This window comes from Streptomyces erythrochromogenes, assembly GCF_036170895.1.
GTDB classification, from domain to species: domain Bacteria; phylum Actinomycetota; class Actinomycetes; order Streptomycetales; family Streptomycetaceae; genus Streptomyces; species Streptomyces erythrochromogenes.
This window is the reverse complement of the sequence record NZ_CP108036.1, coordinates 7,935,777-7,991,324: the sequence shown is the minus strand read 5'-3', so window position 1 is coordinate 7,991,324 and position 55,548 is coordinate 7,935,777. Positions and strand designations below refer to the sequence as shown.

54 protein-coding genes (2 of these 54 running past the window's edge) are annotated in these 55,548 nt (G+C 72.7%); 33 read left to right on the top strand and 21 right to left on the bottom strand.

The window, feature by feature from the left end; genetic code table 11:
* Nucleotides 1-1,366, bottom strand: the 5' portion of a protein-coding gene (locus OHA91_RS36710; RefSeq protein ID WP_328740833.1) for a glycoside hydrolase family 2 protein. It extends 1,385 nt beyond the left edge of the window; the window shows 1,366 of its 2,751 coding nt (coding positions 1-1,366); its start codon is at nt 1,364-1,366; the stop codon falls past the left edge of the window.
* A gap of 246 nt (nt 1,367-1,612) precedes the next feature.
* The gene (locus tag OHA91_RS36705) at nt 1,613-2,035 is read right to left on the bottom strand and encodes a DUF1398 family protein (RefSeq protein ID WP_031151700.1); all 423 of its coding nucleotides are present in this window, start codon (nt 2,033-2,035) and stop codon (nt 1,613-1,615) included.
* Between the two features lie 88 nt (nt 2,036-2,123).
* Here OHA91_RS36705 and OHA91_RS36700 point away from each other — a divergent pair, with 88 nt between their 5' ends.
* The 8 genes from OHA91_RS36700 to OHA91_RS36665 all read left to right on the top strand — a co-directional run bounded on the left by OHA91_RS36700 (nt 2,124) and on the right by OHA91_RS36665 (nt 11,682).
* Nucleotides 2,124-2,561, top strand: a complete 438-nt coding sequence (locus OHA91_RS36700) for a DUF3224 domain-containing protein (RefSeq protein ID WP_328740832.1) — start codon at nt 2,124-2,126, stop codon at nt 2,559-2,561.
* A 109-nt stretch (nt 2,562-2,670) separates the two neighbouring features.
* Nucleotides 2,671-3,750 carry a PucR family transcriptional regulator gene (locus tag OHA91_RS36695; RefSeq protein WP_328740831.1) on the top strand — a complete coding sequence of 360 codons (1,080 nt, stop codon included), beginning with the start codon at nt 2,671-2,673 and terminating at the stop codon, nt 3,748-3,750.
* A gap of 248 nt (nt 3,751-3,998) precedes the next feature.
* Nucleotides 3,999-5,288 (top strand): phenylacetate--CoA ligase family protein, encoded by a 1,290-nt coding sequence (locus OHA91_RS36690; protein ID WP_031151697.1) that lies wholly within the window; start codon nt 3,999-4,001, stop codon nt 5,286-5,288.
* A complete protein-coding gene (locus OHA91_RS36685; RefSeq protein ID WP_328740830.1) occupies nt 5,285-6,571 on the top strand; it encodes an MFS transporter in 1,287 nt (428 codons plus the stop codon). Before OHA91_RS36690 ends, OHA91_RS36685 begins: the two co-directional genes overlap by 4 nt.
* Nucleotides 6,568-7,713 (top strand): GNAT family N-acetyltransferase, encoded by a 1,146-nt coding sequence (locus OHA91_RS36680; protein WP_031151695.1) that lies wholly within the window; start codon nt 6,568-6,570, stop codon nt 7,711-7,713. Before OHA91_RS36685 ends, OHA91_RS36680 begins: the two co-directional genes overlap by 4 nt.
* Before the next feature lie 5 nt (nt 7,714-7,718).
* Entirely contained in the window at nt 7,719-8,867 is a 1,149-nt protein-coding gene (locus OHA91_RS36675) for a LuxE/PaaK family acyltransferase (RefSeq protein ID WP_328741213.1), read from the top strand.
* A 2-nt stretch (nt 8,868-8,869) separates the two neighbouring features.
* Entirely contained in the window at nt 8,870-11,380 is a 2,511-nt protein-coding gene (locus OHA91_RS36670) for an acyl-CoA reductase (protein WP_328741212.1), read from the top strand.
* Between the two features lie 122 nt (nt 11,381-11,502).
* Nucleotides 11,503-11,682 (top strand): DUF6480 family protein, encoded by a 180-nt coding sequence (locus OHA91_RS36665; protein ID WP_266504927.1) that lies wholly within the window; start codon nt 11,503-11,505, stop codon nt 11,680-11,682.
* A gap of 18 nt (nt 11,683-11,700) precedes the next feature.
* On the opposite strand, the gene OHA91_RS36660 is transcribed toward OHA91_RS36665, so the two are convergent.
* From OHA91_RS36660 to OHA91_RS36650, 3 genes are read right to left on the bottom strand one after another with little or no spacing between them, the layout of a single operon-like run.
* Nucleotides 11,701-12,690, bottom strand: coding sequence for a MerR family transcriptional regulator (locus OHA91_RS36660; RefSeq protein ID WP_328740829.1), 990 nt, complete (start codon nt 12,688-12,690; stop codon nt 11,701-11,703).
* A 56-nt stretch (nt 12,691-12,746) separates the two neighbouring features.
* The gene (locus tag OHA91_RS36655; protein WP_328740828.1) at nt 12,747-13,244 is read right to left on the bottom strand and encodes a DUF427 domain-containing protein; all 498 of its coding nucleotides are present in this window, start codon (nt 13,242-13,244) and stop codon (nt 12,747-12,749) included.
* Between the two features lie 12 nt (nt 13,245-13,256).
* Nucleotides 13,257-13,625, bottom strand: a complete 369-nt coding sequence (locus OHA91_RS36650) for a UBP-type zinc finger domain-containing protein (RefSeq protein WP_078959341.1) — start codon at nt 13,623-13,625, stop codon at nt 13,257-13,259.
* A gap of 182 nt (nt 13,626-13,807) precedes the next feature.
* On the opposite strand from OHA91_RS36650, the gene OHA91_RS36645 reads away from it, so the two are divergent.
* Together OHA91_RS36645 and OHA91_RS36640 are read left to right on the top strand one after the other, a co-directional pair.
* Nucleotides 13,808-15,313 (top strand): cryptochrome/photolyase family protein, encoded by a 1,506-nt coding sequence (locus OHA91_RS36645; RefSeq protein ID WP_328740827.1) that lies wholly within the window; start codon nt 13,808-13,810, stop codon nt 15,311-15,313.
* 772 nt (nt 15,314-16,085) lie between these two features.
* Entirely contained in the window at nt 16,086-17,567 is a 1,482-nt protein-coding gene (locus OHA91_RS36640) for an MFS transporter (protein ID WP_328740826.1), read from the top strand.
* A 75-nt stretch (nt 17,568-17,642) separates the two neighbouring features.
* Here the strand turns inward: OHA91_RS36640 and OHA91_RS36635 are convergent, their stop codons facing one another.
* Together OHA91_RS36635 and OHA91_RS36630 are read right to left on the bottom strand one after the other, a co-directional pair.
* Nucleotides 17,643-18,626, bottom strand: coding sequence for a phosphotransferase family protein (locus tag OHA91_RS36635; protein ID WP_328740825.1), 984 nt, complete (start codon nt 18,624-18,626; stop codon nt 17,643-17,645).
* Between the two features lie 294 nt (nt 18,627-18,920).
* Nucleotides 18,921-19,331, bottom strand: coding sequence for a hypothetical protein (locus tag OHA91_RS36630; RefSeq protein ID WP_266504946.1), 411 nt, complete (start codon nt 19,329-19,331; stop codon nt 18,921-18,923).
* Nucleotides 19,332-20,416: 1,085 nt separating this feature from the next.
* Here OHA91_RS36630 and OHA91_RS36625 point away from each other — a divergent pair.
* Complete coding sequence (locus OHA91_RS36625) at nt 20,417-20,899, top strand: lamin tail domain-containing protein (protein WP_031155608.1); 483 nt, start codon at nt 20,417-20,419, stop codon at nt 20,897-20,899.
* 133 nt (nt 20,900-21,032) lie between these two features.
* Here the strand turns inward: OHA91_RS36625 and OHA91_RS36620 are convergent, their stop codons facing one another.
* On the bottom strand, nt 21,033-22,097 hold the full coding sequence (locus OHA91_RS36620; protein WP_328740824.1) for an alkene reductase: 1,065 nt from the start codon (nt 22,095-22,097) through the stop codon (nt 21,033-21,035).
* A 178-nt stretch (nt 22,098-22,275) separates the two neighbouring features.
* Here OHA91_RS36620 and OHA91_RS36615 point away from each other — a divergent pair, with 178 nt between their 5' ends.
* The 4 genes from OHA91_RS36615 to OHA91_RS36600 all read left to right on the top strand — a co-directional run bounded on the left by OHA91_RS36615 (nt 22,276) and on the right by OHA91_RS36600 (nt 25,405).
* Nucleotides 22,276-22,818: a MarR family winged helix-turn-helix transcriptional regulator gene (locus tag OHA91_RS36615; protein ID WP_328740823.1), complete on the top strand. Its 543-nt coding sequence runs from the start codon at nt 22,276-22,278 to the stop codon at nt 22,816-22,818.
* Between the two features lie 80 nt (nt 22,819-22,898).
* Complete coding sequence (locus tag OHA91_RS36610; RefSeq protein ID WP_266504956.1) at nt 22,899-23,576, top strand: M15 family metallopeptidase; 678 nt, start codon at nt 22,899-22,901, stop codon at nt 23,574-23,576.
* Between the two features lie 139 nt (nt 23,577-23,715).
* Nucleotides 23,716-25,017, top strand: coding sequence for an LCP family protein (locus tag OHA91_RS36605; RefSeq protein ID WP_245240052.1), 1,302 nt, complete (start codon nt 23,716-23,718; stop codon nt 25,015-25,017).
* A gap of 148 nt (nt 25,018-25,165) precedes the next feature.
* On the top strand, nt 25,166-25,405 hold the full coding sequence (locus OHA91_RS36600) for a hypothetical protein (protein WP_051892967.1): 240 nt from the start codon (nt 25,166-25,168) through the stop codon (nt 25,403-25,405).
* 21 nt (nt 25,406-25,426) lie between these two features.
* Here the strand turns inward: OHA91_RS36600 and OHA91_RS36595 are convergent, their stop codons facing one another.
* Together OHA91_RS36595 and OHA91_RS36590 are read right to left on the bottom strand one after the other, a co-directional pair.
* On the bottom strand, nt 25,427-26,659 hold the full coding sequence (locus OHA91_RS36595; RefSeq protein ID WP_266504960.1) for a cation:proton antiporter: 1,233 nt from the start codon (nt 26,657-26,659) through the stop codon (nt 25,427-25,429).
* 4 nt (nt 26,660-26,663) lie between these two features.
* The gene (locus tag OHA91_RS36590; protein WP_031148166.1) at nt 26,664-27,134 is read right to left on the bottom strand and encodes a cation:proton antiporter regulatory subunit; all 471 of its coding nucleotides are present in this window, start codon (nt 27,132-27,134) and stop codon (nt 26,664-26,666) included.
* Nucleotides 27,135-27,425: 291 nt separating this feature from the next.
* On the opposite strand from OHA91_RS36590, the gene OHA91_RS36585 reads away from it, so the two are divergent.
* The gene (locus OHA91_RS36585; RefSeq protein WP_266504964.1) at nt 27,426-28,385 is read left to right on the top strand and encodes a HAMP domain-containing sensor histidine kinase; all 960 of its coding nucleotides are present in this window, start codon (nt 27,426-27,428) and stop codon (nt 28,383-28,385) included.
* On the top strand, nt 28,382-29,038 hold the full coding sequence (locus OHA91_RS36580; protein WP_031148159.1) for a response regulator: 657 nt from the start codon (nt 28,382-28,384) through the stop codon (nt 29,036-29,038). Before OHA91_RS36585 ends, OHA91_RS36580 begins: the two co-directional genes overlap by 4 nt.
* A 333-nt stretch (nt 29,039-29,371) precedes the next feature.
* Here the strand turns inward: OHA91_RS36580 and OHA91_RS36575 are convergent, their stop codons facing one another.
* A complete protein-coding gene (locus OHA91_RS36575) occupies nt 29,372-30,544 on the bottom strand; it encodes an epoxide hydrolase family protein (RefSeq protein ID WP_328740821.1) in 1,173 nt (390 codons plus the stop codon).
* 274 nt (nt 30,545-30,818) lie between these two features.
* Between OHA91_RS36575 and OHA91_RS36570 the strand changes: the two genes are divergently transcribed.
* From OHA91_RS36570 to OHA91_RS36560, 3 genes are all read left to right on the top strand, one after another.
* The gene (locus OHA91_RS36570; protein ID WP_031148153.1) at nt 30,819-31,460 is read left to right on the top strand and encodes a ScbR family autoregulator-binding transcription factor; all 642 of its coding nucleotides are present in this window, start codon (nt 30,819-30,821) and stop codon (nt 31,458-31,460) included.
* Nucleotides 31,461-31,807: 347 nt separating this feature from the next.
* The gene (locus OHA91_RS36565; protein WP_031148151.1) at nt 31,808-32,239 is read left to right on the top strand and encodes a VOC family protein; all 432 of its coding nucleotides are present in this window, start codon (nt 31,808-31,810) and stop codon (nt 32,237-32,239) included.
* 146 nt (nt 32,240-32,385) lie between these two features.
* The gene (locus tag OHA91_RS36560; protein ID WP_328740820.1) at nt 32,386-32,616 is read left to right on the top strand and encodes a helix-turn-helix domain-containing protein; all 231 of its coding nucleotides are present in this window, start codon (nt 32,386-32,388) and stop codon (nt 32,614-32,616) included.
* A 113-nt stretch (nt 32,617-32,729) separates the two neighbouring features.
* Here the strand turns inward: OHA91_RS36560 and OHA91_RS36555 are convergent, their stop codons facing one another.
* The gene (locus OHA91_RS36555) at nt 32,730-33,659 is read right to left on the bottom strand and encodes an alpha/beta fold hydrolase (RefSeq protein WP_328740819.1); all 930 of its coding nucleotides are present in this window, start codon (nt 33,657-33,659) and stop codon (nt 32,730-32,732) included.
* A 125-nt stretch (nt 33,660-33,784) separates the two neighbouring features.
* Between OHA91_RS36555 and OHA91_RS36550 the strand changes: the two genes are divergently transcribed.
* Complete coding sequence (locus OHA91_RS36550; protein ID WP_051892965.1) at nt 33,785-34,447, top strand: TetR/AcrR family transcriptional regulator; 663 nt, start codon at nt 33,785-33,787, stop codon at nt 34,445-34,447.
* A 99-nt stretch (nt 34,448-34,546) separates the two neighbouring features.
* Here the strand turns inward: OHA91_RS36550 and argG are convergent, their stop codons facing one another.
* Nucleotides 34,547-35,998, bottom strand: coding sequence for an argininosuccinate synthase (argG, locus tag OHA91_RS36545; RefSeq protein WP_030655070.1), 1,452 nt, complete (start codon nt 35,996-35,998; stop codon nt 34,547-34,549).
* Between the two features lie 17 nt (nt 35,999-36,015).
* On the bottom strand, nt 36,016-37,281 hold the full coding sequence (locus OHA91_RS36540; RefSeq protein ID WP_408059253.1) for a PP2C family protein-serine/threonine phosphatase: 1,266 nt from the start codon (nt 37,279-37,281) through the stop codon (nt 36,016-36,018).
* 126 nt (nt 37,282-37,407) lie between these two features.
* Here OHA91_RS36540 and OHA91_RS36535 point away from each other — a divergent pair, with 126 nt between their 5' ends.
* The 4 genes from OHA91_RS36535 to OHA91_RS36520 all read left to right on the top strand — a co-directional run bounded on the left by OHA91_RS36535 (nt 37,408) and on the right by OHA91_RS36520 (nt 40,317).
* On the top strand, nt 37,408-38,274 hold the full coding sequence (locus OHA91_RS36535; RefSeq protein ID WP_328740817.1) for a hypothetical protein: 867 nt from the start codon (nt 37,408-37,410) through the stop codon (nt 38,272-38,274).
* Nucleotides 38,275-38,313: 39 nt separating this feature from the next.
* The gene (locus OHA91_RS36530; RefSeq protein WP_328740816.1) at nt 38,314-39,027 is read left to right on the top strand and encodes a hypothetical protein; all 714 of its coding nucleotides are present in this window, start codon (nt 38,314-38,316) and stop codon (nt 39,025-39,027) included.
* 61 nt (nt 39,028-39,088) lie between these two features.
* Nucleotides 39,089-39,427 carry a PadR family transcriptional regulator gene (locus OHA91_RS36525; RefSeq protein WP_031148135.1) on the top strand — a complete coding sequence of 113 codons (339 nt, stop codon included), beginning with the start codon at nt 39,089-39,091 and terminating at the stop codon, nt 39,425-39,427.
* Nucleotides 39,424-40,317 carry a hypothetical protein gene (locus OHA91_RS36520; protein ID WP_328740815.1) on the top strand — a complete coding sequence of 298 codons (894 nt, stop codon included), beginning with the start codon at nt 39,424-39,426 and terminating at the stop codon, nt 40,315-40,317. The genes OHA91_RS36525 and OHA91_RS36520 overlap by 4 nt, the downstream gene beginning before the upstream one ends.
* A 50-nt stretch (nt 40,318-40,367) precedes the next feature.
* Here the strand turns inward: OHA91_RS36520 and OHA91_RS36515 are convergent, their stop codons facing one another.
* The 4 genes from OHA91_RS36515 to OHA91_RS36500 all read right to left on the bottom strand — a co-directional run bounded on the left by OHA91_RS36515 (nt 40,368) and on the right by OHA91_RS36500 (nt 48,843).
* Nucleotides 40,368-41,156 (bottom strand): class I SAM-dependent methyltransferase, encoded by a 789-nt coding sequence (locus tag OHA91_RS36515; protein ID WP_031148133.1) that lies wholly within the window; start codon nt 41,154-41,156, stop codon nt 40,368-40,370.
* A gap of 299 nt (nt 41,157-41,455) precedes the next feature.
* On the bottom strand, nt 41,456-42,298 hold the full coding sequence (locus tag OHA91_RS36510; protein ID WP_031148132.1) for a dienelactone hydrolase family protein: 843 nt from the start codon (nt 42,296-42,298) through the stop codon (nt 41,456-41,458).
* Nucleotides 42,299-42,409: 111 nt separating this feature from the next.
* On the bottom strand, nt 42,410-44,830 hold the full coding sequence (locus tag OHA91_RS36505) for a SpoIIE family protein phosphatase (RefSeq protein ID WP_328740813.1): 2,421 nt from the start codon (nt 44,828-44,830) through the stop codon (nt 42,410-42,412).
* Nucleotides 44,827-48,843 (bottom strand): HAMP domain-containing protein, encoded by a 4,017-nt coding sequence (locus OHA91_RS36500; RefSeq protein ID WP_031148131.1) that lies wholly within the window; start codon nt 48,841-48,843, stop codon nt 44,827-44,829. The genes OHA91_RS36505 and OHA91_RS36500 overlap by 4 nt, the downstream gene beginning before the upstream one ends.
* Nucleotides 48,844-49,186: 343 nt before the next feature.
* Here OHA91_RS36500 and OHA91_RS36495 point away from each other — a divergent pair, with 343 nt between their 5' ends.
* Entirely contained in the window at nt 49,187-49,615 is a 429-nt protein-coding gene (locus OHA91_RS36495) for an ATP-binding protein (protein WP_031148126.1), read from the top strand.
* A 42-nt stretch (nt 49,616-49,657) separates the two neighbouring features.
* Here the strand turns inward: OHA91_RS36495 and OHA91_RS36490 are convergent, their stop codons facing one another.
* Nucleotides 49,658-50,002, bottom strand: coding sequence for an STAS domain-containing protein (locus OHA91_RS36490; protein WP_031148124.1), 345 nt, complete (start codon nt 50,000-50,002; stop codon nt 49,658-49,660).
* A gap of 230 nt (nt 50,003-50,232) precedes the next feature.
* Between OHA91_RS36490 and OHA91_RS36485 the strand changes: the two genes are divergently transcribed.
* From OHA91_RS36485 to OHA91_RS36465, 5 genes are all read left to right on the top strand, one after another.
* Nucleotides 50,233-51,177 (top strand): SigB/SigF/SigG family RNA polymerase sigma factor, encoded by a 945-nt coding sequence (locus tag OHA91_RS36485; RefSeq protein WP_031148123.1) that lies wholly within the window; start codon nt 50,233-50,235, stop codon nt 51,175-51,177.
* A 12-nt stretch (nt 51,178-51,189) separates the two neighbouring features.
* Complete coding sequence (locus tag OHA91_RS36480) at nt 51,190-51,522, top strand: STAS domain-containing protein (protein ID WP_328740812.1); 333 nt, start codon at nt 51,190-51,192, stop codon at nt 51,520-51,522.
* Nucleotides 51,519-52,478 carry a sensor histidine kinase gene (locus OHA91_RS36475; RefSeq protein ID WP_328740811.1) on the top strand — a complete coding sequence of 320 codons (960 nt, stop codon included), beginning with the start codon at nt 51,519-51,521 and terminating at the stop codon, nt 52,476-52,478. Before OHA91_RS36480 ends, OHA91_RS36475 begins: the two co-directional genes overlap by 4 nt.
* 181 nt (nt 52,479-52,659) lie before the next feature.
* Nucleotides 52,660-53,088: an ATP-binding protein gene (locus OHA91_RS36470; RefSeq protein WP_051892952.1), complete on the top strand. Its 429-nt coding sequence runs from the start codon at nt 52,660-52,662 to the stop codon at nt 53,086-53,088.
* Between the two features lie 51 nt (nt 53,089-53,139).
* Nucleotides 53,140-53,802: a DUF4230 domain-containing protein gene (locus tag OHA91_RS36465; protein WP_328740810.1), complete on the top strand. Its 663-nt coding sequence runs from the start codon at nt 53,140-53,142 to the stop codon at nt 53,800-53,802.
* 262 nt (nt 53,803-54,064) lie between these two features.
* On the opposite strand, the gene OHA91_RS36460 is transcribed toward OHA91_RS36465, so the two are convergent.
* Both OHA91_RS36460 and OHA91_RS36455 read right to left on the bottom strand, forming a co-directional pair.
* Nucleotides 54,065-54,385: a hypothetical protein gene (locus OHA91_RS36460; RefSeq protein WP_031148107.1), complete on the bottom strand. Its 321-nt coding sequence runs from the start codon at nt 54,383-54,385 to the stop codon at nt 54,065-54,067.
* A gap of 134 nt (nt 54,386-54,519) precedes the next feature.
* Nucleotides 54,520-54,927, bottom strand: coding sequence for a VOC family protein (locus tag OHA91_RS36455; protein ID WP_031148105.1), 408 nt, complete (start codon nt 54,925-54,927; stop codon nt 54,520-54,522).
* A 124-nt stretch (nt 54,928-55,051) separates the two neighbouring features.
* Between OHA91_RS36455 and OHA91_RS36450 the strand changes: the two genes are divergently transcribed.
* On the top strand, nt 55,052-55,501 hold the full coding sequence (locus OHA91_RS36450) for an SRPBCC family protein (protein ID WP_031148102.1): 450 nt from the start codon (nt 55,052-55,054) through the stop codon (nt 55,499-55,501).
* Between the two features lie 5 nt (nt 55,502-55,506).
* Nucleotides 55,507-55,548, top strand: partial view of a DUF1206 domain-containing protein gene (locus OHA91_RS36445; protein WP_381704563.1) — the beginning only. The gene runs 780 nt beyond the window's last position; the window shows 42 of its 822 coding nt (coding positions 1-42); it begins with the start codon at nt 55,507-55,509; the stop codon falls past the right edge of the window.

Below are 55,548 nucleotides of genomic sequence, written 5' to 3'. Positions count from 1 at the left end.
TCCACCGCTCCCCGGACCCGCCCCGGTTGAACTCGGCCTCCCATTTGGTGCAGCACTCCCAGCCGGGGAGGGTGAGGATGCCGTGGCGGTCGGCGAGGTCGAAGAACTCGTCCGGCTCGATGTGTCCTTCCAGGCGCAGGGTGTTCAGGCCCAGGTCGAGGGCGTACTTGAGGCGGTCCTCGACGTAGGTCGGGTCCCAGCGCAGGAACTCGTCGGGGGACCAGCCGCCGCCCTTGAGGAGGAGCGGGCGGCCGTTGACCTCGTACTGGCGGGCGCCGTCCGCGTTGAGGGGTGCTCGTACGTCGCGGATGGCGAAGGCCTGGTGGGCGGTGTCGGAGGGGGCGCCGTTCACGGTGGCGGTGAGGTCGAGCTCGTACATCGGCTGCCCGCCCATGTGTGCCGGCCACCACACGCGGGGCGATTCCAGGCGCAGCGCCGGGTGTTCGGCGGGGGTGAAGACCACGGCCCTGGTCTCGTGGGGGGCGAGTGTGACGCTGCCGGCGACGGCTGCTCCGCCCACGGTGCCGGACAGGGTCGTGGTGACGGTGGCGTCGGAGTCGTTGCGCACCCGCGCCTTGACGGTCAGGTCGGCCGAGGCCATGGACGGCACGGCCAGGGCGGTCACCACGTGCGCGTCGCGCAGGGCAACGGGGCCGGCGCGGCGGACGGTGACGTCGCGGACGATGCCCATGTTCTCGTCCGGTGGCGGTTGCAGCCAGTCGAGCCAGCCCATCGTGAGGTGCTTGCGCGGGTTGTTGGGCTGGATCCGGAAGGCGACCGTATTGGTGCCGGGCCTGACGAGGGCGGTGATGTCGAACTCGTGCCGGGTGTACGCGCCGGCGACCGTGCTCGTGGTGGCGATCCGGCGGCCGTTGACGAAGACGTCGGCGGCGGAGATCACGCCGCTGAAGTCCAGGTGGGTACGGGCCGTCGTGTCGGCGACGGTGAAGTCGGAGCGGTACCACCAGGGAACGGCGAAGTCCGCGGCGGGGATCAGTTTCTGCTGGGTGGAGTGGAAGGGGTCCGGGTACACGCCGGCTGCCAGCAGCGCGGCCAGCACGGTGGAGCGAGGGCCTGCGGGATACCAGCCGGTCGCCGGATAGCCGGGGCTGGACACGGTTTCCGCCGTGTCGGCGACCTTCGCGGTGGACTGGACGGCGAAGCCGGAGAGCGGGGTGGCGCTGCCGGGCGCGGCGGGCACCGCGGTCGTCGCGGCCACCGTACGGGGTGCCGCCCCTGCGTGCCGGGCGGCGGGAGCCGCAGCTCCGGTGGGGCCCGCGGCGAGGACGAGGACCAGGCCGGCCACGGCGAGGGCGACGGTCCTCGCGCGGCGGTGGCGCTGGCGGTGGGCGAGGCGGCGGAGCACGGGGCCTCCCGCGGGACCGGGCCCGGGATCGCGCGCGGCCGAAAGCGGGCGCGGCTGATCCGCGGGGCTGTGGGGTTGCTGATCGGGCCGGACGTCCCGTCCGCTGCGCGGCGGCCGGGCCGGAGTGACCGAGTCTGCCACGGGCGCGGCCGCGTACGGCGGCGACAGCCCGGGGGCCGCCGAACCTCTTCCCGTGCGTCCTGAGCCTCGCGCCTCGTGCCTGGTCTCCCGTCTCCCGTCTCCCGCTCAGGCGAGCACGACGGACGGGTAGTCCTCGGTGTACGACTCGCCGTCCGCGCCGTAGTAGGTGCAGGTGCGGACGGCGGTGTCGACGTCGTACCAGACGATGCCCGCGTTCCAGCAGCCCCGGACGAACTCGGGGAAGGTCGTCTCCCCGGCCTGGTCCGCGCGCAGCGCCGCGATCAGGCCGGCCCGGTCGAAGGGCGGCGCGGCGGCGAAGCCGGTGACGAGCGGCTCGCCCTGGACGACGACGTTGCCGTGCTCGGTCAGGTAGAGGAAGGCGTTGGAGGGGACGGCCATCCGGCAGCGGCTCACGCCGGCCTGGCGCAGGCTCTCGGCGAGGTGGGGAAAGCCGCCGACCTTGGGCCGTAGGGCCGCACCGCGCTCCAGGGCGGCCTGCAGATGACTGATCGCATCGATGTCACTCATGACATCATGATGACACACCGACAACATGTTGTCTAATGGTGAGCCGAGTCCGCCCTCGACTGTCAGACCCCATCGGTACGGTCGGCACATGAGGGCTACGGCAACGTTCACCGTCCAAGCGTTCGCACCGACCGGGCTGACGCCCGAGCCGGCCGTGCCCACCGGGCTGCCGGTGAGTGTGGCGACGATGGAGAAGCACTTCGAGGGAGCGGCCGCGGGCCACTCGGCGACCTTGTTCACTTCCGCGTTCGACCACGGGACCGGCGTCGGCACCTACGTGGCCATGGAGTCGTTCGAAGGCTCGCTGGACGGGCGGGAGGGCGCGTTCAACTTCGTGCACTCGGCGACGACGTCCGGCAGCGACCGCACCGCGGAGTTCTTCCACATCGCGCCCTCCAGCGGCACCGGCGACCTGGCAGGGATCTCCGGGGCCGGAGGGATGGCCGTCGACGCCGACGGCACGCACCGCATCTGGTTCGACTACCAGCTCGACCGACAAAGGCCGACGAGAGCCGAGAAGGGCTGACGACAACCCACGGCAGGCCACCACCACCCGCCGTCCGTCGCCCGTTCCGCCCCGACCGCGCGCCGATCGGCGCCCCGCCCGCGCGGTCCGGGCGACCTATCCTCCAGGCATGGAGGCACTCGCCGCACGGCTGTCGCAACTGGACGCACACGCGGAAGGCGCGATCCGCGTCGTCGCGTTCTACGACACGCTGATGCGCCGGCGGGTGGATCTGGCCGCGCTGGCCAGGTCCTCGGCAGGCCTGGCCGAGTGCGTGGCCGGGGTCCGGCTGCACGGCACGGGGCGGGTGGTCCGCGCCTCGCCCGACGGCGCCGACGCGCCCGCCCCGCCCCCGCCGGCGTCCGCGTCCACCGCCGCGCCCATCACCCTCGACGAGGAGGAGATCGGTACGGTCTGGCTGGAGCGCCCCGGCCCGCCCAACCCGCTCGACGAGGTCCTGCTGGACCGACTGGCCATCGCCGTCGCGGCGGTCGTCGAACGGTACGGCCCGGCCCGCACGACCATGGCCGACCCCGCCCTCGTGGAGTTGGTCGTCAGCTCCGACTGCGACGAGGCGGGCCGGGCCCGGGCGCTGCGACTGCTCGGCTTCGCCGCCGACCTGCCGGTCCGTGTCGCCGCCGTACGGTCGGAGCTTCCGCTGGACCGGGCCGCCGGGCTGCTCTGCCCGGGCCGCCGCCCGGTGAAGGCGGCTCCGCTCGCCGGCGTCGGCGTCGTCCTGGCCACCGCCATCGCCCCGGCCACGGCCACGGCCATCCCCCTGGGCCGGCTCCCCGACCGCCTCCCCGCGGACGTCCGCGCCGGCATCGGCGCCTGCGACGATCCCGCCCGGTCCTGGCGGGAGGCCCTGACCGCCCTCCGCTTCACATCCGCGCGCCAACCGGTCGTCCGCTACGACGACCTGGGGGCCCTGGCCCTTCTGGCCGAGATACCCGAGGACGCCGCACGCGCCAACGGCGACGTGGCCGCGATCGCCCGCATGGCCCGCAACCCGGAGGACCTGGAGACGCTGGACGCCTTCTGCGCCACCGGCTCCCTGCGCAGGGCCGCCGACCGCCTCCACCTGCACCACAGCAGCGTCGCCCGCAGGCTGGAACAGATCACGAAGACCCTGGGCATCGAACTGACCCGGCCCGCCGGCCTGATGCGGGCGGGGCTCGCCCTCACCGCGTGGCGGCTGCTGGACGACTGATGGAACACGGGCCCGTGCCGCAAGAATTGTTGAATGTTGCCACAATGGCCTGGAATCTTCGCTCAATTTGGTGACTTGCGCACTGATGTTTCATCATCGTGACTGCACGTCAGCTTTCGACGTGCGTCGAGGAGGCGGGGGCGCCGGGGGGTCCCCCGCTCGCACCGGTCGATGCGGCAGGCGAGTCCTTGCTCTCGCCGTGCCCCACCGTGGCTCCCGTCCCACTTCCGTCACCTAGGCAAAGGCCCATGTCCGCCCAGCAACTCTCGGACCTCATACGTTTCGCCCGTCACAACTCGCCCTTCTACCGGGACCTCTACGGATCCCTGCCGCCTCACGCCGACCGTCTCAGCGACCTTCCCGTGGTCGACCAGCAGGCGTTCTGGGCGGCCAACACCCTGCACGACAGCCGCGTACTGACCGGCCCGCTCAGCGAGGCCACGGTCTACAAGACCGGCGGCACCACCGGATCCCCCAAGTTCTCCGTCTACACCCGGGACGAGTGGCGCACCTTCGTCACCTCCTTCGGGCAGGGCCTCGTGGACACGGGACTGCGCCCGGGACACCGCGTCGCCGACCTCTTCTACGCCGGGGAGCTGTACGCCAGCTTCCTGTTCGTCCTCGACTCGCTCGCCCACGCGCCCGTGGACAACGTCCGCCTGCCCATCGGCGGCGGCGCCCCGCTGGAGTCGACGATCCCCACGCTGCGCGATCTCGCCGCGCAGGTGCTCGCCGGTACGCCCACCACCCTGTGCCGGCTCGCCGAACAGGTCGTCGGGTCCGGCGTCCGGCTCGATTCCGTCGAGCTGCTCCTCTTCGGCGGCGAGGCGCTCTTCGACGACCAACGGCGTCTGCTGGCGGCCGCGTTCCCCGGCGCCGAGGTCCGCTCCGTCGGCTACGCCAGCGTGGACGCCGGCTTGCTCGGCCGGCCCGTGCCGGGCGCCGACGCGCGGGTGCACCGGGCCTTCACCCCGTACTCCCTCATCGAGATCCTCGACGACTCCACGGACGAGCCCGTCACCGAGCCGGGCCGGCCCGGCCGGGTCGTCGTCACGAGCCTGTTCCGCCGCCTGATGCCGATCATCCGCTACCCCGCCGGCGACCGGGCCGAATGGACCGGCACCGGACCCGGGCACTTCCGGATCCTCGGCCGCGCCGAGGAGGGCGTACGCGTCGGACCCGTGTCCCTCTACACGCAGGACGCCCAGGACGCCGTGGCCGCGGCCGACACCGCCGGGCAGGTCGTCGGCATGCAGCTCGTCGTCCGGCGCTGGGAGGGCCGCGACGGGCTCGTCCTGCGGCTGGCGACCGCCCCCGGGGACGAACACGACCCGGATCGCCGGGAAGCGGATCGGCGGGAGTCCCTCGCGCGGGCCGTCGTCGCGGAGCTGGAGAGCGTACGGCCGCTGTATCCCGACAGCGTGCGTGCCGGGTTCGTGCACCCGCTGTCCGTGGAGTGGGCGCGCCACCGCGACCTCGCCGTCAACCCGCGCTCGGGCAAGCTCGTCCGGGTCCTCGACGAGAGGCCGACGGCATGACCGCCGCCCCCAGCACCCCCGCGGCCGCTCCCCCGGGCCGGCGCAGCCCGCTGATCCTGCGCAACCGCGCCTTCGCCGCCGTGTGGTTGGGCCAGGTCCTCACCCAAGCCGCCGTGCGCATGTTCCAGGTCGGCGTGTCCTGGTGGATCGTCGCCTACGCCGTGCAGGGCTCCCGCGGTCTGGCCTCCGGGCTGTTCATGGCCCTGTGCACGCTGCCCGCCGTGGTGCTGGCTCCCGTGGTGGCCCGGACGGTGGCCGGGTTCGCCCACCGTTCGGTGCTGCGGACCGCCGCCGGCCTGGCCGCGGCGACCGCCGGCCTCCTCGCGGTATGGGCGCAGGGCGGCGGACCGCCGCTCGCCTGGGTGTACGCCGCCGCTCTGGCCCTGGCCACCTGCCAGGCGTTCTTCGACCCCTGCCTGACCACCTCGGTGCCCGAGCTGGTCGACGACGCCGACATCGAGACGGCGACCGGCTTCGAGCTGTCCACCCAGTCCCTGGCGGGCCTCGGCGGCGCGCTGCTCGGCGCACTGACGGTCGACCGGGCCGGTGTGGCGGGACTCGCCGCGGGCTGCGCGGCCGCCTACGCCGGCGCCGCCCTCCTCGTCACGAGCGCCCGCTTCCGCAACGCGGCGTCGTCCGCGGCCGGCTCGGACGCGCCGCCTGCGCAGCGCCCGCTGCGCCGCATCCTCGGCGAACTGCCCTACGTGCGGCGGATCCTGGTCTGCTTCACCGCGGCGAACCTCTTCACCGCCGCCGTGTTCGTCGTCATCCCGCTCTACACCCGTTCGGTCCTGCACGGCGGTGGCGGCACGGTCGCCCTGCTGGAGGCATCGCTGGGCGCGGGCGCCCTCGTCGGCGCCTTCACCGGCACGCGCGTTCCCGGGCGGCCCACGGTCGCCGGCGCCTGGTGCCTGGGGCTGATGGCCCTCGCTCTGGCGCTGCCCGGCCTGTTCGCCCACCGCCTGGTCATCGCGGGCTGTCTGGCGGTGGCCGGCTGGTGTGCCGGGGCGGTCAGCGTCCGGTTCGTGGCCCTCTTCCAGAGGCTGGTGCCCACCGCCGACAAGCCCGGCTTCTTCGCCGTGATGCAGGCCGTCCTGGGCGCCTCGCTGCCGGTGGCGTCCCTGGTGTTCGGCTCCGCGGGCGACCTGCTCTCCCCGCAGGCGCTGTGCCTGGTGCAGGGTGTCGGCCTGCTGCCCGCCGCCTGCGCGCTGGCCCTGCTGGGGTCCGGTACGCCCGCACCCGCGCCCTCGGTGGAGCCGGAAGCCGTCGGGGGCGCCCGGTGAACCCCGTCATCACCGCGGCCACCGCCGCGGACATCGCCGAACTGCGCCAGCTCTACTACGCGGTCTACGGACCGCACTACCCCGTGGCGCTCGGCACCGACCCGGCCGAGATGGCCCTGCTCATGGCGGACCCGCACTCCCTGTGGCTCGTCGCCCGCTGCGCCGCCACCGGGGCCCTGGCCGCGTCCGCCGCCATCCACGGCGAGGCCGGCAGCCGGATCGCCCGGCTGGAGGGCATCGCCGTGCATCCCGAGCACCGCTCGGCCGGTCTGGCCGCCACCCTGACCGAGGCGCTCTGCGCCGAGATGCTGGACACGGGCCGGCTGGACTCGGTGTACGCGACCGTCCGCACCGTCGGCTCCGGTCCGCAGCGGGTCGTCGCCCGCAACGGCTTCCGTCCGCTGGGCATCCTGCCCAACGCCGTGGATCTCCGCAGCCGCGAGAGCCTCGCGCTCTACGCGCGTCACTCCCCCGGGGTGCTCGACCGCCGGGTGCCCGTCACCGAAGTGCCCGCCGTGCTGCTGCCGTTGCTGCGCACGGCCGGGGAAGCCCTCGGCATCGGCTACCCGCAGGTGCGCGCCGCGGCCGGCCCGCTGCCGGCGCCAGCGCCGCGAGGGGCCGTGGAGCAGCTGGAGATGATCGAGGCGCCGGCGTTCGTACGCCGCCGCTTCCGCGAGCGGTTCCCGGGCGCGGAGGGCTGGTTCTACCCGCTGCACACCCCGAACGTGCTGCTCACTCCCGAGGACGGCCGGTTCGAGGTGTACGCCTACCTCAACCGCGCCGGCGGGTACTGCTCCCTGCTGACCGCCCACCCCGACCCGGCGGCCGCGGCCGCCCACCTCGAACCCGTCACCCGCGCCCTGGCCCGCGCGGGCGCCGGCTACGTGGAGGCGCTGGTGCCGCTCGCCCACCAGGAGGCCCTCTCCGCCTTCCTGGCCCAGGGGTTCGTCGCCGGAGCCCTCTACCCGGCGATGCGCGCGGACGGCGACGGCTTCCACGACTACGCCGTCCTGTCCCGCTCCAGCGAGCGGATCGACTTCCGCGGCGTCGCCGTCGAACCGCCCCTCCAGCCCTATCTGGACTGCTACGCGTCGGCCTGGGCGTCGGCGCACCTGCCCACACCATCCGAGGTTGCCCCATGAACCGCATGAACCCCCATCTCGCGCCGGTGGCCGTACCCGACCCGGCCCTCCTGCCACACGTCCAACAGCTGTGCGACCTGACCGACCCCTACGCCCACGGGCCCGCGGTGGACGAGCTGTTCGCCGCCGCCATGGCGGAGACCAACGCCTGGCACACCGAACGCTCCGCGTTCTTCCGCTCCCTGTACGAGGCCACTCCCCCGGCGGAGCCGTACCGTACGCCGCTCGTCCACGCGAACTTCTTCAAGCGCCACGAGGTGCTCTCGATACCCCGCGAGGACGTCGAGCTGCACCTGACCTCCTCCGGCACGACCGGCCAGAAGTCGCAGATGTTCTTCGACCACTGGACCATCCGCTCCGCGCAGCGCATGGTCGCCCGGATCTTCGAGCGCAACGGCTGGATCACCCCGGACCAGGAGGTCAACTACCTCCTGTACAGCTATGAGCCCGCCCCGTCGCTGAACCTGGGCACCGCCTTCACCGACAACTACCTGTGCGACTTCGCGCCGGCCCGCAGCGTCGAGTACGCGCTGCGCAACACCGGCGGCGACCACGAGTTCGACCCCTTCGGCTGCATCGCCGCGCTGCGCCGCTTCGAGGGGGAGGACGCCCCGGTCCGCATCCTCGGCTTCCCCGCCTTCCTCTTCTTCACCCTGGAGCGGATGCGGGCCATGGGGATGGCGCCGCTGCGCCTGCCCGAGGGCTCGCTCGTCGTCCTCGGCGGCGGCTGGAAGGGCCACGCCGACCGGCGCATCGAGAAGGAGGAGCTGTACGCGCGCGTCACCGAGCAGCTCGGCATTCCGGGCGAGCGGATCCGGGACACCTTCGGGTCGGTGGAGCACTGCATCCCCTACATCGAGTGCGACCACCACCGGCTGCACGCCCCCGTCTGGTCCCGGGTGACGATCCGCTCCACCCGGGACCTGGAGCCCCTGCCGTACGGGGAGCGGGGCTACCTGCACCTCGTGTCGCCGTACATCACCTCGGTGCCGGCGCAGAGCGTGGTCATGGGCGACCTCGCCTCCCTGCAGCCGGGCGAGGCGTGCGGGTGCGAACTGGAGACCCCCTGGTTCACCGTGCACGGCCGTGCCGGGGTGAGCCGCAACCGGAGCTGCGCCGTGGCCGCGGCGGAACTGATGAAGGGAATGGCGTGACCATGAGCGTGCACCACCACTACTGGCAGGGCTCCTTCGTCGGCGACGAGGAGGCCGGGCGCCGCCTCGCCGAGCTGCCGGCCGCCGTCGAGGCCGCGCTGGCGACGGAACTGGACACCGAGACCGTGCTGGCCGCCTGCGACGCCCTCTCCGCCGCGCTGTGCGACCCGGACCACGCGGTGCACGGCCGGCTCGCCGCGCATCTGCCGGAGGGCGAGGACCCGGCGGTCCTGGCCGAGCTCGGCGCCCTCCTCGGTCGGCGTGAGCTGACCCGCAAGCTGCGCCGGGAACTGGGCGACACGGCTCCCGGCCGGCTGAACCGGGCGGATCCGCGCGAGACGGTCTACGAGGCGTGGGCGCCCGTGGGCCTGGTCGCCCACATCGCCCCGGGCAACGCGTCGACGGTGGCACCGCTGAGCATCGTCGAGGGCCTGCTCGCCGGCAACGTCAACGTCCTCAAGACCAGCAGTGCCGACACGCTGCTCACCCAGCACCTGATGGCCGAGCTGGCGGCCCTGGACCCCAGTGGCGCGCTGGCCGCGCGGATCGTCGTGCTGCGGTTCCCGTCGTCCCGGCAGGAGTGGCTGCGCCTCATGTGCGCGCCCGCGGACGCCGTGGCCGTGTGGGGCGGGGAGGGCGCCGTGGAAGGTGTGGCGGCCCACGTGCCGGCCGGTTGCCGGCTGGTGGAGTGGGGGCACCGGATCTCCTTCGCCTACCTGACGAGTGACGCCTGGTCGGACGCCGTGACGCTCGGCGCCCTCGCGGACGACGTGTGCCTGCACGAGCAGCAGGCCTGCTCCAGCCCCCAGGTGGTCTACCTCGACACCGAGGACGAGGGCGAGGTGTTCGCCTTCGCCGAGCGCTTCGCGGCCGTGCTCGCGGCCCGGCCGCCGGCGGTGGGCGCCGCGTCGACGGCCGATCCGGACCCGGCCGAGGCCGCCGAGCTGACCACCACCGAGCTGATGGCCCGGCTGGAGGAACACCTCGGTCTCACCCGGGTGTTCGCCGCGCCGGACGGCTCGTGGCGGGTCATGGCCGACACCCGGTCCCCGCTCACCGCCTCGCCGCTGCACCGCAGCGTCTGGGTCAAGCCGCTGCCGCGCAAGCGGATGATCGCCACCCTGCGCCCGATGCGCCGCTACCTGCAGACGGCGGGCCTCGCGGGCAGCCGGACCGACATCGCCGAGCTCTCCCGCACCGCCCTGGCCGCGGGCGTCACCCGTGTGACGCCGATCGGCGCCATGCTGGAGAGCTACGCGGGCGAGCCGCACGACGGCGTGTACGCCCTCCAGCGCTACAGCCGCCGCGTCGCCGTCCAGGCAGACCCGGCCCTCTTCGCCACCACCGCCTGCCTGGACGACCTGGCCCGGCCCGTCGTCCTGCCGCCGCCCGCGGGCCCGCTGCTCGGCAAGGAGGACGTGCAGGAACCGGCCCGGCGGGTGGCGCGCGCCGATGCCGAGCTGTACTTCCGCAGTGGCGGCAGCACCGGAGCGCCCGCGCTGTCGATCTTCAGCTACGACGACTACGACACCCAGATGCACGCGGCGGCCCGCGGCCTGCTCGCGGCCGGCTACGACCCGGTCGGGGACCGCACCGCCAACCTCTTCTACTGCGGCGCCATGTACGGCAGCTTCATCAGCTTCTTCTCCGTGCTGGAACGCCTCGGCGGGGTGCAGCTGCCGCTGTCGGCCGGCCCCGACCACCGGGCGACGGCCCAGGCGCTCATCGACCACGGGGCCGACACGCTGTTCGGGATGCCCTCCTATCTGTGGCAGCTGCTGCACGCGGAGGCGGACGCGCTGCGGGCCTACGGCGGTCTGCGCAAGGTCTTCTACGGTGGCGAGCACTTCACGCCGGAGCAGCAGCGCACCCTGAAGGACACCTTCGGCATCGAGGTGATCCGCTCGATCACCTACGGCAGCACCGACCTCGGGCCGCTGGGCTACCAGTGCACCGAGAGCACCGGCGGCGTCCACCACCTGCACGCCGACCTGCACACCATGGAGATCCTGGACCTGGCCGAGGACCGGCCGGCGGCGCCGGGCGAGACGGGCCGGCTGGTCTTCACCACGCATGCCCGGCGCGGCCAGCAGCTGGGCCGGTACGTGATCGGCGACCTCGGCCGGGAGGTCCCGGGCCGCTGTCCGTGCGGTCGGTACGCGCCCCGCTTCGAACTGCGGGGCCGCACGGGCGACGTGATGCGGGTGGCGACGTACTTCCTCAACCACCGCCGTTTCCTGGACCTGGCCGGGGAGGGCGGCGGCCACCGCGGCGAGCTGCAGGTCCGGCTCGACGTCACGGACGCGTGCGAACGGCTGACCGTACGGGTGGAACGCACGGGGGCGACGGATCCGGAGCGGCTGCGGGAGGTCTTCCTCGCCGGCTACCCGGAGCTCCGGTCGGCGGTCGCGGAGCGGCTGCTGGACCTGGTCGTGGAGGCCGTCGACGGCGCGTCGCTGGACCGCAGCCCGACCAGCGGCAAGCTCCTCGCGGTGGTCGACGCCCGCAGGTAGGTCCCGTACGCGGCCCGCTGCCCGCCCGGCGGCGGGCCGCCGTTTCGATGCAGAAACACTGCGAGTTGCACCGGGGGGCCCGGGCGCGTGACCGTGGGGATCTCGGGGAGTTCGGAGGCATCATGTCCACTCCACGGATACCGCCCGGGGAGACTCCCCCGGCGGAGGGATCCATCTCCTCGGCCCATCCGGAACGCGGCGACGGCGGGGTGTGGGAGCACCCGGGGGTGTTCCTGGCCCTCATCGTCATAGGGGCCGCCCTGGTCGCCGCCTTCTTCGTCGCGCGCATCGCGGGGTGGTGACCCCGCGTCGCGCCCCGCTCAGGGCCGTCTGGCCGCCGCCGAGGAGGTGAGCGGGCCGGCCACGGCCGCGCAGTGGCGGTCCAGGACGTCCAGCGCCTCGCGCAGACCGGTCGGGCGGAGCATGCCGGGACCGGGGGCCCGATTGCCCCAGCCGGGGCCGGCGAGGACCACCAGCGGACGGGTGCGGGCGCCGCGGACACCGAAGGCCGTCGCGGCTACCTGGCGGGCCAGGGTGCGGTCGGCCGTGTGCCGGGACTGGGACCAGAGGACCACGGCGGACGGCCCGGTCCTGCGCACCGACGCCGCGAGGGCCTCGGCCGGTACCGCGGCGCCCAGCATCCGCAAGGGCAGTGCGCGCTCGGCGAGGCCGGCGGCGAGCGCTTCGAGGGGCAGGGAGTGCTGCTCGCCGGGAACGCATGCCATCAGCACCGGCGCCGCGTCCCGGGGGCTCGGCGGGGCGTTGCCGACGGCCTGCCGCAGGACGGTGGAGACGTGCCAGGACAGGAGGTGCTCCACCTCGACGTAGCGGTCGCCGGAGGACTCCCATGTGCGGCCCACCGCGTGCAGGGTCGGTGCGATGGCCTCTTCCCAGGCCACCACGAGCCCGTGGCCCTGCACCAGAGCGGCCAGCAGCCCGGCCATGGCCGGGCCGTCCAGCCGTACCGCCGCGCGGGCCAGGCCCCGGAACTCCTGCCGGATGTCCCCGAGGGGCAGTCCGCCACCCGGTCCGGGGCCCTGGGCCCGGCGCGCTTCGGCGGCGGGCAGCGGGCCGGGGTCCACCGCGCGGGACCGGTTCGCCCGGGACAGCGCCACACCGGCGGCCTCCGAAGGGGACACTCCCGACGTGGTGAGCCGGCACATGTCCTCCAGGACGGCGATGTCCTCGACGGTCCAGCGCCGGTGCCGCCCGCCGTCGCGTACCGCCGGGCCCATGCCGTAGCGCCGGTCCCAGGACCTGAGGGTGGTGGGCGAGATCCCGAGGCGCCTGGCCACGGCTCCGGTCGTCATGCGGGGAGTACAGGGGAACTTCTCGGGCATGGCGGCACCACCTCGGGACCCACCCATCACCAGCCCCGGCTCCCGGGCACGCCCTTGAAGGGGCCCGTGATCTCGTCCGTGATCCACCCGCCGTAGAAGCCGCCCGGCTGGGGCCGGACCCGCTCTCCGTCCACCGTGCACGCCTCGACCCGGTCGGCATGGAACGCGAGATGACCGGTGATGGGCGCGAAGTCGGGCCGCGGGGCCTCGTAGCTCCACGCGATGTCGGGCGCGGGCGGGACGCCGTGCTCCGGGCCGAGCCGCCAGTAGGTGGCAGTGCCCTTCCACTCGCACACGCTCCGGTGCTCCGAGGCCCGGAGGAGTTCGATGCGCACATCGGCCCGCGGTATGTAGAACACCGGCGGGTGGCTGGTCTCCAGGACGCGGAGGCAGCGCCGGGAGTCGGCCAGCGCCACGCCGGCGTGCCGTACCACCACGTGCCGCGTGTCGGGCTCGATCCGGGGCGGGCGCGGGTAGTCCCACACCGATTCCGTCGCCGCCCTGTCCACTCCGTTCGTTCCCATGAGGACCTCCCGTCAGTACCGTGTCCCGCCGGCCGGCGGGTCCGCAGCGTTCCGCCCTGCCCGGACCAGGAAGACCTCGTCCCGGAAGCACCAGGCCCAGTCCTCGTCCGGTGCGAGCGACACCGCTACAGGGTGCCCGCTCTCCAGGTGGTGCGCGTAGGAGTGGCGGCCCCTGGAGCTGTCGCAGCATCCGACGTACGCGCAGCTCACGCACTGCCGCAGCCTCACCCAGGGCAGTCCGCGCGGCAGGCACCCCGAGCAGCCGGCGGCCGGTGCCGCCGGGGCCGCCCGCTCGTGCTCCAGGAGGTCGAGGTGCGCGCAGGCGCGTCCGTCCGGGCGCCCCGCGTCGGGCGCGACCTGCCACTGCCCGGATCCTCCCATCGAGCCTCCGCTCCGCGATCGGAAGGCGTCCGCCGCTCGCGGACACTCCTGTGCTCCCTCTTCTGTGCGAGTGCCACGAACGGATGCGTCGCGGACCCGCCACCCGCAGGGTGCGTCCGAAGCGCCCCGCATCCGGGAAAGGGCAAGGGGGACGCAAACACCGTGTGAGGAAGGGTGGCGACATGACCGGCGCGCACTGGATCTTCGGCGATCAGCTGGGCCCCGCCTTCACCTCCCCGGGGAACGGCGGGATCCCCCGTGACACCCGACTGGTGATGATCGAATCTCAGGCCGTGTTCCGGCGACGGCGGTTCCACCGGGCCAAGGCGCACCTGGTGCTCTCGGCGATGCGTCATCGCGCCGCCGAGCTGGGGGACCGCGTGGTCTACGTCAAGGCCGACACCTACCGCGAGGGCTTGCGCCGAGCCGTCGGCAGCTCGCCCGTCACGGTGTACCACCCGACCTCCCGGGCGGCCGCGGCCCTGGTGAACTCCCTGGGCAACGTGACCGTCCTCCCCGCACGGGGCTTCCTGGTCGGCCACGAGGATTTCGCGGCGTGGGCGGCGGGCCGCGGCGACGGAGGGCTGCGGCTGGAGAACTTCTACCGCCACGTGCGCAGGGAGCACGATCTGCTGATGGACGGGGGCGAGCCGGCCGGCGGGCGGTGGAGCCTCGACCACGCCAACCGGGAGCCGCCGCCGCGGGGAGCGCAGGCCCTCGGCGCACCCGCCCCCTACCGGCCCCGCGAGGACGACATCGATGCCGGCGTCCGGGAAGACCTCGACCGCTGGGAGCGGGCCGGCGCCGTCTCGTTCGTCGGCCGGGACGGACCGCGGCTCTTCCCGGCCGACCGGCGCGAGGCGCTCGCCGCGCTGCGGCGTTTCGTCGACCACCGGCTCGCCGGGTTCGGCGCCCACGAGGACGCCATGCTGGCCGCGGACCCGGTGCTCAGCCACAGCCTGCTGTCCTCCTCGCTCAACCTGGGCCTGCTGGATCCGGCGGAGTGCGTGGAGCGCGCCGAGGCCGCGTGGCGGGCCGGCGCCGCGCCGCTCAACTCCGTCGAGGGCTTCGTCCGGCAGATCGCCGGATGGCGCGAGTACGTCTGGCACCTCTACTGGCACTTCGGCGAGGAGTACCGGACGTCCAACGTCCTGGGGCACACCGCCCCGCTGCCCGCGTGGTGGGTCTCGCTCGACGCGGACGCCGTGTCGGCCCGCTGCCTGTCGACCGTGCTCCGCCAGGTCAGGGACACGGGGTGGACCCATCACATTCCGCGGCTGATGGTGCTGGGCGGTTACGCGCTCCAGCGGGGCTGGGACCCGGCCGCGCTCACGGACTGGTTCCACCGCTCGTTCGTCGACGGCTACGACTGGGTCATGCTGCCCAACGTGGTCGGCATGTCGCAGTACGCGGACGGGGGCTGGATGACGACGAAGCCCTACACGTCCGGCGGCGCCTACATCGACCGGATGAGCGACCTGTGCGGGCCGTGCCGCTACCGCCCCGGCTCCCGCAGCGGCGAGGACGCCTGCCCCTACACCGCCGGGTACTGGTCCTTCCTCCACCGCCACCGGGCCCTGCTGGGGCGGGGCGCCCGCACCGCCGGCCCGGTCCGGGGACTCGACCGGCTGGGGGACCTGCCGGAGCTGCTCCGGCAGGAACGCGACCGCGGCGACAGCGCTCCGTGAGGCTTCCTGTAGGCGGACGGCCTGGAGTTCCAGGACTGTTCACCCCCTTGTGACCTGGGACTTCCCGGAGCGGCCCGGAGCGGCGGGTCGAATGACGAGAACCAAGAGGTCTGGACCATTCGAGTCACGCCAATCCCGTGGCTCATTACGCCCGTTACCGACCGCTTGTAGAGTGCGGGGCTGCCCACCCGTCACGCACCCTTGTGGAGCCGACAGCAAACGCGCCCACCGCGAAGATCCGGTCAGGGCCGTCTTGCGTGTCCTGGCCGACGGAGGCTGGCCAGCTTCCAGAAGGGCGTCGATCGCCACTCCAGGACACGTTGCGTGGGAGCTGACCCCGTCCGCCCCGACCGGTCGTCCTTCGTGCGCCGCACGATGCGCGTGCGGCCCGCGCCAGCATCGCTTTTCCGCTACAACTACGGCCCGCCCCTGCAGACTTGTCGGAAGATCACAAGTTCCGCGACGAGCGGTCGGCTCCGGGCTACGCTCCCCGCTCCGGGTTCCGCGGCGCCCGCGCCGAGCGCCCGGGCCTGCCATGAGATCGCTGTCCACCTGCGGTCGGTCGCTCTCAGCGCGAACCACCCACCATGCCCAAGACCTCGCACAGATCGGCCGGCACTTGGAGGAAGCCGTCGCGGTCCTGCCGCCGTATCACCCCCCCGTACCACACTCCGCTCCGCGGCCGTGACACCACGCCCGGTGGCCGCAGCACCTTCGGCCACCACCGCGTCCACGCAAGACGACAGGCCCTGCCCCGCCCCGCACTCCTCTGATGGAAAGCCCTGCCCTGTTGACCCTGGCCGAACACCCGACCACTGCCCCGCCGCTCGCCACATACGGCGCCGTACTGGGCAGCCGACACGTCGTCCGCCTGCTCGGCGGCACTCTGATCGGGCGCCTGCCCAACTCCATGGTTCCGGTGGGACTCGTCCTGTGGATCACCGGCGGCGGGGGCTCGCTGGCCTTCGCCGGAATGCTCGCCGCCCTCTACGGCCTGGCGTCCGGGCTGTCCCAGCCGGTCAAAGGCAGGCTGATGGACCGCTACGGTCAAACCCGTGTGTCGACACCGGCGGTGCTGCTCAACGCCGGCTGCCTGGCAGCGCTCCCCTTGATCGGGGCGGGCGGGCACCCCGCGGCGGTGACCGCGGTGGTCGGGCTCGCGGGTCTGGTCACACCTCCGCTGGAGGCAGGGCTTCGGGCGCTTTGGCCGACAGTCCTGCCTGACTTCGGGCGGCGCCGAGTCGTCCAAGCCCTCGACACCGGCTCGCAAGGACTCCTATACATCGCCGGCCCCCTGCTCGCCTCGTGGCTGGCAACCACGCAAGGGCCCGACACCGCCTTGGCCGCGACCGCCGCCCTCGGGCTCGTGGGCACGACGGTCGTCCTGACCGCCGCACCGTCGCAGACCTGGCGTCCTGCCGCCGGGGTGATGGGAAGAGGGCGACTGGTGAGCGCCGGCCTGGTCCTGCTGCTCACCGCGCTGGCAGGAACGGGGTTCGCATTCGGAGCGATGAACGTGTGGGCCGCAGGCATGGCCGGCACCCACGGGCAGGCAATGCTCTGCGGACTGCTGCCTGCCGTTTTCTCCACCGGCAGCTTCCTGGGCAGCCTGATCTACGCCCGCCGGGCGTGGCCCGGCACGACCAAATCCCAGCTCATCACCACCAGCGCCCTGTTCCTCCTCGGCTGGGCTCCCCTGCTGGCACAGCCCGACCCCCGCACAGCCTTCGCCCTCGCTGCAATCCCGGGGCTGTTCTTCACCTTGATCATCACCAACGGCTTCCACACCGTGGACGCTCTGGCCTCCGCCTCCCGCACCACCGAGGCGTACTCCTGGCTGATCCTGTCGGTCGGCACCGGGCAGGCGGCCGGAACCGCGCTCGCCGCAACCCTCGCCGCCCACCCCGATGTTCTGGCCGCGCTCCCCGCCGGCGGCGCCGCCACCGCGCTGACCATCCTCATCCTCGCCCGCCGCAAGCTCGGCCCAGGCCGTCGCCTCGGCCGCCACCGGCGTACCCGACAACAAGGACATCCGCGCCCAATGCCATCACCGACTCGATGGCGAGCAGCGGGGACGCGCTCGCTGCTCGCGGCGTGGACCGCCTGTGAATGGGTGCTACGCGCCTTGGCTGGTCACGCTCGAGGGAACCGGCGTCGCCACAGGAAGGGGTCGCTCGACCACCCGGCGGCCCGGTTACGGTACCGAGCAAATAGAGGGTTCCGGGGAGCGTGTTCGCTGGTCGACGGGCCCTGATGTCCGAGCTGTGGCCCGGAGCCAGGAAGGGGAGCCGCCCCGCGCGGGGCGGCTCCCCTTCCTCGTGACCTGTCGTCACATCAGAGCGGCCAGGTTCTCGGCCACCGCACGGTACGAGTCCTCGACGCCGGCCTCGTTGCCGAGCCGGTGACGCTCCAGGCGCAGCGCACCGAGGTGACGCAACTCGTACACACGCCGCCGCCACCGACAGGACTCAGTGTCCGTACGCGCAGGGTAGGCGTCGAAGAAGGACAGCCGTTCGTCCTGCTTGGCCCGGGCCATCCGCATCGTCCAGTCCGCCTCCGGGTCACCCCACCAGGTGCGGTCCAGGTCCAGCACCCCGCAGATCGCTGGAACGGGAGCCGGCGCGAGCAGGGTGTTCACAGTCCACAGGTCCCCAGTCAGCAGCCGGGGCTTGCCAACCTCGTCGAGCAGGCGGGCGCCCGCCAGCGCGACATCGGAGGCTCTGCGCAGGTCGACCGCGTCCAGGCCGCAGCCCTCCACGTCGTTGGCGATCTGGCCCAGTGACGCGACGACGGCCTGACTCCAGCGGGCGTGACCGGGGCCGGCGACCGGCCCGAAGGACGGGCCCGCGACGGCGTGTACGGCGGCGGTGATTTCGCCCAGCTGCCGGAAGAAGAGGCCGTGCGTGTCCTTCGGAAAGGAGCCCAGCTTCTGGGGCGCGGGGGTGCCGGGCAAGAAGGACTGGAGCATCCAGTCCCTGCCGATCACCGAGCCGGTGAAGTCCGCGGTGAGTACCCTCGGCATCAGATCGGCGATCGGCGCCAGCCACGGCACGGAGGCGCACTCGTTGCGCATCAGGTGCGCCTCGGAGGTGAACTGCCGTTCGGCGGGCGGCGCCACGCGCAGTACGACCGGCTCGGCCGTGGCGCGCAACCGGATCCGATAGACGCTGTTGTACAGGCCGCCACCCAGCTCGACCGCCGACTCCACCACGGTGCAGCAGCCGAACGCGGCCCGTGCGATCGCCTGGACATCGCTGGCGGTTACGCTCTGTTGGAAGGACCCGTCAGGGCGCTGGATCGTACGAAACTCCACAGCAGCACCTTCCTGGATCACACGTCGCCCCGGGTACGAAAAGTCGGCTGAGCAGTGGCCGGCACCTGACCGCGCTGGAGGAGAAGAGGCGGATGAGCCCGGGGGGAACACGAGGCGCAGGTAATCCCCTTCCCCTCACGCACCGTGGAACCTCAACCCGTCGAGTTCCCGGATGTGCTGTGCTCCACGAAACTCGACCTCTCGCTCAGGGAAGTCGCCGACAGCCGCAGCTGACGCCGCCGGTGGGGGCCTCGCCACGGCTGAACCCCCGTGGGCCCCTGCCGGTAATCGGCGCTACCGGGCGGCGTTGAACGAGTAGGTGGCGGTGCCCTTGAAGAACTTGTAGTCGTCGAGCTTGCCGAGCTCGAACTCGTAGGTGCCCGCCGGGCTGTCTTCGAACTTGGCCGTCCGGCCGGCGCGGCACTTGATCTTCTCCGTGCCAGAGACGTAGTTGAAGCCGTCGGTGCGCCGCAGCAGTACGGTCATGTCCCCATTGGGGTGGTCGCACTTCTTGACGGTGAAGTGGATGCGGCCCCGAATGCCCGTCTTGAACTCGGGTGTCAGCCAGATGTGCTGGTACTCGAAGTTGACGGTCCGGCTTGCCGCGTGGGCAGGCGCCGCCTGTGCGACGGCGAGGACCGCGGAGCAGCACAGGGTCGCGGCGACGTGCGACAGGCGTCGCAGTGAGGTGTGATGACCGGGCATATTGCACGCTTTCCCTCGGTGTGCACGATTCGTTACTCATCTTCCTGGAGGGGGTGCGGCCGAGGCATCGCGCGTCCAGGTGACGGTGTCGCGGCGAGATTGACCGGCACTGGCGCGCCCCGCCTCAACACGGCCCGCACGTGTCACGGTTGAACAAGTTCAATTCTTCCGTGAGGCCCCAGCCCTGCCGCAGCCAACGTCCTTTCCGGCGCCTGCCGCTGTCGGATTCCTGCCTGCACGCAAGGGAGCCCCATGTCCGTACCGGTTCCGCTGCCCGGCCCGCCACCACCGCCCGGGTACGTCATCCCCCTGCCTCCGCCTCGGCGGGAGGAGGTGGCGTGATGAAGCTCATCGGCTTCTCCGGCGCCGCCTTCACCGCGGTCATGGTCCCGCTCTGGCGGCTCTCATGCTGATTGCGTTCTTCCAGGTCGGACCGGGGGGCAGGCCGATCAACAGCAGCGCACCGCCCAGACCGCGGCCAGGTCCGCCCCCGCACATCCGACCCCCGCCGCCCATCGGCGGCCGCGGACGCCCTGACGGCTGCCGCGTGCCGTTCGGCCCGCGCGGCCGTACCGCCACCGGGCAGCACCGCGAGCTCGACGGCCTCCGCGACCGTCGCCACCAGCCGTGCCAGCTCCGCCGGACCGGGATCTGCCCACACAACCCTTCGCCGGCGCGGCGGCCGCCCGTCACCCTTCGACCGCGAGGCCCACAGCAGCGAAACACCGTCGAACGCCGACACGGCCGCCACCATCCACCTCGCCGCCATCTCCATCTGGCGGCCAGCGAGGCGATCCAAAGGAAACGGTCCGGCCGCGCACCGGCACTCCACTCACAGAGCGTGAGGGGAGCGCTACTCTCCGAATCGCCTGTCACACGGGAGAGTTATGGATATGTCGGGATTGAGCAACACGAGAATTATGTGCGGCGCATCGTCGCGATCCGGGGCCAGAGTGTGGCTCCTCGGCCAGGCGCCGGGAACCGTTTCAGGCCAGACCGGTACGCATCCGCACCCGTAGGTGTGCGGGTGCGGGTGCATGTCGCCGGTCGGGGCCGCCCGTTGACGTCGAAGGGGTCCATCCTCCATGTCTGCTTCCCTCGCCACCCGCCGCGCTCTCGCCGCCCTCCTGGCCGCCGGCACCCTCGTCGGCGCCGCCGCGCTGCCCGCCGCGGCCGACGACCACCGCCGCGACCAGCGCGGCCGCCACTCCGCCCTCGTCATCGGCGACGTCCAGTACGACAGCCCCCACCGCGGCGACCGCTCCCACCGCGCCCTCAACCGCGAATGGGTCGAGATCAAGAACACCGGCCGGAACAGCGTCAACCTCCGCGGCTACACCCTCACCGACCAGCAGGGCAACCGCTACCGCTTCCCCGACTTCCGCCTGGACGGCCGCTCCGCCGTCAAGGTCCACACCGGACAGGGCCGCGACACCCGCCACGACCTCTACCAGGACCGCAACCGGCAGGTCTGGAACGACCGCGACACCGCCACCCTCCGCGACAACCGCGGCAACGTCGTCGACACCGAGTCCTGGGGCCGCCGCGGACACCAGCACCGCGGCTGACACGGGAAGTGCCCGCCCGTGGTGACGGCGGGGCAGTCTCCCGCCGTCACCGCCAGGCACCGGAAGACATATGCGGACCGACTCCACGCTCCTCGACGGGGACGGTCCGCCGCGCTCGCGGAACGCATCCCGTTCAGAGGGTCGGGTAGTCCGTGTAGCCGCGGGCGTCGCCGCCGAAGAAGGTGGACACGTCCGGGGTGTTGTAGGGGCCTTCGGTGCGCAGGCGGTCCGGCAGGTCCGGGTTGGCCAGGAAGAGGGCGCCGAAGGCGACGAGGTCGGCGGTGCCGTCCTCGATCAGCGCGAGGGCCCGGTGGTCGGTGGGGCCCTCCGTGGCCGGGTTCAGCACGAGCGGCCCGGAGAACTGCTTGCGCAGGGCGAGAGTGGTCTCCCGCACCTCGGGGCCGTACTCCATCACGTGCAGGTAGGCCAGCCCCAGTCCGTCGATCTCCTTGACCAGCGCCTCGTAGACGGGCCGCGGGTCGGGCTCGGAGATGTCGTTGTAGGGGTTTCCGGGCGAGACGCGCAGCGCCGTGCGCTCGGCGCCGATCGCGGCGGCGACCGCCTTGACCACCTCGACCGCGAAGCGGATGCGGTTCTCGGACGGGCCGCCCCACTCGTCGGTGCGCAGGTTCGAGCCGGGGGCCAGGAACTGGTGGATCAGGTAGCCGTTGGCCCCGTGCAGCTCCACGCCGTCGAAGCCCGCCTCGATGGCGTTGCGGGCGGCTTCGGCGTAGTCGGCGATGGTCGCCCGTACCTCGTCACCGGTCAGCTCGCGCGGGGTCACGAAGTCCTTCATTCCCTCGCCGGTGAACAGCTGGCCGGCGGGGGTGACCGCCGACGGGGCCACCGGGACGAGCCCGTCGGGCAGCAGCGAGGGGTGGCCGATGCGGCCGGAGTGCATCAGCTGGGCGAAGATCCGGCCGCCGGCCGCGTGGACGGAGTCCGTGACCGCGCGCCAGGCCACGACCTGCTCGGCGTCGTGCAGGCCGGGGGTGAAGGGGTACCCCTGTCCGACGACGGAGGGCTGGACGCCCTCGCTGATGATCAGGCCGGCCGTGGCGCGCTGGGTGTAGTACTCGGCGACGAGCGGGGTGGCGACACCGCCCTGTCCGGCGCGGCTGCGGGTCATCGGAGCCAGGGCGATCCGGTTCGAAAGGGTGCTGCCGGCCACGCGGACCGGGTCGAAAGCGCTGGTCATTTTCGCCTCACAGAGATAATTGGTCGGCCAATCAATGGCTTCGAGATGCAGCGTACCCCATTAGTTGGTCGGCCAAGGTAAAATCTGGAAGGCGGGTAAAATCGACGGAGCGGACGACGGTCCGGGCGAAGCCCCGCCCGCCGGACCCCGCCGCACCCGACGCAGGAGGAGCACTCCCATGACCCCGGAAACCGCCCAGGAGACGCGCACGCCCACGCAGTGCGCGGCGGTGCCCAGCGCCGTGCTGGACGGGCCGGTGAGCCATGCGATCAGCCGGGTGGCCCGGCTCCACCGGATCGCCGCGGGCCGCCTGCTGCGGGACCTGGGGCTGCATCCGGGCCAGGAGTTCCTGATGATGCACCTGTGGGACAGCGGGGCCGTGCGCCAGTCGGAGCTGATCAAGGCGGTCGGACTCGACCCGTCCACGGTGACCAAGATGCTCCAGCGCCTCGAACAGTCCGGTCACGTGCGGCGGCGTCCCGACCCCGCGGACCGGCGGGCCTCCCTGGTCGAGGTCACGGAGGCGAGCTGCGGGCTCTTCACCGAGGTGAGCAGGGCGTGGGGCGAACTGGAGCGGCAGACCCTGGGCGGCCTGGACGAGGCCGAGCGCGCCGAGCTGGGCCGCCTGCTGGGCAAGGTGGAAGGCTCCCTGTGCACGGCGGTCGCCCGGGGCGGCGACGCCGAGTGCGGGACGGCGTACAAGGGTCCGATCGACTGCTGAGCACCGCAGGGCCCGCCGCACGCCTGCCGCCCGGTCCCGCCCGGCATGCCCGCCCGCGGCGCTCGCCGTAGCGTTGTCCCGTGCGCCACACCACCGCGGCCGCGGCCGTGACGACCGCCTTGTGCGCGGCCGCACTGGCCTGCTCCACGCAGGCCGCCCCACCGCGCCTGCCGGCCGGGCCGCCCGACCCGCCGGTCCGGTTCACCGCGCGCGTCACGACGGTGCCGCAGGAGAAGCTGGGCGCCTCCCACCGGGCGGGCTGCCCGGTTCCGCCGGAGCGGCTGCGGCTGATCCGGATGAACCACTGGGGTTTCGACGGCCGCACCCACGCGGGCGAGATGGTCGTCCACGAGAACGCCGTCGACCCCGTCCTCCACGTCTTCGAGCGTGCCTTCGAGGCGCGGTTCCCGATCCGCCGGATGCGCGTGATGGCCGAGTACCGCGACGACGCGCAGGCCATGGCCGACGACAACACCTCGGCCTTCAACTGCCGCCCGGTGACCGGCGATCCCCGGCGCCTGTCACAGCACGCGTGGGGCGACGCGGTCGACATCAACCCCGTGGAGAACCCGTACGTCGACATCAACGGGGTCGTCCACCCGCCGGACGCGCACGTCCACTTGCGACGGTCCCCGTCCCGACCGGGTCAGATCCATCCGGACGACGCCGTCACCGCGGCCTTCCGCGCGGTGGGCTGGCAGTGGGGCGGCCGCTGGGGCAACCCGGACTACCAGCACTTCTCCGCCAACGGCGAGTAGGCCCGCGGCCCCGCCGCGCGGGTGAATCCGGCGTGTACACGACGGCTCCTCCATCGACGCACCCTACAGTCACATTTTGAGATAATTCGTCCCGTCTGGGGGATTTGCGTTGCGTCGACTCGCCGTTGCTCTCGCCTGCGTGACCGCCCTTTCCTGCGGCTCCCTCGTCAGCCCGCACGCCGTATCGGCCCAGCCCGCGGCCGCGGCGGGCGGCGGTCGGGGCACGAACATCCTGATCGTGGGCATCGACAGCCGCGCGGGACTCTCCAGGGCCGAGAAGAACCGGCTCCACGTGGGCGGGAAAGGGTGCAACTGCACCGACGTCATGATGCTCGTGCACCTGTCCGAGGACCGGCACCGTGCGAGCATCGTCTCCATCCCGCGCGACTCCTACGTCGAGTACGCCGGCACCGCCGTGCCCGCGCGCAGCGGCAAGATCAACGGTGCGTTCGCCCTCGGCGGCGGGCCGCTCACGGTCGCCACCGTCGAGAAGGCGACCGGCCTCCACGTCGACCACTACCTAGAGACCGGTTTCGCGGGCTTCGAGCAGACCGTCGACAACCTCGGCGGCGGGACCGTGTGCACGGACAGGCCGCTCACGGACGAGAACTCCGGCCTGGACATCGGCGCCGGCCGCCACCACACCGACGGCAACACGACACTGCGCTACGCCCGGGCCCGGCACGTCAATCTCCGGCCGGGCGACCTGGGCCGCGTCCGCCGCCAGCAGCGGGTGGTCAACGACCTGCTGGCCCGCCTCACCTTCGAGGGCGCCCTGGCCAGCCCCGTACGCACGGCGCGGACCGTACACACCCTGCTGAAGACCGTGCGCACCGACGCACGCACCGGTCCCGGCGACCTGATCGGCATCGGCTGGGCGCTCGGCCGCCTGCGCGCGGACCGGACCGAGTTCGCCACGGTCCCGATCCGGCTCTTCGACCACCGCGTGCCGGGGGTGGGCTCCACCCTCGTGTGGGACGAGGCCCGGTCCGCCGCGTTGTGGGAAGCCCTGGGCGCGGACCGCCCGATCACCGGCGACACCCGGATCCAGCCCGTCGCGGAGACCCCTGCGCCGACCAACCCCGCGGCCGTCGCGGTCCGGGTGGACGACGCCGTCGTGGCCGCGGCCCTGCGCCGCAACGGCTTCGCCGTCACCGACACCTCCCCCTCCGCGCCGGCCGTCCGACCGGCGGGCCCGCCGGTCATCCGGTACGCCCCGGGCCAGGAGGAGCACGCGGCGACCCTCGCGGCGGCGCTGCCCGGCTCCCGGCTGGAAGCCGTTCCCGGCCACGACGCGCTCTTCGACGTCGCCGTCGGCACGGAACCGGTGCTGGTCAAGACCGTCACCTACGACCGCAACATCGCCGACGGCGCCCCGGTGACCGGGGACCGCCTGCGCTGCGCCGAGGCGCCGGGACCGGCGCCGGCGGCCCGGTCGTGACGCGGGTCGCAAAGATGGGTGCCAGGCCCGATGTGCGAGGCGGGCGCCCCGGGTGATGGTGGGGTGGAGGAACACTCCCGTTGGGGCCGAGGCCGTACGCGATGCCCTCCGACGGAAGAGGGCGCGTTCGGGCACGAGAGGAGCGGCGATGCCCCACCGCGACGACGACACCCACACCCCGCGGGCCGCACTCGGGCGCACCCCGCGCAGGGACCGGCCGGGCAGGCCGGGGGCCGTTCTGGCCCTCGCCCTGGCCGCCGCCCTCGCCGCGGCCGTCGCCGGCGCCGTCCTGCCCCACGGCCTGCTCCTCGCGGCCGGCCTGATCGCGGCCGCGGTGGCGGTCATCCGCTGCGGCACGGCCGGCCGGGACCGCGAACGGCTGCCGTGAGGCGGGACGTTGCGCCCTGTCTCAGCGCTCCCGGGAGGCCGGTTCCGGCAGGGCCGTCGCGGCTTCCGGCACCGGGTCGGCGGACCGGCCACCAGTGCGCCGGCGCTCGGCGAACCGGGCCGCGAGCGGCTGGGTGTAGCGGGCGGTGAGCGGTCCGATGACGACGAGGATGAGGACGTAGGCGGTGGCGAGCGGACCCAGCTCCGGTTCGATGCCGGCGGTGACGGCGAGTCCGGCGATGACGATGGAGAACTCGCCGCGGGCCACGAGCGTGCCGCCCGCCCGCCAGCGGCCCTTGACGCCGATACCGGCGCGCTTGGCCGCCCAGTAGCCGGTGGCGATCTTCGTACCGGCGGTGACGACTGCGAGCGCGAGCGCGGGCAGCAGGACCGGCGGGATGCTCGCCGGGTCGGTGTGCAGGCCGAAGAACACGAAGAACACGGCGGCGAACAGGTCCCGCAGCGGGCTGAGCAGCGTGTGGGTGCCCTCGGCGACCTCGCCGGACAGGGCGATGCCGACGAGGAAGGCCCCGACGGCGGCGGAGACCTGCAGCTGCTGGGCGATGCCCGCCACCAGCAGGGTCAGGCCGAGGACGACGAGCAGCAGTTTCTCCGGGTCGTCGCTGGAGACGAAGCGGGAGATGAGCCGGCCGTAGCGGACGGCGACGAACAGGACGGCTCCCGCGACGCCGAGGGCGATGGCGAGGGTGAGGCTGCCCGCCGCCAGGCTCACTCCGGCGAGCAGGGCGGTGATGATCGGTAGGTAGACGGCCATGGCCAGGTCTTCGAGGACCAGGATGCTGAGGATGACCGGGGTCTCGCGGTTGCCGAGCCGGCCGAGGTCTCCCATGACCTTGGCGATGACGCCGGAGGAGGAGATCCAGGTGACGCCGGCGAGGACTACGGCGGCGACCGGCCCCCACCCCAGGAGCAGGGCCGCGGCGGCGCCGGGCAGGGCGTTGAGGGTGAAGTCGACGATCCCCGCGGGGTACTGGGTCTTGAGGTTGGAGACGAGGTCGCTGGCGGTGTACTCCAGACCCAGCATCAGCAGCAGGAGGATGACGCCGATCTCGGCGCCGATGGCGACGAACTCCTCGCTCGCGCCCAGCGGCAGGAGGCCGCCGGTGCCGAAGGCCAGCCCGGCGAGCAGGTACAGGGGTATGGGCGAGAACTTCAGGCGGCCCGCGACCCGGCCCAGCAGGCCCAGTCCGAGGATGATCGCTCCGAACTCGATGAGGAAGACGGCAGAGTGCACGCGATCACTCCCTGCCGAGTATCGCCGCGGCGGCGTCTACGCCCTCGCGGGTGCCGATCAGGATGAGGGTGTCGCCGCCGGCCAGGCGGAAGTCGGGGGCCGGGGAGGGACGGGCCTCGGCCCGCCGCAGCACCGCCACGACCGAGACGCCGGTCTCGGTGCGCATCCGGGTCTCGCCCAGCACGCGGCCGTTCCAGTGCGAGTGCGCGGAGAGTTCGACGCGCTCGGCGACCAGCCCCAGGTCGGTGGTGTGCAGCACGTTCGGGCTGTGGTGCGCCGGCATCAGCGCATCGATCAGCGAGGCCGTCTCCGGCCCCGTCAGGTGCAGCGACTCGGCGCAGGCATCCGGATCGTCCGCCCGGTACAGGCTGACCGTGCGGGTGCCGTCCCGGTGTGCGATGACCGACAGGTTGCGGTGTTCGCGGGTGGTGAGGTCGTACTGGACGCCGATGCCGGGCAGCGGCGTCGTACGCATCCGTGGAGCAGGCACAGCCCATCCCCCTCGTGTTGTGAGCCTTGTGACGGTGGTGCGGCACGCGGCGGATCCAGGCAGGCGGAACCGGCGCGGCGGGGTTCATGCTGCCATGTTTGCCATGCCCGGAATATGGGTGTCGGCACGGATGGACAGGAACCGGCCCGGCTGGCGAGGATGGGGCGGGGAAGTGGGTTCCGCCGCAGGTCAGAGCATGCCGGGACGGCTCGGGTCGGGGACCATGGAGAGGGCGGGATGGGGACGGGAGGCACCGGGGCGGAAAGGGGCGTGGCCATGTCGTTGTACTGGCGGATCTTCCTGCTGAACGCCGCCGTGCTCGTCGTCGCGGTGCTGTTGCTCTTCGGTCCGGTCACGGTGTCGACGCCGGTGCTGTTCGGCGAGGCGATCGTGCTGGTCGCCGGGCTGGTCGCGATGCTCGTCCTGAACGCCGTGCTGCTGCGGATCGGGCTGGCCCCGCTGGGGCGGCTGAGCCGGGCGATGGCGACCGTCGACCTCCTGAAGCCGGGCGTCCGGCCGCAGGTCACGGGCCAGGGTGAGATCGCCGAGCTGACCGGGACGTTCAACACGATGCTGGACCGGCTCGAAGCGGAACGGGCCACCAGCAGCGGACGGGTCCTGTCCGCGCTGGAGGACGAGCGCCAGCGCATCGCGCAGGAACTCCACGACGAGGTCGGGCAGACCCTGACCGCGGTCCTCCTCCAGATCAAGCACGCCGCCGACCGGATCCCCGAGCCGGTGCGCGCCGATCTGCACCAGGCGCAGGAGACCACCCGGGCGAGCCTCGACGAGATCCGGCGCATCGCGCGCCGGCTGCGCCCGGGGGTCCTGGAGGAACTCGGCCTGCACAGCGCACTGCGCTCGCTGGCCGCGGAGTTCACCACGTCCCGACTGGGCGTCAGCGCCCGCATCACGCCGGGGCTGCCGGCCCTGGACGCGGCCACGGAGCTGGTGCTGTACCGGGTCGCGCAGGAGGGGCTGACCAACGCCGCCCGCCACTCGGGGGCGACCCGGGTGGAGGTGCACCTGCGTCCGGTGCCGGGCGGGGGTACGTCGCTGCTGGTCCGCGACAACGGCCGGGGGCTCGGCGGCGCCCCGGAGGGTGCCGGGATCCGCGGGATGCGCGAGCGCGTACTGCTGATCGACGCCGAACTGCTCGTCGGGGCCGGGCCGGACGGCGGCACCGATGTGTGCCTGAACGTCACTGCAGACCGACACGGGGGAACCAGCTCATGACCGCACCGGCCCGCATCCTGCTCGCCGACGACCACGCCCTCGTCCGCAGCGGCGTACGGCTCATCCTCGACGCCGAGGCGGATCTGACCGTCGTCGCCGAAGCCGACGACGGCGCGGACGCCGTCCTCCGCGCCCGTGAGGACCCCGGCCTGGACCTGGCCATCCTCGACATCGCGATGCCCCGCCAGACCGGCCTGCAGGCCGCCCGCGAGCTCTCCCGGCTGCGACCGGGGCTGCGGATCCTGATGCTGACCATGTACGACAACGAGCAGTACTTCTTCGAGGCCCTCAGAGCCGGTGCCAGCGGCTACGTGCCGAAGTCCGTCGCCGACCGCGACCTCGTCGAGGCCTGTCGTGCGGCCCTGCGCGACGAGCCGTTCATCTACCCCGGCGCCGAGACCACGCTGATCCGCACCTACCTCGACCGCGCCCGCACCGGCGAGGACCTCCCGGCACGGCCCATCACGGAACGCGAGGAGGAGATCCTCAAGCTCGTCGCCGAGGGCCACACCTCGAAGGAGATCGGCGACCTCCTCGTGATCAGCGCCAAGACGGTCGAACGCCACCGCGCCAACCTGCTGCAGAAACTCGGCCTGCGCGACCGCCTGGAGCTCACCCGCTACGCCATCCGCGTCGGCCTCATCGAACCCTGACCGGCCGCAGCCTCGTACGACGGAGGTCCTGTACGGGTCGCGCCCGCGGCCGACCGTGTCGCTGCGCCCACCGCCCGATCCTCCCTTACCTGGGGGAGTTCTCTGAGACGGGGTCGGGGTGGGTTCGGGGCCGGGCCGGGGGGAAGACGGGCTCCGACCCGGGCTACCGCAGCGGCGTGTTCGCCTCCCGCGACCTCGCCCGCCGCGCCGTCTACTCGACGGGGACCTCGTCCACTCCCGCGGGCGGCCCCCCGGCGGTCTCCCTGCGCCTGGCCCTCGCCGCCTTCGGCAACTGACGGCACCGGCCGGGCGGGCCTCCGGCCGGACCCCGGCTCACCGGAGCCGGCGGAAGAACGCCCGTACGTCTCCCACCAGCAGGTCGGGCACTTCCATCGCGGGGAAGTGCCCGCCGCGGTCGAAGGAGGTCCAGCGCACCACCGCATCGGTGCGCGCCGCGACGTGCCGCAGCGGGATGAAGTTGTCGTGGGGGAACACGGCCAGCGCGGTCGGGGTGGACGACACCTCGGGCCGCTTCCCCGCGTAGTCGGCGTGGGCACGCTCGTAGTAGATCCGCGCCGCGCTGCCCGCCGTTCCGGTCAGCCAGTACAGCATCACGTTCGTCAGCAGCTGGTCCCGGTCCACCGGGCAGCCCGGATCGCTCCACTCGTCGAACTTCTCGGCGATCCAGGCGAGCAGGCCGACCGGCGAGTCGTTCAGCGCGTAGGCGAGGGTCTGGGGCCGGGTCGCCTGGATGTCCGCGTACCCCTGTCGTTCGCGCGCCCAGTTTCGGTACCGCTCCCAGGAGGCGCGGGTCAGGTCCTGCTCGGCCGGGGACAGCACGGCCAGTTCGGCCTCGTCCGGTTCGGTGGTCGCCCCGCCGCCGGGCAGCAGGTTCAGGTGCACGCCGGTCACGCGGTCGGGCCGGATCCGCCCGAGCTCCCTGGAGATCGCGGCGCCCCAGTCGCCGCCCTGCACTCCGTACGCCCGGTACCCCAGCCGTTCCATCAGCACCCCGAAGGCCCGGGCCACCCGCTTGAACTCCCAGCCGGTCTCCGTCGTGGGGCCCGACAGCGCGAAGCCGGGGATGCTGGGCAGCACGAGGTGGAAGGCGTCGGCGGGGTCGCCGCCGTGTGCCCTCGGGTCGGTCAACGGGCCGACGACCCGCTGGAACTCCACGAACGACCCGGGCCAGCCGTGGGTCATCAGCAGCGGCGCCGCGTCCGGCTCGGGCGAGCGCACGTGTGCGAAGTGCACGCGGGTCCCGTCGATGACCGTGGTGAACTGCGGCCATTCGTTCAGCCGCGCTTCGGCGGCCCGCCAGTCGTAGCCGTCGCGCCAGTACGCGACGAGCTCCCGTACGCGCTCCAGCGGAAGGCCGTAGGACCGACCCACTCCGGGCAGTTCATCCGGCCACCGGACCCGCGCGAGCCGCGCACCGAGATCGTCCAGCTCGCGCTGGTCAACGTCCAGCCGGAACACCTGCAGACCTGACTCGGGAGCATCCATGGTCCAGATGCTAGGCGTTGTCCGGTCCGGCTTGACCACCCGGCGTTGCGCGCGACTCTCGGCCAATCAACTCGGCTGATTTCAGCCGCCGTTCAGACCTCACCGCACAACCGCCCGCCACGTGACAGCAGTACAAAGAGCACCACAACAACACGAACGCCTCCCCGTTCTCATAAAAAAGTACCTGCCGACTGGTTTTCTTTCAGGTCACCCGATTACATTGACGGCACACCGCGGGGACACCCCACCGACAGCGACCCGGGAGGACCACCACGTGGCGAGGGCCAGACAGGAACGGGCCGAGATCACCCGTCAGGCCATCCTCGACGGCGCGGCCGTCGCGTTCGACGACTGCGGGTTCGAGGGCACCAGCCTCAGCGACGTCGTCAAGCACGCCGGAGTCACCAAGGGAGCCCTCTACTTCCACTTCCCGTCCAAGCAGGCACTCGCCCGCACGCTGATGGACGAACAGTTCCAGGTCTCGGAGCACCTCGCGGCGATCGAGAACCCGGGGCTGCAGACCGTCATCGACCTGACCCACCAGATGGCCCACGGGCTGCGCACCAACGTCCGCATCCGCGCCGGCATCCGCCTGGTCATCGAGTTCGGTTCTTTCACCAGCCCCGACCCGACCCCCTACGACGCCTGGATCGACACCTGCCGCGGCTGCCTGACACCGGCCCAGCAGGGCGGTGACATCCACGCCACGCTGGACGTGGACGCCCTCTCGGCCCTCCTCGTCGGAGCGTTCACCGGCATCCAGGTCACCTCGCACGTCCGCACCCGCCGCCAGGACCTCCACAACCGTGTCACGGACATGTGGAACTTCCTCCTCCCCACCATCGTCCCCGCGAACCGGATGGCTCGCTTCCATCCCACGGGGACGTCGCAGTCGTACGGCGCGCCCGTCGGCTGACCGCACCGCACCGCACCGCACCGCACCAGGGCGGCCTCGCACACGCCGTGGCGAACCACGGGGGTGCTCGCCACGGCGTGAGCGAGACCGCCCTGCCCTCACGCACACTCGTACGCACGTGCCCACGCGCGTCCGCATCGCATCCGTTCATCCCTGTCCGGTGTCCATCCGCGGCGGGCGCCGGCCCCCGGAGCGCGCCCCGGACGGTGCGTCCTCGAACAACGGTTCACGGGACAACCCTGTCAGGCGCTACGGGCGTTTCGACGTGCGCGACGGGACCGCCATCGGCAACCGTGGACCCGCCACCGGCGCCGACCGAACCCACCGACGTCTCCGAGGAGACCCCCGTGAACTGGACCATCGAAGTCGTTCCCGTCCCCGTCACCGACATGGACCGTGCGAAGGCCTTCTACGCCGAGAAGATCGGTTTCGACGTCGACCTCGACGACGAGGTCGCCCCCGGAGTGCGCGTCATCCAGCTGACGCCGCCCGGCTCCCGGTGCTCCATCGCCCTGCTCCAGGGCATGCCGACACCGCCCGACGCGAAGGTCATGGCTCCGGGCACCCTGCACGGGCTGCAGATGTGCGTCACCGACATCGACGCCGCCCACGCGACCCTGACGGAGCGCGGGGTGGCCGTCTCCCCCGTCCGCCACGTCGGCGAGACAGGGTGGGAGGACGGCAAGGGCGGCACCTGGAACTCCTTCCTCTCCTTCAACGACCCGGACGGCAACGGCTGGGTGCTCCAGGAGGCCCCCTCGGACCTCAGCGAACGCTGACCCCGCACCGGCCCCAACGCCCTCTCCGCTCCCCCGCCGCGACTGAACGCGAGCGGCCCCGCCCCGGCATCACCCGGTCGGCGCTCAGGCCGGACCGGGTGAGGGTGCGGGCTTCGCGGTACACCCGGTACGACCACGGGTCCTCGGTGGGTACCGTCAACGGCATCGCCCGGGAGATCTTCCGCTACCTCACCACACCGGTCACCGTCCCGGACGTCTCCGACCTGCGGCCTCCACGCCGGGCCAAGAACATCACCCCGGCCACCGTCGCCGAGCACTTCGGCGTCCGGCCCGCCGTGATCTCCTGCATCGAACGCGGCACACGCCGCGACGACGACCTGGCAGGCGCCTACCGCAACCGGTTCACCGCCGCTTGACCCCGGCAGCCCGACGTCGGATCGGAAAGCATCGCTCTTCACCCCTACCGAACCTGACCGGACGCCAGCAGGCTCTCGGCCGCCTCGACTGCCGAGAGGAGCATCATCGGCCGTCAGGCGTTGCGGGAGTCGATGTCCTCCATGAAGGCCAGCATCCGGGCGTTGACCAGGTCGGGGTGGTCGATCTGCGGTCCGTGGCCGGTTGCGGCGACGATCTCGGCGCGGGCGCCGGGGATGACGCGCGGTACGCGCTCCAACTGCCGCTGCGGGTGCACGAGCAGGCTGCGCTTGCCCATGATCAGGTAGAACGGCGTCCGGATGGAGCCCAGTTCGGCGTCCGACAGCGGCAGCGGAGCGGGGCGGCGGATCCGGAAGGCCCGGACGCCGGCCTGGATCATCGCGCGGAGCTCGGGGACGATGATCACCGGCTGTTCCAGCCACTTGGCGAGGCGGGGGCGCCACGCCTTGGGGGCGTAGGTGGCGAAGAGGCTGGCGAAGATCCAGACGAAGAAGCGCAGGCCCACCTTCTCCAGGCCGCCCGGATCGAGGGCGGTGACCGAGGCGAGCCGTCCGGGCCGCCGGTGGACCTGGTTGATGACCAGCCAGCCGCCGTACGAGGAGCCGACCAGGTGGACCTCGTCCAGGCCGAGCGCGTCGAGGGCCTCGTCCATCCACTGGGCCGCACGCTCGGGCTGCCACATGGGTTCGCGGTGGACGCTGCGGCCGGGGTCGCCGGGAGTGTCGAGGGCGTAGACGGGGCGGTCGGCGCTGAGGGCGCGGGTGTTGGGGTACCACTGGGCGGAGCAGCCTCCCGAACCGTGTATCAGGACCACGGGTGTACGGGACTCGGCCGCCGGGTCCGTGGGGCCGTAGCGGTAGACGCGCGTGGTGCCGAAGCTCGTCTCCACGTCAGTCTCGGAGCGGGCGGGCGCGCCCAGCGCGTAGAGGGCGTCACAGGCGGCGAAGTACCGGTCCCGCAGGGTGTCGTTCACGTAGTGGCCGATGTCGCGGCTCACGCGGGGTCGGGTCGCGTTCTGGGTCACGGGGCACCTCCGGGAAGATCGGTTCTTCGTAATACGAACGTACCATGAAGATGGTACGGCGGTATCATCAAAAGCGCCGGGGTCGACGGGCCCCGACTCACCAGCGACGGGCGGAGACAGGACACATGCCGAAGCGCGTGGACCACGAGGAGCGGCGGACGCAGATCGCCGAGGCGCTCGTCCGGGTCGCCGGACGGCGCGGACTGCACGCCGTCGGGATGCGCGACGTGGCGGCCGAGGCCGGTGTGTCACTCCGGCTCGTGCAGTACTACTTCCAGACCAAGGAGAAGCTGCTCTTCTACGGGCTGCAGCACCTCACCGACCGCTTCACCGCCCGCGTGGGGGCCCGCCTGAGCGCCGTCGGCCCGGATCCCGGCCCGCGCGCGACGATCGAGGCGATCCTCCTGGCCTCCCTGCCCACCGACGAGGAGAGCCGCACCTTCCATCTCCTCTACAGCTCCTACTCGATCCTGTCCGTGACGGACGACGCCCTCGCCGCCCAGCCGTTCATCGACAATCCGGATGCCGCCGAGAACGCCCTGACCGGCCTGATCCGGCAGGCCCAGGAGGCCGGCCTGGCCGATCCGGACGCCGACGCGCGCACGGAGGCGATCAGCCTCCTCGCGATGACGGCGACCATGGGCACCAGCATCCTCGTCGGCCAGCGGCAGCCGGAGTCGGCCGTGGCGGTGCTCCACCACCACCTGGACCGGATCTTCACCACCGCGCGGCGACCCGCACCCGGCGGCCCGCCGGCCGCCGGGGAGGGCCGGCGCGTCGACGGGTGAGCCGCCGGGTGCGGCGCCACGCGCCCGGCCCCCTCACCCGATCGGGCGAGGGGGCCGGTGTGGCGCCGGGCACCGGCATCGCGCCGGGCCTGCCGCGGGTCAGTCGGTGCCGAACTCCATCGCGGCGCGGTCGAGCATCTGCTCGTCGTCGCCCTCGGCGCGGCCGCGGGAGGCGATGACCTCGGCGCCGCCCTCCGGCATCGCGCCGATCAGCCCGGTCGAGGCGGCCTGGGCGGCCCCGATGAGCGTCTCGTGCGTGTTGCCGACGATGCCGAGCGCGGCGTACTGCTCCAGCTTGGCGCGCGAGTCGGCGATGTCGAGGTTGCGCATGGTGAGCTGGCCGATCCGGTCCACCGGGCCGAAGGCCGAGTCCTCGGTGCGCTCCATGGAGAGCTTGTCCGGGTGGTAGCTGAACGCCGGGCCCGTGGTGTCCATGACCGAGTAGTCCTCGCCGCGCCGCAGCCGCAGCGTGACCTCGCCGGTGACGGCCGCGCCGACCCAGCGCTGGAGGGACTCGCGGATCATCAGCGCCTGCGGGTCCAGCCAGCGGCCCTCGTACATGAGGCGGCCCAGACGCCGGCCCTCGTTGTGGTACTGCGCGAGGGTGTCCTCGTTGTGGATCGCGTTGACGAGGCGCTCGTACGCCGCGTGCAGCAGCGCCATGCCGGGGGCCTCGTAGATGCCGCGGCTCTTGGCCTCGATGATCCGGTTCTCGATCTGGTCGGACATGCCCAGGCCGTGACGGCCGCCGATGGCGTTGGCCTCCATCACCAGATCGACGGCGGAGGCGAACTCCTTGCCGTTGATCGTGACCGGGCGGCCCTGGTCGAACCCGATGGTGACGTCCTCGGCGGCGATCTCCACCGAAGGGTCCCAGAACCGCACGCCCATGATCGGCTCGACGGTTTCGACGCCGGTGTCGAGGTGCTCCAGGGTCTTGGCCTCGTGGGTGGCGCCCCAGATGTTGGCGTCGGTGGAGTAGGCCTTCTCGGTGCTGTCGCGGTAGGGGAGGCCGTGGGCGAGCAGCCACTCCGACATCTCCTTGCGGCCACCGAGCTCGGTGACGAAGTCCGCGTCGAGCCAGGGCTTGTAGATGCGCAGGTGCGGGTTGGCCAGCAGGCCGTAGCGGTAGAACCGCTCGATGTCGTTGCCCTTGAAGGTCGAGCCGTCGCCCCAGATCTGGACGTCGTCCTCGAGCATCGCGCGGACCAGCAGGGTGCCGGTGACGGCGCGGCCCAGCGGCGTCGTGTTGAAGTACGCCCGGCCGCCGGAGCGGATGTGGAAGGCGCCGCAGGTGAGCGCGGCCAGCCCCTCCTCGACCAGCGCGGCGCGGCAGTCGACCAGACGGGCGATCTCGGCGCCGTACGCCGAGGCCCGGGCGGGCACCGATGCGATGTCGGGCTCGTCGTACTGGCCGATGTCGGCGGTGTAGGTGCACGGGACGGCACCCTTGTCGCGCATCCACGCGACCGCGACGGAGGTGTCGAGTCCGCCGGAGAAGGCGATGCCGACGCGCTCGCCGGTGGGAAGGGAGGTGAGGACCTTAGACATAGGAAGAGTATGCAGGCTCACGCATGTTCATGCAATCCGGTGGGCGTGTCGGCCTGTCCTTCCAGGCGGAGGACGACCAGGACCGTGTCGTCGGTGACGCCGACGGGCGGCACGAGTTCGGCCAGGAGGGCGTCCGCGATCGCGCCGGGATCGGCGGCCCGGTGCCGGGCGAGGGCGTCGGCGAGCCGGCCCAGGCCCGTGTCGATGTCCTCGCGGCGGCGCTCGACGAGCCCGTCGGTGTACAGGACGAGGAGCGAGCCCTCGGTGAAGTCCGTACGGGCCTGGGGGCGCGGCGCGTGTTCGGGGCGGGCCCCGAGCGGCGGGTCGGTGGCCCGGTCGAGGAAGACGACGGTGCCGTCGGGGTCGCAGAGGGCGGGCGGCAGGTGGCCGGCGCTGCTGTACGTGAGGGTGCGGCTGTTCCAGTCGATGAAGACCGAGACGGCGGTGGTGGACTCGGCGCCCGCGACCGAACGGGCGTAGAGGCCGAGGACCTCCAGGGCCTGCGCGGGTCCCTCGGCGACGAGCGAGGCGGCGGACAGGGCACTGCGCAGCTGTCCCATGACCCCGGCCGCGCCCAGTCCGTGGCCGACGACGTCCCCGACGGCGACGACGGTGCAGCCGGGGGTGTCGACGAGGTCGTACCAGTCCCCGCACACGTTCAGGGCCGCGGCGGCGGGCCGGTAGCGCACGGCCGCCCGATGGTGCGGGCTCGGCGCCGGGAGCATCGCCTCCTGGAGGTGGAGGGCCACCTCTCGCTCGCGGGCGTGGGCCTGCCGCAGCCGCTCGTTGAGTTCCTGGAGTTCCCGGGCGCGTGTGTAGAGCTCGGATTCCAGGACGTGGGTGGAGCCCGGGCCGCTGCGCGCGCCCCGGGCCCGGATCAGCTCGGTGACCTCCTCCACCCGGTGCACCAGCAGCGCCACGCTGCCGTCGGAGGCGAGGACCGGGACGTTGACGGGGCTCCAGTACCGCTCCTGCCACACCCCGGGGCGTTCGGGGTCCTCCACGTCGTAGCGCTGCAGGGCCATGGTGTCGCGCTCCCCGGTGGCCACGACCCGCTCGAGTGAGGCGCGCAGGTTCAGTGAGCCCGTCGCCTCCGGATCGTTGGGGTTGTCGGGGAAGACGTCGAACAGACGGCGGCCGACGAGTTCCTCGCGGGTGCGGCCGGACACGGACAGGTACGCCTCGTTGACGTCCAGGTACACGAGGTCCGGGGCCAGCAGGGCGACCGCGCCCGTGAGCGCGTGGAACACCGCCCGGTAATTGATCGCGGATCCGTTCACGATCCACCTGTCCGTGTGCTTCCGTCCCGGTCGTGAGGTTCCTCCCACGATAGGCGCGGACGCGCCGGGCGGCCCCGGCACCAGGGCCCGCCTTGGGCCGTTCGGTCACTGCCCCTAGCATCTGGGGCCATGGCGAGAAGCGGGGAGAGCGGCGGGGCGGGCGGCGGGTGGCGCGTCTCCGTGGTGAAGTACCGGCGCAAGGCCGGGCGGCCGGCGTACGACGAGGCGCGCACCCCGGGGCAGCCCCTGGCCCGGCGGGACGGGCTGCGCGTACTGGGCGGGGCCGGGGAGGTCCGCTGCGTCGATCCCTCCGGCCGCACGCTGTGGACCGCCGCCTGTGCCGGCGTCCCGAACGCCGCCCACGTCTCCGGCGGCAGGGTCCTGGTCACCACGGACTCCTTCGACTACACCCCCTGGGGCCACCTCGGTCCGGCGCTGCTCCTGGACCTGGCGGACGGCACGCTCATCGCCGAACTGCGCGGTGCGAGCGGCGCGGTGCTGCGCGGCGGCCGGTTCTTCCTCGGCCTGGAGGGCTACGACGTCTTCGACACCTGGGAGCACGACCGTGACGGCGCCCTGGTGGACTCCTGGCGCAGCTACGGCCACTACGTCGCCGGTGCCGGCATCCGCGTCGTCGAGACCGACCGCAGCCTGCCCACCCGCAGCAGGGTGGTGCGACTGCTGCCCGGCGGCACCGTCGAACGCGGGCCGTCGCTCACCGACCCGCTGTGCCCCGAGCCCCTGGTGCTCGCGGACGGCACCGTCCTGGTCCTCGACGCCGGGGTGCTGCGCGCCGTCGACCGCCGGCTGGGGGACGCCGTCCTCGCCGAGCTGCTTCCGGTGCCCCCGGACCGGACCTGGAGCTACCGCGGCAGGTTGCGCCGTACCGGTGACCAGCTCACCGTGACCGTCGCGGAGGAACCGGAGGACCGGCCGGGCAAGCATGTCGTGCACACGTGGACCCTCGCCCTCCGGCCCGGGCCGACCGTCGTGTGATCATGTCCGTCGGCACAACCAGCACTTCATGGGGGGACCATGCGCACCCGCACCACCACCGCCACGACCGGCCTCGTCACCGCGCTCGCGCTGGTGTACGCCCTGGCGGGCTGCAGCACCGCCCCGGACAAGGGCCGGACCGCGACAGCGGGTCCCACGGCGTCCGCCCCGGCGGCGCCGGGCGGCGGCTCCGGATTCGAGGGGCCGCGACCGCAGGACCAGAACCTGCTGGCCTGGACCGGCGACCCCAATGACGCGGGCCACGTCACCGCCCAGTCGTCGGCGGGGGTCGGCGGCCGGATCACCCTGGTGCGGATCGTCCTGCGCGAGCAGATCACCTGGTCGAACATCTGGCTGGGACTGGCCGGTCTGGACACGAACGCCCAGCTGGCCGACTGCTACCTGGGCGTGTACGACGCCAAGGGCGCGCTGGTCGGGTCCACCGCGGACATCTCGCCCCAGCTGATGACCGACGCCATCGCCAAGCCGCTGCCCCTCGCCAAGCCCTTCACGGCCGCCCCCGGCACGTACTTCATCGCCCTGCTGCTCAACGGCAACTGGGCCACCAACGCCCTCACCCTGAAGTCCACGGGCGCCGGCATCTCCGTCAACGCCGGGCTGACGCCGCCGAACCTGCGGTACAGCAGCATCCTGACCGGTCAGACTTCGCTGCCCGCCACCGTGAACCTCGGCGAGCAGTCCACGGCCACCATCAACACCGGCTGGGCCAGCCAGTGGTACGCCGTCTCCTGATCCGGGCCTCGAAACGGCTCACTCGGACGACATATGCCGGTGGGTGACCTACCATGCGGGCATGAGTGATCGCGCGATGCAGGAACCGACCCTCCTCCTCCTGACCGCGCTCGCGGACGAGCCCCGCCACGGGTACGCCATCGCCCGCGAGGTGGAGCTGATCTCGGACGGGCGCGTGAAGATGCGCACGGGCACCCTGTACGGGGCGCTGGAGCGGCTGCTGGGGCAGGGGCTGATCGAGGTCCACGAGGAGCAGATCGTCGACAGCCGGCTGCGGCGCACCTACAGCCTCACCGCCGCGGGCCGGGAGGGCCTGGCCGCCGAGGCGGCGCGGATAGCCGCGACCGCCCGCGAGGCGGCCCGCCGGCTGGGCGTCTGCGGTGAGACGGCCACGGCGTGAGCCTCCGTCTGCTGCGCCTGTACCCGGCGGAGTTCCGCCGGGACTTCGGCGACGAGATCGCCGAGGCCTACCGGGAGGCGACCGAGGACGCCGGTCCGCTCGCCCGTCTGCGGGAGGGCTGGGACATCGTGGCGCACGCGCTGCGCCTGCGGCTGCACATCGGCTCCGCGCACCGCGGCGGGCGCCTGCTCGCAGCCGCGGCGCCGTTCGCACTGGCCGCGATGGGCGCACGCGCCGCGTTCCTGCTCGCTTCGACGCTCAACCGCGCCTACGTCACCGGCCGGCCCGACTTCGAGGGTCCGATCGGCTACCCCCTCGCCGTCTGCGACCTGCTGACCCTCGTCGGCGTCGTGGTCGCGCTCAGCGGCCGCTACGCCGTCGGCGCGCGGTCCGCGTTCGCCGGCGTGGCGGGGACCTCGGCCTGCCTGCTCGCCGCCTCGGCGCCAGGGGCCCTGGACATGCCGCTGGAGCACGCGGCGTACCTGCTGCCGCCCCTGCTGATCGCGGCGCTGCCGCTGCTGTGTCCGCCGGACCTGCGGCCGTCGTGCCGGATCGGCAGCACCGCGGGGCTCGTGGCGCTGCTGGTCTGGGCGCCGCTGTCCGTGGTGATCCTCGCCCTGCTCGACGCGGGCGGGATCGGCATGATCCTGCTCTGGCGGTTCGCCGTGCCCGTCGTCGCCGTGCTGGTCCTGGCGGGCCGGCCGGCCCTGTCCGGTGTCCGCACGGCCGGCCAGTTCGCGCTGGCCGTGGCGCCGTTCCTCGTCCTCGGCCACTTCTCCGGGGTGGTGGGCGAGGCGAACGCCGTACCGTGCCTGGCGGTCCTCGCGGCCGCGGGCCTGGCCGGGCGCCTGTGGCGCCGCAGGAACTCCGGAGCGGCCGGCCACGCCTGATCCGCCCCCGGGCGCCAGCCGCCCGGTCGCCCGCGGCCGGGCGCCAGCCGTCAGACGTCGGCCCCGACGGCACTGACGCGGATCTTGGACTGGCCGTGGCCGAGTTCCTCCCAGTCCTCCATGAAGCGGGCCGCGAGTCCGTGCCGGGCGGCGAGGTCGACGAGGGTCTGCGTCCGGTAGTAGAAGTCCTCGCGCAGGACCTGGTGTTCGGCGCCGGTGGTGCGGTCGAAGGTGAAGTCGAAGTGACCGCCCGGCGCCAGGACGCGGCCCACGTGGGCGAGGCATTCGTCGATCACCTCGATCGGCGAGTGCGAGAACACGCTGTGGGCGTGGACCACGTCGAAGTAGGCGTCGGGCAGGAAGTCCAGCGTCAGGTTCCTGGTGATCGTCAGGTGCGGGACCTTGGCCTGCAGGCCGCGGTCGGTCAGCGTCCGCTTGGCGGCGATGAGGATGTCCGGCGAGATGTCGATGCCGTAGTAGTGGCCCGCGTCGAGGTAGTCGATGAAGCGCCAGCCGGCGCGCAGGTTGCCGCAGCCGATGTCCAGCATGCGGGCCTCGGGCTTCAGTCCGTGGCCGAGCAGGTAGTCGAACTGCATCTTGCCGAGGGCGAGCCAGCGTTCGTGGGTCTGGCTGCCGACGGCGGCCTCGGGGTTGCGGCGCGTGTCCGAGGCCATCACCGCCCGGTAGTAGCTCACGTGGTCGGGGTGCTTGAAGGCCAGCCACCGGTCGCGCGCGGCGCGCTTGAGGTACGGGGCGATGCGGTTCGGGCGGCTCGCCGCGTAGCGCACCTTGTGGACGAGGGATTCCCGGTTGGCGGTGAGGTTCTTCCTGGTGGCCATGAGCACTCCGTCTCCGTCGCAAGGCGAAACCCCGGGGCGGCAGGCGGGATCCGCTGCGCCCCGGAAGGATCTTCAGGACCCACCATACGTCGGTCACCGACATATACAAACCACTGGACTGTAATGAGCGGGCGAAGCCGCTCCGGGCGCACAACGGCTCGCCGGCGGCGAGCCGTTGCGGCAGACGGGCCGAGCGACGCACTGGATCGCGGGTTTATGGTGTTATGCCCCAGATTGCCACTCGACCGCCCCCCGGCCCGCGCAACGCGCCCCAAGAACGTTGCGTCGTGTCCGCGGCGTCAGTTGGCGGCGGCGGGGCGCTCCTGCGGAAGGAGGCGGGTGCGGAAGAGGTCGAGGACCGTGTCGAGGGCCTCGCGGGTGGGCCGGCCCGGTTCGTCGACGAGGTGCTCCGTCAGGACGGAGTGGGGCGGCAGGGCGCTCTCGGGGTTCGCGTCGCCGTCGTCCAGTTCGACGGCGACGAAGGCGTCGCCGAGTTCGCGCCGCAGGTACGCGAACCGGTCGGCCGGGACCAGCCGGTCGCCCCGGAAGCGCAGGCCGAGGACCTGCAGCCCCTCGCGCTCGCAGCGTCCGCGGACCACGGCGAGGTCCTCCGGGCTGATGTCGATGGAGGCGGCGCGGCCGGGGGTGCAGGCCAGCGGCAGCGACGGCTGGGAGAGGACGGGGGCGATCAGACGTTCGTCCGTGGCCATGGCCAGGGCGAACCCTCCGGTCAGGCACATGCCGACGGCGCCCACGCCGGGACCGCCGCACCGCTCGTGCTCGGCGGCGGCCAGGGCGCGCAGCCAGCCCACGACCCGGGAGCTGCGGCCCGTGGCCAGCAGGGTGAACTCCCGGCTGACGCAGACCCGCGACATGGTCGACGCCAGGTACCGGCCGCTGCTCGCCCAGCCGACGGCCCGCGGGTCCGGGTCGCGTCCGGGCTCGCCGAAGAGCACCGGGAGCACGGCGGTGCAGCCCGACGCGGCCACCCGTTCGGCGAACTCCAGGACCTTGGGCGTGATGCCCGGGATCTCCGCCATGACGATCACGGCGGGGCCCGTGCCCGCGCGCAGGACGCGGCGGGTCGCGCCGTCGTGGGTGAACGAACCCTCGGTGAAGCCGGTCAGGTCGTGGTTCGGCACGTGCCCGTTCCTTCCGTCGGCGCTTCTGGACCGCGCTCAAGTTACCGGCAGGTAGCGCATCGTGGTCAACCCTGCGCGGGCAAAGGGCCGTCGGCGTCCGGCGGAGCGGCTTCAACCCACCTGGATGCCGATCACGCAGGTGTCGTCGTCCGTGTCCGACCTGCTCCCGGCGAGGAGTCGGTCCAGCCTCGCGTCCAGGTCCCCGGATCCGGCGGCGGCCGCGTTCACGAGGTGGCCGAGCGAGTCCTGGACCGAGGAGTCCCGCCGTTCCACCAGCCCGTCCGTGAACATCAGCAGCGTGTCGTCCGGTTGCAGCTGGACCTCCCGCTCGCCGTACGTGACGTCGGGCAGGGCGCCGAGGAGCAGGCCCTCGATGAGCGGGAAGGCCTCGGCCCGGCCGCCGCGGACGAGTACGGGCGGCAGGTGGCCCGCGCGCGCCCAGCGCAGCACCCGCGTGCTCGGGTCGAAGAGGCCGCACACGGCGGTGGCGGTCACGTGCTTGGCCAGGTGGTGGGTGACCGTGTTGAGCCAGGACAGCAGCTGGCCCGGGCCCGCGCCGGTGACGGCCAGGCCGCGCAGGGCGTTGCGCAGCACCACCATGCCGGTGGCGGCCTCGATGCCGTGGCCGGCGACGTCGCCCACGGACAGCATGATCAGACCGGAGGGCAGGAGCACCGTGTCGTACCAGTCGCCGCCGACGAGCGACTCGGTCTCGGCCGGCCGGTAGCGGACGGCGACCCGCATCCCCGGAGCCTCGACGGCCGGTGGTGTGGGCGGCATGATGGCGTGCTGGAGCTGGAGCGCCAGCCGGTTGCGTTCGGCGGACTCCGCCTCGGTGTGGGCGAGCTGGTCCCTCGTCGCGGCCAGCGCCACCTCGGTCCAGTGCTGGGCCGAGATGTCCTGGTAGGCGCCCCGTACGGCGTGCAGCCGCTGGTCGGCGTCGAGGACCGGCTCGGCGACCACCCGGATGTGGCGGGTGATTCCGTCGGGCCGCTGGAGGCGGAAGTTGACGGAGGACGGGCGGCGGTGTCGCAGCAGCGCCCGCAGGAAACGGCCGAGTGCGGCGGAGTCGTCCGGATGGGCGTGGCCGGGCAGTTCCCTCAGCCGTACGGGGTGCGCGGTGGCCGGGAGCCCGTGGAGCGCGTAGAGCTGTGCGTTCCAGGTGGTCTCCCCGGTGGCGAGGTTCTCCTCGAACCCGCCGATGCGGCCCAGGCGCTGGGCGTGCTGGAGGAGGTTGGCCAGCCGGGCCGTCTCGTCCTCGATCCGCCAGATCAGCAGGACGGCGGCGCCGTGGCGGCTGACGCTGATGTCCGCGACCGAGGTGAGCGGGATCTGGTCGACCAGCGCGGTCAGGCTCATGCGCTCGGCACGGAACGGCTCGCCCGTCGCGTGGACCCGCTCGATGATGTCGAACAGGCCGTTCTCGGCTGCGGCCATCGGGTAGGCCTCCAGCAGCAGTGCGCCGTTGACGTCGCCACGCGGTCGTCCCACGGGGTCGACGAACCGGCTGCCGGCGTGCCGGATCCTGAAGTCGGTGAGGCGGCCCTCGGGGTCGAGGACCGGGGTGAGCACCACGGCGGGGTCCTGGAGCCCCTCGGCGAGGTCGATGAGTTCCGCGACGTCCGGGAGCAGCGCGTCGCCGGCCGTCGGGTCGGCCGGCGCCGAGGCGTCCATGGTGCGGGCGCACAGCTCGGCGAGCGCCTCCACCTGGCGCTCGATCTGCGGTGGCTGCGGTGCCAGGGGCTGCGGCCAGCAGATTTCGAGGACGCCGTGGATCCGTCCGCCGGTCCCGGTCGGTACGGCCATCCGCCCGCCTTCGGGCCACTGGAGATGGCCGATGGAAGGCAGACCAGCGCGTTTGGTGCGGGACAGGGTCACCAGTCGGCGCTCCCGGAGCGCGAGGCCGGCGACGGTGGAGACGCCCGGGGGTACGTGGCGCCAGCGGACGGCCTCCCGGGGCGGGAACCCGGCGTGGCCGGCGAGGGCCAGCGAGCCGTCGGGCACGGCGGTCCAGACGGCGACGGCGACGGCCCCCAGCGGCCCCAGGGCGTTGGTCAGGAGGGACTCGGCGACGGCCTGGGTGTCGGAGGCCGCGGCCAGCATGCCGCTCTCGGCGGTACGCAGCCGGACCGAGACCGTGGAGTGCTCGGCGGGGTCGTCGTCGGTGCCGGCGCGCTCGACGAACGCGGCGGCGATCTCGCTGACGTGGTCGCGGGACGCCTGGTTGACGATGTCGGCGGCGAGTTCGAGGCGGGACGTGCCGCTCTCGCGGCACAGCAGGTCGAGCTGCCGCGCCGCCGCGGCCGGGGTGCAGTTCAGCTGGCCGATGAGGATGCCCTTGGCCAGCTCGACGAGCGCCCGGCCGTCGGCGGCGGCCTGCGCCTCCAGCACCTCCCGGCGCAGCCGTTCGACGGTGGCGACGAGCCGCCCCAGCGGGGTCGGGGACTGCTGCGGGATGGCGCAGGCGGTCTGCCCCGCGACCGGTGCCGGCGGCGGGTGGACGGCACCGTTGCGTGCGGTGTCCCCGGTCATCGCGTGAGCCAGTGCCGGACGCGGGCGATGAGGTCGTCGGCGTCGACGGGCTTGGTGACGTAGTCGCTGGCACCGGCGGCGAGGCTCTTCTCCCGGTCCCCGGGCATCGCCTTGGCGGTGACGGCGATGATGGGCAGGGCCTCGTACGCCGGCATCCGCCGGATCTCGGCGGTGGCCGCGTAGCCGTCCAGTTCCGGCATCATCACGTCCATCAGGATCAGGTCGACGTCGGCGTTGCCGGTGAGGGCGTCGATGCCCTTGCGGCCGTCCTCGGCGTGGAGCACGCGCATGCCGTGCAGTTCCAGGACCCCGCTGAGGGCGAAGAGGTTGCGTGCGTCGTCGTCGACGACGAGGACGGTGCGTCCGGCCAGGTCGCCGTCGGGCACGTGGGTCTCCTGCTGCCGGGTGTCCGCGTGCACGAGGGGCAGTACGTCCCCGGGCTGTTCGGCGGACAGGTGGAGGGCGATGCGTTCGCGCAGCTCGTCCAGGCTGGACAGCAGTTCCACCCGGCGTGAGGCGGCCCGCTCCCGCAGGGCCTCCTCCCGGCCGGTCCGGACCCTCGGGTTGTTGTGGGCGAGCACGGGGAGCGAGGAGAGCGCCGGGTCGCCGTCGAGCGCGTCGAGGAAGCGCAGCGCTTCGCCGTCGGGCATGTCCAGTTCGAGCACGACGCAGTGGAAGGCGTCGGACGCCAAGGCTGCGGCCGCCTCCCGTGAGCTGGTGGCGCCCACGACCTGGATGCCGCCGCGCTCCCCGGCCGCATGGGGGTGGGGGGCGAAGTCGCGGTCGGCGCTCTCGGCGACGAGGGAGAGCAGGCCGTTCGGCCGCTCCTCGATCACCAGCAGGCGGCGGGTGCGCCGCTGCGCCGGGAGCGCGGGGGCGTCCCGGCGGTCCTGGTCGCCCGTCCCGTACGCGCCCTCGGGCGAGGGTGCCTCGGCCGTGTCGCCGTACGGGGCGTCCTCGTAGTCCGCGCGGCTGACGGGCAGGTAGAGGGTGAAGGTGCTGCCCTGGCCGGGCGTGCTCTCCGCGGTGACGGCCCCGCCGAGGAGCTGGGCGATCTCTCGGCTGATGGAGAGGCCGAGGCCAGTGCCGCCGTACTTGCGGCTGGTGGTGCCGTCGGCCTGCTGGAAAGCTCCGAAGACGGATTCCAGCTGCTGCTCGGGGATGCCGATGCCGGTGTCCCGTACCCGGAAGGCGAGCATGGGGCCGCGGCGGGAGATCCCGGCGGGGATCTCGGGGGCCGTCGCCGGTTCGATGCGCAGCTCGACGCCGCCGCGCTCGGTGAACTTGACGGCGTTGGACAGCAGGTTGCGCAGGATCTGGCGCAGTCGCGAGTCGTCGGTGAGCAGGTCGGCGGGCGCGTCGGGGGCGGTGGTGACGGTGAAGTCGAGGCTCTTCTGCGTGGTCATCGGCCGGAAGGTGGCATCGACGTACTCGAGCAGCTGGGGCAGGTCGACCCGCTCGGGATTGATGTCCATCTTTCCCGCCTCGACCTTGGACAGGTCGAGGATGTCGTTGATCAGCTGGAGCAGGTCGGAGCCGGCCGAGTGGATGATGCCCGCGTACTCGACCTGCTTGGGGGTGAGGTTGCGGGTGGGGTTCTGCGCGAGCAGCTGGGCCAGGATGAGCAGGCTGTTGAGCGGGGTGCGCAGTTCGTGGCTCATGTTGGCCAGGAACTCCGACTTGTAGGTGGAGGCCAGCGACAACTGCTGGGCGCGGGCCTCCAGTTCCTGCCGGGCCTGTTCGATCTCCAGGTTCTTGGCCTCGATGTCGCTGTTCTGGCTGGCGAGGAGCGCGGCCTTCTCCTCCAGTTCGGCGTTGGAGCGCTGGAGTTCCTCCTGCTGGACCTGGAGTTCCTCCGAGCGGGCCTGGAGTTCGCCGGTCAGCCGCTGGGACTCGTCGAGGAGCTCGTCCGTGCGGGCGTTGGCGACGATCGTGTTGACGTTGGTGCCGATGGTCTCCATCAGCTGGGCGAGGAAGTCCCGGTGCACGGGTGTGAAGGCGCTGAAGGAGGCGAGTTCGATCACGCCGAGGACCTGGTCGTCCACGACGATCGGCAGGATGATCAGGCTGCCCGGGGTGGTGTGCCCGAGCCCTGAGGAGATGATGTAGTCGCCGGGGACGCGGTCGGTGGCGATGATCCGGTGGCTGCGGGCCGCCTGCCCGACGAGCGACTCCCCGAGGGCGAACCTCGTGCCCTCCACGGAGTCCGCGGGGCGGCCGTAGGAGCCGACGAGGGTGAGGGCGGTTCCGCTGGGGCCGTCCTCGGCGAGGTAGAAGGCGCCGTACTGGGCGGCGACGAGCGGCGTCAGTTCGTCCATGACGAGTTCGGCGACGGCGGCGAGATCGCGATGGCCCTGCATCAGGCCGGAGATGCGGGCGAGGTTGGACTTGAGCCAGTCCTGCTCCTGGTTGGCCCGGGTGCTCTCGCGCAGCGAGCCGACCATGGAGTTGATGTTGTCCTTGAGTTCGGCGACCTCGCCGGAGGCGTCGACCGTGATCGAGCGGGTCAGGTCGCCCTCGGCGACCGCGCTGGCGACCTCGGCGATGGCCCGGACCTGGCGGGTGAGGTTCCCGGCGAGCTCGTTGACGTTCTCGGTCAGCCGCTTCCAGGTGCCGGAGACCCCTTCGACCTCGGCCTGGCCGCCGAGCCGGCCCTCGCTGCCGACCTCGCGGGCGACGCGGGTCACCTCGGCGGCGAAGGAGGAGAGCTGGTCGACCATGGTGTTGATGGTGGTCTTCAGCTCCAGGATCTCGCCGCGGGCGTCCACGTCGATCTTCTTGGACAGGTCGCCGTTGGCGACGGCGGTCGTGACGAGGGCGATGTTGCGGACCTGGCCGGTGAGGTTGTTGGCCATGGAGTTGACGTTGTCCGTGAGGTCCTTCCAGGTGCCCGCCACGTTGGGGACCCGGGCCTGGCCGCCGAGCCGGCCCTCGGTGCCCACCTCGCGGGCCACGCGGGTCACCTCGTCGGCGAAGGCCGACAGCGTGTCGACCATCGTGTTGATGACGCCGGCGAGCGCGGCGACCTCGCCCTTCGCCTCCACCGTGATCTTCTGCGACAGGTCGCCGCGCGCGACGGCGGTGGCCACCTGGGCGATCGATCTGACCTGTCCGGTGAGGTTGGACGCCATGACGTTGACGTTGTCCGTGAGGTCCTTCCAGGTGCCGGAGACCCCCCGGACGGTGGCCTGGCCGCCCAGGTTGCCCTCGGTGCCGACCTCGCGGGCCACGCGCGTCACCTCGTCGGCGAACGCGGAGAGCTGGTCGACCATCGTGTTGATGGTCTCCTTCAGCTCCAGGATCTCGCCGCGGGCGTCCACCCGGATCTTCTGCGTCAGGTCGCCCTGGGCCACGGCGGTGGTGACCTCGGCGATCGAACGGACCTGGGCGGTCAGGTTGTCGGCCATGACGTTGACCGATTCCGTCAGGTCCTTCCACGTGCCGGAGACGCCCTTGACGTCCGCCTGGCCGCCGAGCCGGCCCTCGGTTCCGACCTCGCGGGCCACGCGCGTGACCTCCCCGGCGAATCCGGACAGCTGGTCGACCATCGTGTTGATGGTCTCCTTCAGCTCCAGGATCTCCCCGCGCGCGGTGACGGTGATCTTCTGGGAGAGGTCGCCCTTGGCCACGGCCGTCGCGACCTGGGCGATGGAGCGCACCTGGGCGGTGAGGTTTCCGGCCATGAAATTGACCGAATCCGTGAGGTCCAGCCAGGCTCCCCCGACCCCAGGCACGTCGGCCTGACCGCCCAGGGTGCCCTCGGTGCCCACCTCTCGGGCGACCCGTGTCACCTCGGAGGTGAACAGCGACAGCTGGTTGACCATCCCGTTGAAGACGGTCGCGATCTCCCCGAGCAGCCCGTCCGCCCCGTCGGGCAGCCGGGTACGGAAGTCCCCGTCCCGTACGGCGGTCAGCCCGGCCAGCAACTGGCGCAGCTCCGACTCGCCGATGCCGCCGTCGCCCGGCAACGCCGGTACGCCGCCCCGTGGATCCCCGCCCACCCGCTCGGCCATCCGTCACCCTCACTCTCGATACCAAACCGCGCCGACACGCGGAACAGGACAGGCCACCCCGGCACCAGGGCATGCCGGAGCACCCGGCTCCGGCGGGCACCCGCCTCGCCGCAGCACCGGTCCGGTGAAGGCTAACGCCGTCGGAGGTGCGGTGGAGCACGGTCGATCACTCCGGGGGCGGCGCATCCGGAATCCGCGGAAGGGGGGTTGCCGGTGATCCCGGGCGGGCCGGGCCCGAACTCACGTTTCCCCAGGGCGCTTCGGGAATCCCCGGATGTCGCCGCGGACTCCGGGTAGACGAACCGGTATCGGACGGCACAAAGATGGAAAAGGGGTGAGGACATTGGCAGTCAAGGCGGTCGGCTGGGCACGTTCGTTCCCGATCTCGGAGGGCGTCCGGGCGGCGCGGCAGTGGACCGCGGCGCATCTGGCGTCCCTGCCGTGGAACGCTTCGGCGGCCGACACCGTGCACTCCGTGCTGCTCTGCGTCTCCGAACTGGTCACCAACGCCCACCTGCACGCCGTCGGCACCGCGCACCTGGTGCTGACCTGGGACGGCCGCTGCCTCCACGTCAGCGTCGCCGACGGCGATCCGCGGCTGCCCCGCGCCCGGACCACCGGGGCCGACGCGAATGCCACGTCCGGCCGCGGGCTGGGCATCGTCAGCGCCCTGGCCGACTCCCTGGACGTCCACTCGTGCCACGGCGGCAAGGCGATCACCGCCTGTTTCCGGCCGGCCGGCGGCCCGGACCCGCACAGGGCCGACGTGTGAGCCGGCCGGCCCGTACGCAGGAGGCTCGCCGGGCGGACCGGTTCACGCCGCGAGGGCGTCCTCGACACTCGCGTGCAGGGAGAGGACGGTGTCCGCGCCGGTCACGGCGAAGAGCCGGCGCAGCTGCTCGCCCGGGGCGGCGATGCGCAGCCCGGTGAGGTGGTGCAGGCGCAGGAGCAGGTTCAGGAACGAGGAGTCCCCGAAGGTGATGGAGCCGGCGTCCAGAACCACCGTCGCGTGCCGGCCGGCGGCCGCGGTGAGCGCCTCTTCCAGCGGGTTCAGCGTGTCCTGGTCCAGCTCGCCGTGCGCCGCCACCACCCAGCCGTCCCCCGCCGGGTAGCCCTCCCCCACCACGCCGGGCTGGTACGCGTCCCCGAATCCGCTCATGTCCGCCTCCACGGATCGCCGTCTGTACGTCGTCGTCAAGGGAGTATGCCTGCTCATCGCGGCGGCGCTCGTCCCCCGGGTCGGCCCGGCGCCCCCGGGTCGGCCCGGCGCCCCCGCGGCGGCCCGGCGCGGACGCGGGGAAAAACTCGCCGCGATCGAGGTGTGTGGAAACGCAATGACGGGGCAGAAGCGCGACGGCAGCCGCAGTCAATCGGGAGGGAGCGGCCAACATGTCTCGCTCGGCCACCGTTGTAGCCCCCATTCGTGGAACCGACGTGCACGTCCCCGTAGGTGACCGAGAGGACCCGGGAGCACCGGCGCGCGACGAAGAGCTGATGCAGGACGAGGCCCTGGCGCGGGTGGAGAACGCCCGCGAGATGGCGCCCTCCGACGCGCGTGAGCTGTCGCGGCACTTCTTCCGGCGGCTGCAGGCACTGGAGGAGGGCACGCGCGAGTACCAGTACACCCGCAACACCCTGATCGAGATGAACCTCTCGCTGGTGCAGTTCGCCGCACGGCGCTTCCGGGCCCGCGTGCTCGGCGGCGGCCTGGACATGGACGACATCATCCAGGTGGGGACCATCGGCCTGATCAAGGCCATCGACCGCTACGACCTCGACCGCGAGGTCGAGTTCTCCACGCTCGCCCTGCCGTACATCACGGGCGAGATCAAGCGGTACTTCCGCGACACCACCTGGGCCGTGCACGTGCCGCGGCGACTGCAGGAGCTCCGTACGGAGCTCGCCAAGGCGCAGGAGGCCCTGACCGACGTCCTGGGCCGGGCGCCGACGGTCAAGGAGGTCGCCCAGCACCTGGAGCTGTCCGAGGACGAGGTCATCGACGGGCTCGTGGCCGCGAACGGCTACACGAGCGGCTCCCTGGACGCCGCGGGCGCGGACGACGACGCGCCGTCCACGGCGAACCGGGCGGCCCGGCCGCTGGCGGAACGCCTCGGCGACGTCGACCCCGCCATGGAGCTCTTCGAGGAGTTCCACACCCTCGCGCCCCTGCTGGAGCAGCTCGACGAACGCGACCGGCGCATCCTGCAGATGCGCTTCGGCCAGGACAGGACCCAGGCCGAGATCGGTGCCGAACTGGGCATCTCGCAGATGCAGGTCTCCCGCCTGCTGTCCCGGACGCTGGCACGGCTGCGCGCCGGCATGCTCACGGCGTAGGCCCCCGCACCGATGACGCCGAGTACGGGCGCGACCGCGCCGCTGACCGCCCTGCCGCTGCCGGGCCGCCCCGGCGCGCGCCTGAGCGGCAGCTGCGACCTCGACACCCGGCAGGCGCTGGCCGGCGCCCTCGGCGTGGTGGCCGAAATCCCCGGCCCCGTCGTGCACCTCGATCTCTCCGCGGTGGTCTTCCTCGACCCGGCCGCCGTCGCGGCACTCGTACGGGCGTCGGTGGACTTCAGCGGGCAGGGGCGGCGCCTGCTGCTCCACGACCCGCCATACTCGCTCCGCAAGATAGTGGAGATGTTCCCGGACGAGTGCGCCGCGCTGGAGGTCGCAGCATGATCACTGTTCCTGCGCCCGCCGGGCCTGGGGCCTTCGTTCATCCCGCCCTCTTCTACCGGGACCTCACCGAGTACGTGGCGGGGGTGGGCGGCTTCGTGCGGGGCGCCCTCGCGGCCGACGAGCCGGTGCTCGTCGCCGTGCCCGGGCAGCACCTGGACGCCCTGCGCGAGAGCCTCGGCGCGGGCGGCGGCGCCGGGATCACCTGGACAGACATGACGGAGCTGGGCCGCAATCCCGGTCGCATCCTGGCCGCCCTCCAGGAGTTCGCCGACCGGCACGCGGGCCGGGCGGCGCGGATCGTCGGCGAACCGATCTGGCCCGGCCGCTCCCCCGCCGAAGTGCTGGAGGCCACCCGCCACGAGGCCCTCATCAACACGGCCTTCGCGGGCCGCCCCGCCACCGTCCTGTGCCCGTACGACGTGGTCGGGCTGGCTCCCGCCGTGGTGAGCGACGCCCGGCGCACCCACCCCGCGCTCATCGAGCAGGGCCGGGACCTGCCGAGCCCCGCCTACGCCGACGCCGCGCGGGTCACGGCGGACCTGGACGGCCCGCTGCCCGAGCCCGACGGCCCGGTCGCCCGGCTCGCGTACGCCCACGGAGGGCTGGCCGAGGTACGCGAGTACGCCGAGGGCTGGGCGCGCGGCACCGCGCTGACCCCGGCACGGCGCAGCGACCTGGTCATGGCGATCAGCGAGGCCGCGGCGAATTCCCTCTCCCACGGTGGCGGGAAGGGCACGCTGCGCCTGTGGACCGTCGCCGGGTCCGCTGCGGGGGTCGTCGCCGAGATCCACGACGGCGGCCGGCTGGCGGACCCGCTGGCCGGCCGGCGGCGCCCCTCCCTGGCCTCGGCCCACGGGGGCCGCGGTCTGTGGATGATCCACCAGCTCTGCGACCTGGTGGAGGTCCGCGCCACGGAGCGCGGCTTCACGCTGCGGCTGCACGCGGCCACGCCCTGAGACCGGTCGTCGCCTACAATGTCCTGCGCTTGCCAGGACGGCCACGAGAGTCGCCGGCGGTGCGTGGACGGTCCCGTACATCGATCGTGCCGCGCCGGGCATACGCCTGTGACAGAGACCAGTGTCAACGCGGGGGTGAGAGAGCTCAGTGGAGACCGTCGGACCGGAAACGGGTGATCCTGTGAGTGTCGTACCCGCCGCGGGGCAGCGCCGCCGGCTCGCCCTGACGGGCGTCCGCGGCGCAGTGGCCAAGGGGCGCGACTTCACGCGCCAGGCCCTGCGGGACTGGGGCTGGGACGGCACCGAGACCGCCGAGGACACCCTGCTCCTCGTGTCCGAGCTGCTGACGAACGCGTCGCTGCACGCGGACGGCTGCCACGAGCTCGTGCTCACGGCCGGGAAGGTGCTGCGCATCGAGGTGTGCGACGGCACGACGACGCTCCCCCGCCGCGACCCGGCACCGCGGCGCGGCGTCCCGGGCGGGCACGGCCTCCACATAGTGGAGCGGCTGTCCGACCGCTGGGGCGCGGACGCGCACGCGGACGGGAAGGCCGTCTGGGCCGAGATCGAGGCCGCCCGGCTGGTGTCCGGCAGGCCCACCGGTCCGTAGCCGGCGCCGCCCCGGCGTAGTGGAGCCGCCCCCACGGGGTATCCGCGGGACATGGAAACCTCTTCGGATCGGCCGGGCGGCACGCGGCGCCCGATGTGGGGGCGGATCGCCGCCGGCGTGGCGGTGGTCGTGGTGCTGATCGTGCTCGTGGAGCGCTTCAGTCTGGTTCCGGGGTTCGGCGGCCTCTTCGGCGAGGACACCCGGGACCGATCGGGTCCGGCGCTGCTCAAGTCGGTCCAGGACATGGACCGTTACGAGGCGGCCGTCGGCAACTTCCAGGTGGTCGTGGACCTGGAGAAGGACGCGGCCTTCCTCCCGGACGCGATCCGCGGGACCCGCACCCTGTACGTGGGCGCCGGCACGGTCAGCGGCTACGTCGACATGGGCGCGCTGGACGAGCGCAGCGTCACCGTGAACGAGGACCGCACCGCGGCCTCGATCCGGCTGCCGCACGCGGAACTCGGCACGGCGGCCCTCGACCCGAACCGCTCGTACGCGGTGTCCAAGCAGCGCGGCCTGCTGGACCGCATCGGCGACCTGTTCTCCGACAACCCGGCCGGCGAACAGGCAGTACAGAAGCTCGCCGTGCAGCACATAGACGAGGCCGCCCGCACCGGTGGCCTCGCCGAACGCGCCGAGAAGAACACGACGTCGATGCTGGAGGGCCTCCTGCGCTCCCTGGGCTTCCGCGAGGTGACGATCACCTACGGCTGACCGGCTCCTCAGGTGCAGACGAGGCAGCCGCGCCGGATCGCGGGCTGGGCAGCGCGCTGGAACAGTGCGACGTAGAAGGCCGCGTCCGGGTCCTTGTTCCACTGTCCGGCTCGCGCCGTGTCCAGTTCCCCCGCTCGATGCCTGAACCACGTGCTCGGGGTCGAGGTCGTCGCATGCCGCCGGGACCTCGGACGGCAGACCGGCCCCCTCTACGCCGACCGGGCCGGCTGCGCACGCGGGCGGCTCCTCGAACGCCCCGCGGTCACAGCCAACTGCCCCAGCCGAACGTCAGGAAGTAGGCGCGCCTGGCCGCGGCCCGTCCGCCCAGGCCGCCGCGGGCAGCCGTCCACAGGGCCGCAGTGAACCAGGACGCGACCGCTGCACCGGCGATCAGGGCCCACCGGACGCCGCCCACGGAAGCGACCAGGGTCACGATCAGAATCGTCATGGCGAGACCGGCATGGGCGCCGCCGGTACTGACCCGGAGCAGCTCGCGCATGACCCGACGGTCCTCCGCGAGGACCCGCTCGTACGCGTTCAGCTCCCGCTCCGCACCGTCTCGTTCCTCCGCGCCCCGTTCCATGAGCCCCCCACGGCCTGGTCGAGCCGAGCCTGACGCTTCTCCAGACGCGTCGGCCCGCCCTGCCCATCGGCGCGTTCGAGGTCCTGCCGCAGCGGCAGCAGCAGGGCCGTGGGCGGATGGAGGGCGGTCACCGGTCAGCTGCCGGCCGACCGGACGGACGCGAGGACGAACGCGTGGCCCGCCGGGTCCGCGTAGCGGCGCAGGGTCGTGCGGTTGTCCGGGCGGGTGCCGTCCTCCTCCGCCGCCACCGGGCGCGCGCCGAGCGCGACGGCCTCGCGCTCGGCCTCGTCGAGGGAGTCCTCCGCCACCAGGATCCGCAGGTGGACCTGCTGGGAGCCCTCCGGCAGCGGCCAGCTCGGCGGTGTGTGCTGCGGGTCGCGGCGGATGCCGAGCAGCACGCCGGCGCCGCCGGTGACGAGGAACAGCTCGCCGTCGTCGGGGGCCGGGCCCGCCGTCGCGCCGAGCAGTTCCGCGTAGAAGCGGGCCAGTGGCTCGGGTTCTGCGCAGTCCAGGACGATCACGCTGGTCTTGAGTACGGTCATGCACCCGCGTGTGCCCTGCGTCGTCGGCCGTACACGGACCGTGCGGGTGCATGGTGCCCGAGGGTCGGGGTAGCCGCGCCACGAGACGTCCAGACGGACGCCCGAAGACGCGGAAGGGGTGCGCATGTCGCACGTCGAGGAGTATGTCGAGGTCAACGTTCCGGTACGCACGGCCTACAACCAGTGGACGCAGTTCGAGGACTTCCCCGCGTTCATGGAGGGGGTCGAGCGCATCGACCAGCGCAGTGACACGCTCACCCACTGGGTGACGAACGTGAACGGGGTCCGGCGCGAGTTCGACGCGCAGATCACCGAGCAGCTCCCGGACCGGCGCGTCGCGTGGATGACGGTCGACGGTGAGGCCCGCCAGGCCGGGCTCGTCACCTTCCAGCCGATCGACGCGACCACCACCAAGGTCGTCCTGCACATGAACTGGGTGCCCGACGGCATCGCCGAGGCCGCCGCCGACAAGCTCGGCTTCGTCAAACGCCAGGTCAACGGCGATCTGAAGCGGTTCAAGCTGTTCATCGAGTCCCGCGGGGTCGAGACGGGCGCCTGGCGCGGCGAGGTCTGAGCGCGATGAGCGGGGTGACGGCGAGAAAGGGCGCCCGGACCGCGTCG

Excerpts from the sequence above, each read along its gene's own strand:
- OHA91_RS36705 (WP_031151700.1), bottom strand. The coding sequence starts at position 2,035 with ATGAGTGACATCGATGCGATCAGTCATCTGCAGGCCGCCCTGGAGCGC.
- OHA91_RS36700 (WP_328740832.1), top strand. The coding sequence starts at position 2,124 with ATGAGGGCTACGGCAACGTTCACCGTCCAAGCGTTCGCACCGACCGGG.
- OHA91_RS36695 (WP_328740831.1), top strand. The coding sequence starts at position 2,671 with ATGGAGGCACTCGCCGCACGGCTGTCGCAACTGGACGCACACGCGGAA.
- OHA91_RS36690 (WP_031151697.1), top strand. The coding sequence starts at position 3,999 with ATGTCCGCCCAGCAACTCTCGGACCTCATACGTTTCGCCCGTCACAAC.
- OHA91_RS36685 (WP_328740830.1), top strand. The coding sequence starts at position 5,285 with ATGACCGCCGCCCCCAGCACCCCCGCGGCCGCTCCCCCGGGCCGGCGC.
- OHA91_RS36675 (WP_328741213.1), top strand. The coding sequence starts at position 7,719 with ATGAACCCCCATCTCGCGCCGGTGGCCGTACCCGACCCGGCCCTCCTG.
- OHA91_RS36670 (WP_328741212.1), top strand. The coding sequence starts at position 8,870 with ATGAGCGTGCACCACCACTACTGGCAGGGCTCCTTCGTCGGCGACGAG.
- OHA91_RS36665 (WP_266504927.1), top strand. The coding sequence starts at position 11,503 with ATGTCCACTCCACGGATACCGCCCGGGGAGACTCCCCCGGCGGAGGGA.
- OHA91_RS36660 (WP_328740829.1), bottom strand. The coding sequence starts at position 12,690 with ATGACGACCGGAGCCGTGGCCAGGCGCCTCGGGATCTCGCCCACCACC.
- OHA91_RS36655 (WP_328740828.1), bottom strand. The coding sequence starts at position 13,244 with ATGGGAACGAACGGAGTGGACAGGGCGGCGACGGAATCGGTGTGGGAC.
- OHA91_RS36650 (WP_078959341.1), bottom strand. The coding sequence starts at position 13,625 with ATGGGAGGATCCGGGCAGTGGCAGGTCGCGCCCGACGCGGGGCGCCCG.
- OHA91_RS36645 (WP_328740827.1), top strand. The coding sequence starts at position 13,808 with ATGACCGGCGCGCACTGGATCTTCGGCGATCAGCTGGGCCCCGCCTTC.
- OHA91_RS36640 (WP_328740826.1), top strand. The coding sequence starts at position 16,086 with ATGGAAAGCCCTGCCCTGTTGACCCTGGCCGAACACCCGACCACTGCC.
- OHA91_RS36630 (WP_266504946.1), bottom strand. The coding sequence starts at position 19,331 with ATGCCCGGTCATCACACCTCACTGCGACGCCTGTCGCACGTCGCCGCG.
- OHA91_RS36625 (WP_031155608.1), top strand. The coding sequence starts at position 20,417 with ATGTCTGCTTCCCTCGCCACCCGCCGCGCTCTCGCCGCCCTCCTGGCC.
- OHA91_RS36620 (WP_328740824.1), bottom strand. The coding sequence starts at position 22,097 with ATGACCAGCGCTTTCGACCCGGTCCGCGTGGCCGGCAGCACCCTTTCG.
- OHA91_RS36615 (WP_328740823.1), top strand. The coding sequence starts at position 22,276 with ATGACCCCGGAAACCGCCCAGGAGACGCGCACGCCCACGCAGTGCGCG.
- OHA91_RS36600 (WP_051892967.1), top strand. The coding sequence starts at position 25,166 with ATGCCCCACCGCGACGACGACACCCACACCCCGCGGGCCGCACTCGGG.
- OHA91_RS36590 (WP_031148166.1), bottom strand. The coding sequence starts at position 27,134 with ATGCGTACGACGCCGCTGCCCGGCATCGGCGTCCAGTACGACCTCACC.
- OHA91_RS36585 (WP_266504964.1), top strand. The coding sequence starts at position 27,426 with ATGTCGTTGTACTGGCGGATCTTCCTGCTGAACGCCGCCGTGCTCGTC.
- OHA91_RS36580 (WP_031148159.1), top strand. The coding sequence starts at position 28,382 with ATGACCGCACCGGCCCGCATCCTGCTCGCCGACGACCACGCCCTCGTC.
- OHA91_RS36575 (WP_328740821.1), bottom strand. The coding sequence starts at position 30,544 with ATGGATGCTCCCGAGTCAGGTCTGCAGGTGTTCCGGCTGGACGTTGAC.
- OHA91_RS36550 (WP_051892965.1), top strand. The coding sequence starts at position 33,785 with ATGCCGAAGCGCGTGGACCACGAGGAGCGGCGGACGCAGATCGCCGAG.
- argG (WP_030655070.1), bottom strand. The coding sequence starts at position 35,998 with ATGTCTAAGGTCCTCACCTCCCTTCCCACCGGCGAGCGCGTCGGCATC.
- OHA91_RS36535 (WP_328740817.1), top strand. The coding sequence starts at position 37,408 with ATGGCGAGAAGCGGGGAGAGCGGCGGGGCGGGCGGCGGGTGGCGCGTC.
- OHA91_RS36530 (WP_328740816.1), top strand. The coding sequence starts at position 38,314 with ATGCGCACCCGCACCACCACCGCCACGACCGGCCTCGTCACCGCGCTC.
- OHA91_RS36525 (WP_031148135.1), top strand. The coding sequence starts at position 39,089 with ATGAGTGATCGCGCGATGCAGGAACCGACCCTCCTCCTCCTGACCGCG.
- OHA91_RS36515 (WP_031148133.1), bottom strand. The coding sequence starts at position 41,156 with ATGGCCACCAGGAAGAACCTCACCGCCAACCGGGAATCCCTCGTCCAC.
- OHA91_RS36505 (WP_328740813.1), bottom strand. The coding sequence starts at position 44,830 with ATGACCGGGGACACCGCACGCAACGGTGCCGTCCACCCGCCGCCGGCA.
- OHA91_RS36500 (WP_031148131.1), bottom strand. The coding sequence starts at position 48,843 with ATGGCCGAGCGGGTGGGCGGGGATCCACGGGGCGGCGTACCGGCGTTG.
- OHA91_RS36490 (WP_031148124.1), bottom strand. The coding sequence starts at position 50,002 with ATGAGCGGATTCGGGGACGCGTACCAGCCCGGCGTGGTGGGGGAGGGC.
- OHA91_RS36485 (WP_031148123.1), top strand. The coding sequence starts at position 50,233 with ATGTCTCGCTCGGCCACCGTTGTAGCCCCCATTCGTGGAACCGACGTG.
- OHA91_RS36480 (WP_328740812.1), top strand. The coding sequence starts at position 51,190 with ATGACGCCGAGTACGGGCGCGACCGCGCCGCTGACCGCCCTGCCGCTG.
- OHA91_RS36475 (WP_328740811.1), top strand. The coding sequence starts at position 51,519 with ATGATCACTGTTCCTGCGCCCGCCGGGCCTGGGGCCTTCGTTCATCCC.
- OHA91_RS36465 (WP_328740810.1), top strand. The coding sequence starts at position 53,140 with ATGGAAACCTCTTCGGATCGGCCGGGCGGCACGCGGCGCCCGATGTGG.
- OHA91_RS36460 (WP_031148107.1), bottom strand. The coding sequence starts at position 54,385 with ATGGAACGGGGCGCGGAGGAACGAGACGGTGCGGAGCGGGAGCTGAAC.
- OHA91_RS36455 (WP_031148105.1), bottom strand. The coding sequence starts at position 54,927 with ATGACCGTACTCAAGACCAGCGTGATCGTCCTGGACTGCGCAGAACCC.
- OHA91_RS36450 (WP_031148102.1), top strand. The coding sequence starts at position 55,052 with ATGTCGCACGTCGAGGAGTATGTCGAGGTCAACGTTCCGGTACGCACG.